Origin of the sequence: Streptomyces morookaense, assembly GCF_013030945.1 — a bacterium.
GTDB lineage: Bacteria > Actinomycetota > Actinomycetes > Streptomycetales > Streptomycetaceae > Streptomyces > Streptomyces morookaensis.
Map to the genome: position 1 here is coordinate 1 of NZ_JABBXF010000046.1, position 57,671 is coordinate 57,671.

The window sequence follows — 57,671 nt, forward strand, 5'->3', positions numbered from 1 at the left end:
CAGCGCAGGCAGGCGTGCAGGGCCCTGGTCTGGACGGTGTGGTTGCGGTGGTTCGAGTTCGCGACGGTGAACTGCCGGAGCGGTCCGAAGTGGGCCTCGATCGGGTTGGCCCAGGACGCGTAGGTCGGGGGAAGCAGAGCTCGACGCGGTTCTTCTTCGCCCAGCGCCGGATCGTCTCGCCCTTGGGGGCGGACAGGTTGTCGAGGATGCCGTAGATCGGGGCGCCGTCCGGGCGGGCCGCGCGGATCGACCGGAGCGCGGCCAAGGTGTTGTTGGCGCCCTTCTTGCGACGGTTGACGCCCCAGAGGGTGTCGTTGCCGATCGAGTAGCAGCCGTCGGGTCCGGGGCCGTCCCGGACCCGACCGGGGCACCCGGATGGCGCCCATCACAGCGGTGAACCGCGTGCAGTCGTTGACGTTGCCGCCGGTCAGGACCAGGCCGAGCGGGCGGCCGAGTCCGTCGACCGCCCGGTGGAGCTTGCTGGTCAGCCCGCCGCGCGAGCGGCCGAAGCCTGGTCGCTGAGCCCCCTTTTCGGGCTCCGGCGGCAGTGCGGGCTCAGACTGCGAAGCCACCGTCCACCGCCAGCTCCGCGCCTGTGACGTACCGGGCGCTCTCGCCGGCCAGGTACGAGACGGCATCCGCGACCTCCACGGACGTGCCATAGCGGCCGAGCGCAGTGAAGCCGCGCTGGAAGTCGGCGGAATCGCCGTCGCCCGGGTTCATGTCGGTGTCGATCGGGCCCGGGTGGACCAGATTGACGGTGACTCCATGCGGGCCGAGCTCCCGGGCCATGCCCTTGGTGAAGCCGATCAGAGCGGCCTTGCTGGTCGCGTAGAGCGTGCTTCCGGGGAAGGCCACGCGCTGGGCGATGCAGCTGCCGATGCTCACGATCCGTCCGCCCTCGACCATGTACTGCAGCGCCGCCTGGGCATAGAGGTAGGGCGCGCGAACATTCACCGCCAGCACCCGGTCGATCTGGTCGCATGTCACCGCCTCGATTGGTCCGACGGCGCCGACACCCGCATTGTTCACCAGGATGTCCAGCCGCGTGAACCGCTCGGCGACCGCCGCCACCGCGCCGCACACCGCCTCCGGGTCTGCGCTGTCCGCGCGGACGGCCCAGCCGCTCCGCCCCATCGCGGTAATCCTGGCGACCACATCCTCGGCCAACTCGGCCGAGCCCTGGTAGGTCAGCGCCACGTCTGCGCCGTCCTCGGCCAGCCGCAGCGCAACCGCCGCCCCGATCCCCCGGCTGCCGCCGGTCACCAGCGCCACCTTGCCGTCGAGCGCCGTCGCACCGTCCATCGTCATCTCCGTAAAACTCCTTGTTCCGGTCTTGGACACGCTCAATCCAAGACCGGAACGCCCTGCGGGTCCGGCGGTATTCAGACGTCACTTTCAATCTTCAACGACGACTCCGTACACCCCGGAAGTACGAACCGACCCTGGCTGCCCGGTGCAGTTCGGTCCGCCCGCCGGATCGGCGGCCACGTCGACCAAGGGGCAGCTCGGCCGGCGGACCGCCGCCGTCCAGCACCGCGCGCCGAGCTGGTCAACGTCGGTCAGCTCGGCCTCCGCGGGTAGGTCCCGGCCCGACGGCGCGAGTTTGAAGACGAGCCCTGGCGGTGCCGGAGGCCAACTGCACCGGTCTGGTACGGGACTTCCTGGGGGGGGCGCCGCCGTCACGCTGCGCGAGGTCACCGCGCCGTGTGGCCCCCGTCGATGACCAGGGACGAGCCGGTCATGGCGGCGGAGTGCGGGCCGCACAGGAACAGCACTGCCTCGGCGACCTCTTCGGGCTCCACGAGCCGTTTGACCGCCGTCCCCTCCAGCATCACGGCGTCGAGGACTTCGGCCTCGCCGATGCCGTGGACGCGGGCCTGTGCGGCGATCTGGCCGTCGACGAGCGGGGTGCGTACATAGCCGGGGTTGACGCAGTTGGAGGTCACCCCGCGCGGGCCGCCCTCCAGGGCGACGACCTTGGACAGGCCCTCCAGGCCGTGCTTGGCCGCGACGTAGGCGCTCTTGTACGCGGAGGCACGCAGTCCGTGCACGGAGGAGATGTTGACGATCCGGCCCCAGCCCTGGGCGTACATGCCCGGCAGCGCGGCGCGGATGATGCGGAACGGCGCCTCCAGCATGACGCGCAGCATGAGCGAGAAGCGCTCGGGGTCGAAGTCCTCGACGGGGCGGACGTGTTGCAGTCCGGCGTTGTTGACGACGATGTCGGCGCGCAGGTCCAGCGTGTCCAGGCGGCCGAGGTCGGACAGGTCCGCGACGAGTGCCTCGCCGCCGGTGAGCGCGGCGACGTCGCGCACCGCGTCGGCGTCGACATCGAGTGCGCGGACATGCGCCCCGGCCTCGGCGAGGCGCAGGGCGATGGCGCGGCCAATACCGCCGGCGGCACCGGTGACGAGGGCGGTGCGTCTGTTCAGGTCGAAGGGGGCGGTGGCCACGGGTGCTCCGTTCGTTGGCGGTGAGGACCAAGTGAAGCAATCATGACCGGGTTTGGGGATGGGCGGGAGGGACGGAATGGGGCGGGATGGAATGGGAGAGGCTGGTGGGCGTCTTGTCCCGGATGGTAAGGGGAGCTGACGTACAGGACTAGTTCCTCCGGAACAGGGAAGTATGTCGTCAAGAGCAGGACCTGAACCACATTGCTCCAGGGGGGATTTCATGCCGGACGACGACGCGAACGCGGCACAGGGCAGCCCGGTCCGCAGCGGAAGCCCGGATTCCGCGGTGGACCGGGTGGCCGACTTCTACGGGGCGTACATCGACGCCGTCGACGACGGAACCGACGACCTGTCCGACGAGTTGCGCGCCCACTACCTGACGGAGGACCTCCGGCAGCGGCTCGCCGCGTGGGAGGAGGCCAACCATGCCGACGGTGTCCTGCGCGCCCAGGACGTGCCCACGCGCTGGGAGGTCCGCTACCACGACTCCGGCGCCGGGCACCTGTTCACCACGGTCACGCTCACCTGGGGCACCGGCCCGGACGCCGGGCACACCCGGCTGGCCGTGCAGAGCGATCTGAGCACCAAGCTCATCTCCGACATCGAGGATGCCCCGGCAGGGGGCTGAGCCCCCCGCCGGGGCGCATCGGCACGTGTGCGCTTGCGACCTTCGCCGCGGCGGCCCAGCCTGGTGACGGTGGGGGCGCATGCGTCCGGCGTGGCCGGGCTGCTCCCTCCCACAGGCGATTCCGACGTCGGAGGAGGCAACCGTGACCGGTGTGCTCGACGACAAGACCAACGGCGCCCTCGTCGGCACGGCCGGTTGAGGACGCCGGCCCATGCGCATCGACGTGCACGCGCACCTGTGGACCGACGAGTATCTCGACCTGCTCGACAGGTTCGGCAAGACCGACACCGCATTCCAGCGCGGCATGGGGGCGGGGGCCGGCGAAGAGGAACTGGCGGCGCGCTGCGAGCTGATGGACTCGGCGGGCGTGACGCATCAGGTGCTCTCCGCCCCTCCCCAGTCGCCCCATTTCGCCGACGCGGGCCATGCCGTGCATGCGGCACGGTTCGTGAACGACCTGTACGCCGAGACCGTGGCGCGCCGGCCGCACCGGTTCCTGGCCCTCGCCTCCCTCCCCCTCCCGCACACCGACCAGGCACTGACGGAACTGGCCCGGGCCCTGGACGAGTTGGGCATGCACGGGGCCTGCATGACGACCTCGGTGCTGGGCCGCTCCCTCGCCGACCCCGCGTTCGAGCCCGTTTTCGCCGAGCTCGACCGGCGCGGCGCCGTGCTCCTCGTCCACCCCGCGGGGTGCGGCGCGGGCAGCCCGCTGATCACGGACTACCGCATGACCTGGTCCGTCGGCGCGCCCGTCGAGGACACGGTGGCGGTCATGCACCTGATCCGCGCCGCGATCCCCGCCCGGTTCCCCCGCATGAAGATCGTCACCACGCATCTGGGCGGGGCGCTGCCCATGCTGCTGCAACGCGTGGACAACCAGTACGAGGAGTGGCGCGCCACCGGCCTCCCGGAGAAGCCCAGCGCGACCGCGCGCCGCCTCTGGTACGACAGCGTCGGCCACGGGCACGGCCCGGCGCTGTGGGCCGCGGTGGCGTCCCTCGGTGCCGACCGGATCGTGCTGGGCACCGACTTCCCCTACGAGGCGGGAGACCTCTTCCGCACCGCCGTCGCCTATGTGGAGAACTCCGGACTCCCGCCCGGCCAGGCGGCACAGATCCTCGACGGCAATGCGCGGGCACTCTTCCCTATACAACCGTCTTAGACGCTCGTCTTGTACAAGTGTTCATCCCCTTGGTACGGTCATGCCGTCAACTGCACCAAGGGGGAACCGTGATGAACGACGCGACCATGACCGCCACCGCCACCCGCGGCGAACTGACCGTCGACGGCCGCAGGTTGTCCTACCTCGACTTCGGCGGAACCGGCCGCCCGCTGGTCGCACTCCACGGACACCTCTACGAAGGCGCCGCCTTCACCCGGCTCGCCGGGGCGCTGGGCCCCGAGTGGCGGGTGATCGCCCCCGACCAGCGCGGCCACGGCGAATCCGGGCGTGCGGACGACTACTCGCGCGAGGGCTACCTCGCCGACCTCCGGGCGCTGCTGGACCACCTGGGCCTGGACCGCGTCGCCCTGCTCGGCCACTCCCTCGGCGCCGTCAACGCCTACCAGTTCGCGGCCCGCCACCCCGGGCGCGTCACCGCTCTCGTCAACGCCGAAGGCCCCGTCGCACTGGGCCTCGACGGCACGAACCCGCTCGGCTTCCTGCTCGCCCTCCCCTACGACGCCCCCACCCGCGACGAGCTCGTCGCCGGACTCGGCCAGGCCGCACCGTACTTCGCGGACCGGCTGCGCCGGAACGCGGACGGCAGCTGGAGGCTGCCGTTCCACCCGCAGGACATGTACCGCTCGGAGGAGCAGGTCCACGGCGACCACTGGGCCGACTGGACGGCGAGCACCTGTCCCGCGCTGCTGATCCACGGCACCACGGGCGTCATCCCGCCCGAGCAGGTCCGCGCCATGGCCGACCGCCGCCCGGGCACCACCACGGCCGAGCTGGACGCCGACCACCTGCTGCCCGTCACGGCCCCGGACGCCTTCGCCGCTGCGGTGCGCGCCTTCCTGGAAACCGTCTGACCGTCACTGCGCAGCCCGAGCCGACCGAGCCCTCAGTCGAGTTCGATGCTGAAGTCCCAGACGGCCACGGTCTTTCCGTCATGACGCCACGTCAACTGCGCGGCGCCCGCCGCGAAGGTGCCGTTGAGCGCAAGAGTGGCCGGGTGGCCGGGGGTCGCGGTGGCGGTGCCCGCTCCGGACGGGGTCAGGGTGATGTCCTTGCCGTCCTCGTCGCGGGAGGTGAAGTCCCCGGCCTGCACGGTGAGCGGCGCCGTGGCCTGGTCGAGTGTGACGGTGAGGGTGCCGGTGACGCTCTCGGGAGGCTTGCTGCCGGGGGTGGGGGCGGGCAGGTCCTCCGTGGGGCCGGAGGCCCGTACCACCGCGGTGGCTTCGGGGAGTTCGGCGCGTACGGGCGATCCCACGGCGACCAGTTGCAGGTGCTTCTCGTCGGCGGTGGGGGTGGCCTGGGCGGTCGGGGGCGGGGGGATCGGGACGGCGCCCAGGTCGCGGACGGTGCGGGAACTGTCGTCGGCGGACCGGGCGGAGGACGAGGCGTGACTGCCGCCGCAGCCGGCCGCGGCGGTGAGGACGGCCGCCGCCAGAGCGAGGCGCGAGACGGTACGGGTGAGGCGGCGGAGGCCGGGCAGGCCGAAGCCCGCCCGGCTCGGCGCCGTGCGGCGCGGGACGTTCATCGCTTCGCAGCGCTCCCGGCCGGGGACGGGTTCACGATCGGGTGCTCCGGTTCGCCGGCCCTCGCGACGGCCGGGTAGACGATGCTGCCCGAGGGCGCGGGCGGCAGGGCGCGGCCGGAGGGGTTGTTGTAGACGTCGGCGCCGAAGGGCCGCAGTCCGTCGGCGGCGGCGTAGCCGAGGTGGCCGTGCCCGTCGGTGCCGCCGTGGCGGATGCCGAAGAGGTCCTCCATGCTGCGCAGCCAGCTGTAGTGGTTGTACGGCTGGTCGCTGATCGAACCGGGCTTGACGAAGCGGGAGATGACGACCGAGCCGGTGATGCCGCCGCCGGGCGTGGTGTCCTGGCCGTACAGCTGGTGGCCGGGCTGGGCGGTGTTGGGCCCGGGCAGCTCGTTGCAGCAGGCCACGATCGACTGGGCGGTGTCGGTGGGCGTGTTGAGCTTCGGGTCGGCGTTGCCGGTGTAGTCGCCGATGGAGTCGCCGTACATCTTGTAGGGCGGGACCGCCTCGTCGAAGATGATCTGGATCATGCCGTCGTGCTGGAAGGCCGGTGAGGCCATGATCTGCGGGACGACCTTCTCCAGGAACCTGTCCGCGGCGTAGAGGCCGCCCTGGTGGTTCTTCGGGTCGCCGGAGAGGTTGTCGCCCTTGCAGGTGGCGTCGTGGGCGTCGGAACAGTTGTTGGGCGTGATCCAGTTGAAGCGCGGAGTGGTGGACTCCTTCTTCAGGTCCTGTGCCAGTCCGGTCAGGGCCCGGTGCCCGGCCTGCGCGGGCCTGCCGTCCAGCGGGACGACGCGGGCGCAGTCCTCCGGGTTGTCGATGACGGAGTGGAACCAGACGGCCGGGTTGTGCTTGGGCACGTACTGGTCCTTCGGCGTCGCCCCGCCGGGGTCGGGGACGCCGGATCCGGCCGGGTTGCCGGGAATGCCGCACTGGTAGGGCAGTTCGCGCTTCTCGTCGTTGCCCATGTCCTGGGCGTAGACCTTCCACGGGACGTGGTGGTCGTCGAGCTGGTTGAAGAGGGTCTTGACCCGCTTCGGGTAGACGCAGCCGTGCGAGGCGAGGGTCTGCCCGTCGGCGGCCGGCGTGCCCGGGGTGACGTCCTTGTACTGCGGGCAGTCGTCCATGTTGTCCGGGGCCGGGGACTGGCCGGAGACGGCACTGATGTAGTTGTCCAGGCTGTAGTGGCCGGTGCCGTAGTACTGCCGGAGCAACTCACCGTAGCTGGGCAGGGTCTTCCACAGGTAGCTGTTCTGGTTCAGTCCGGTGAACGTGGCCTCGTAGGACTTGTTCTCCAGGATGATCGTCCATACATGGCCCGGCCGCTTCGGGCCGTTCGCGTGCGTGTCGTGTGCGGACGCGGGCGACGCCGCGGGACCGGCGAAGGCCAGCGCGGCGGCCGCGGCGGCGGCAGCAGCCGCTCTGAACGCCCCGGCTGCCGGCCAACGGCGGCGTGGGGAAGCTGACATGTGAGTGCTCCGTACTCTCCGATGGCGGGGTGGGTGAACCCGGCGTGAACGCTACATGACAACCTTGCCCGGATCGGCGGCCCTGTAGCCGTGCACGACCGGCAGATGGTCCCCGCCCGGCCCGCCCGCTGTCCAGCCCCGTCGGCCGGGTACCCGTCTCCGGAGGGCCTGTTCGGCTCGTACACAATACGTACGGGGCAGGCCCATGCGTGGCGGGCACACCTGCCCCCCGGGCATGCCGGAACCGGAAGGAGTCATGGCCGTGTTCTTCGTCGACACCCTGGAGTTCGAGGGACTGGGCAACCGCAGCTACCTGGCCGGCGGAGCCCGTGCCGCGGTGGCGGTGGATCCGCCGAGGGACGTCGACCAGGTCCTCGCGGCGGCCGCCCGGCGCGGGGTGCGCCTCGTCGCCGTGCTGGAGACCCATCTGCACAACGACTACGTCTCCGGCGGCCTGGAGTTGGCGCGTCTCAGCGGTGCGCGCCACCTGGTGCCGGCCGGGGCGGCCGTCTCCTTCGAGCGGGTGCCGGTCGCGGACGGCGACACCGTGCCCGTGGACGAGGGCCTGGCCCTGCGCGCGGTCGCCACCCCGGGGCACACCCCGCACCACCTCTCCTACGTCCTGGAGGAGAACGGGCAGGCCTCGGTGGCGTTCACCGGCGGTTCGCTGCTGATCGGCACGGTGGGACGGCCCGACCTGGTCGAGCCGCGCCTGACCCGGGAACTGGCCCGCGCCCAGCACGACTCCGCCCGCCGCCTGGCGCGGGAGCTGGACGACGCCGTGCAGGTGCTGCCCACGCACGGCTTCGGCAGTTTCTGCTCCGGCGCACCGGCTCAGGGAGGCGCGACGACGATCGGTGCGGAGCGCCGGAGGAACAGCGCGCTCACCATGGAAGCGGACGCGTTCGTCGCCGAGTTGCTGGCCGGGCTCGACGACGTGCCCGCCTACTACGCCCATATGGGACCGCTGAACGCCGCAGGTCCCGCCCCGGTCGACCTCACCCCTCCTCGGCCCGCGGACGCCGCCGCGATCGCGGCCCGGCTCGCCGCCGGTGAATGGGTGGTCGACCTGCGCCACCGTGCGGCGTTCGCCGCCGGCCATGTCGCCGGATCGTTCAACTTCGAGGGCGACGGCAAGCTCGCCACCTACCTGGCCTGGCTGATCCCTTGGGGCAAGCCCGTCACCCTGCTCGCGGAGTCCCCGGAACAGATCGCCGCGGCGCAGCGGGAGCTGGTCCGGGTGGGCATCGACCGCCCGGCGGCCGCCGCCACGGGAGACCCCCACACGTGGGTCCACGAGCAGGAACGTCTCTGCTCCTTCCCGCGCGCCCGCTTCGCCGACCTCGCCGAGGCGCGCCGGCACCGTGACGACGTGGTGGTCCTGGACGTGCGGCGCACGTCCGAACGCGGCGCCGGTTTCGTCGCCGGAGCAGTGCACATCCCGCTCCACCAACTGCGCGACCGCCTCGCCGAGGTGCCGGAGGGGGTGGTGTGGGTGCACTGCTCCGCCGGCATGCGCGCGGCGATCGCCGCCTCCCTGCTCGACGCCGTCGGCCGCGAAGTGGTCGCCGTCGACGACGACTTCGCTGCCGCCGCCGGGGCGGGGCTCGTCCTCGCCGGCCCCGACGGCACCCGCATATGAGCGCCCTGATCCTCGCCCTGGCCGCCGGTGCCGTGGTCGGTCTGGCGCTCGGGGCTCTGGGCGGGGGCGGCAGTGTGCTGGCCGTTCCTGCGCTGATCTACCTGCTCGGCTTCGCGCCCGGCGCGGCCACCACCGCCAGCCTGCTGATCGTCACCGCCACCTCGGCGACCGCCCTGTACGCCCACTCCCGGGCCGGCAACGTCCGCTGGAAGGCGGGCGCGTTGTTCGCTGCGGCCGGGCTGGTGCCCGCGGCCGCCGCCGGGGCGGCCGCGGGCCGGCTGCCGCAACCGGTGCTGACCGGTGCCTTCGCCGCCGTCGCCGCGCTCGCGGCCGTCAGGATGCTGCGTCCCGCCGGCACGGAGGCACCACGGGACGAGGAGCCGGTGCGGCCGGCCAGGGCGGGCCTGGCCGGGGCGGGGCTCGGCGCCCTGACCGGGCTGCTCGGCGTGGGCGGCGGCTTCCTCGTCGTACCGACGCTGGTCACCGTCATGGCGTTCGAGATGCAGGCCGCCGTCGGGACCAGCCTCCTGGTCATCACGACCAACTCGCTGGCCTCCCTGGCCCTGCGCGGCACCGCGTCCGCCGGGCTCGACTGGGCGGTGATCGGTCCGTTCGCCGGGGCGGCGGTCCTGGCCGCCTGGGACGGGAAGCGCCTGTCCGCCAAGGTCTCCGGCACCCGGTTGCGGCGCGCCTTCGCCCTCGTCCTGCTGGCCGTCGCGGCGTTCATGCTCGTCGATGCGCTGACCTGACCGATACCCTGCCCGTGGGGCAGTCCAGGGAAGGAACAGGGAAGGCAAGGGAAGGGGAGACCCGTGACCACCAGCGCCGCCCTCACGCCGGAGCAGGCTCGCGCCCGCCTGCACGAGCTGACCGTCATCGACGTGCGCACTCCCGGCGAGTACGCCTCCGGCCATCTGCCCGGGGCCCACAACGTCCCCCTCGCCCAACTCGACCGCGCCCTGGGCGCGTTGAAGCACGCCGCCCTGCGCGGCAGCCTCCTCGTCGTCTGTGCCGGCGGCGACCGTTCCGCCCAGGCCTGCAGGCGCCTCGCCGCGCACGGGGTCGCCGCCACCGCTCTCTCCGGCGGCACCGCCGCCTGGGCCGCGCGCGGTTACGACGTGCACCGCGCCGAAGGTGCCCGTGCCGTCTGGGCCATGGAGCGCCAGGTCCGGCTCGCCGCCGGGTCCCTCGTCCTGTGCGGACTGCTCGCCGGTCGCCGGTGGCCGAAGGCCCGTGTGCTGTCCGCGGGGATCGCGGGCGGCCTGGTCTTCTCGGCCCTCACCGACACCTGCGGCATGGCCCACGTCCTCGCCCGGCTCCCCTGCAACCGGCCCCGGGCCGACGGGCTCGACGCCGCTCTCACCGCCCTGGCCGGCCGGCGGGCCGGCGCCCGGTGAGTTCCCGGTCGGCGGCGTCGAGGATCGTGCCGAAGACGTGGGAGATGACGGGCTTGACGAGCACACGCGTGATGGCCGCGCCGAACGGCAGCCGGACCTCGGACGTGGTCGTCCACACGACGAGTGTGCCCTCGGCGACCTCGGTGAAGGTCATGCGGCCGAGCTCGTGCCGGGCCGGCGGGAAGCTGCGGTCGACGACGTAGTCGAAGTCGTACGGCGGGTGGTAGGCGGTGATCCGCTCGCGGAACCAGCCGATCAGCCACGTGTGCAGCCGGACGGCGCCCACTCCGTAGGGCGCGCCCGCGCCCGGCCGGGCCAGGCGCGCCCTGAGGACGAACGGGGTGCGGGTGTAGTTGGTGCTGACGGTGCACCAGTCGAATACGTCGGCGATCGGTGCTGCGATGACACGTCGTACCGTCACGGTTTCCATGCCGCGTCCCTCCTCGTGCCTGCGGCCCCCCAGGGGGCCCGGTTCACCGTTCGGACTCCGCGCAGGCCCGGGACTGTGACATGAGCGCCGGTGACGTGCGTCACCTCGTGGGTGTGCTCAGGACGGCGAAGAGGCCGCGGGTCCGGGTGGTGCCGTCCGGAAGCCGCCACCAGGACGTGACGTGTCCGGTGGCGTCCTGCGGGAGGGTGTCCGCGCCGGGGCGCAGGACGCGGTGCAGGCGCAGGGTCATGCCGTGGGCGGCGGAGGTGAGTTCGGTGGCGTCCCGGAGCTCGGTGACGGTGGTGAAGTCCGCCGGGACCGGGGCGTCGCCCGTGTACGCGGAGGCGACGTCGGGGTCGGGGGTGTTGCTGATGCTCTGGTCCTGCGGCCGGCTGCGGCCCTCGACGAGGGCGAGCAACTCGGCGACGAGCACGGGGTCGTGGCAGCCGTCGTAGGCCCAGCGCCTGCCCAGCACACCGTGGTCCATCGTGCCGACGAGGGCGTCCTCCGCGCCCTCCAGCGGGGCGCCGCGGTAGGTGAGCGGCACCAGGTAGGCGACCGGCTCCGCGCCTGCGGTGTCGGTCACCACTCTGAACTCGATGCCGACCTCGTCCTCCGGGTCGTCCAGCCGGAAGCCGCCCGCCGCTTCCAACTGCGGTGCGCCGGTGCCCGGGCGGTACCACGGCCGGGTGGGCAGCCAGGAGGCGAGCAGTTCGTCCTTGGTGGGCGTGAGGGTGGTCCTGTGCACGACGGCCATGCCGGAGTTCTCTTTCGTCGGGAGGGGTGCTGCGGATGCGGCTTCATCATGCACGGCGGAACCCGGCTGCGGTCAAGCGCCCGTGGCGTGCGAAGAGTTGACTCACGTCACCTGTTTGACCGGTGACGGATGCTGTGTCACAGTCGCCTGGCACGCATACCGCGGTCTCCTGCGAGGCACGGAGGGATTGACGTGATCAAGAGGCGTACGCTCGGCAAGGCACTCGGTCTGGGGGCCGGCGGCGCGGTCGCCGTGACACTGGCAGGGGGACCGGTACCGGCGCATGCCGCGGCCCGTTCCCGCGGGCACGGCGTGTTCCCCCCGCTCAAGAAGATCAGGGCCGGTCTGCTGGAGATCGGCTACGCGGAGGTGGGGCCGAGGCACGGTCCGCCCGTCATCTGCCTGCACGGCTGGCCGTACGACATCCACAGCTTCGCCGAGGTCGCACCCCTCCTGGCGGCGGAGGGCCGCCGGGTGATCGTCCCCTATCTGCGCGGCCACGGCACGACGCGCTTCGTATCCCCCCGGACCTTCAGGAACGGACAGCAGTCGGCCATCGCCCTGGACGTCATCGCCCTGATGGACGCGCTGGGACTGGAACAGGCCGTGCTCGCCGGATTCGACTGGGGCGCCCGGACCGCCACCATCGTCGCGGCGCTGTGGCCCGAGCGCTGCAAGGCCCTGGTGTCGGTGGGCGGTTATCTCGTCACCGACCGGGAGGCGAACCTCCGGCCGCTGGCACCGGCGGCCGAGCACGCGTGGTGGTACCAGTACTACTTCGCCACGGAGCGGGGCCGGCTCGCCATGGAGGACAGGACCAAACGGCACGACCTGACACGGCTCGTCTGGGACACCGTCTCCCCGACGTGGGACTTCGACGACGCCACCTTCGAGCGCACGGCCGCGGCCTTCGAGAATCCGGACCACGCCGCCATCGTCATCCACAACTACCGCTGGCGGCTGAGCCTCGCCGAGGGGGAACGGCGCTACGAGCCGTACGAGAAGCAGCTCGCCGCCCGGCCGGTCGTCACCGTGCCGACGGTGACGCTCGACGCGGAGCGGGACCCGTTCACGGTACCGGGCGGCGGATCCGCGTACCGGGACAGGTTCGCGGGCCCATACGACCACCGGACCCTGAAAGGTATCGGCCACAACCTGCCCCAGGAGGCACCCGCGGAGTTCGCCCGGGCCGTCATCGACGCCGACCGCCTCTGACGGGCCATCGAACAAGGAGACCGACGATGCAGAACCACAGCAGCACCGCACAGGACAGCGACTCGGCAGCACGCCATGCGCGGTTCGGCGCGCTGCCCGAGCGGATCGCCTACGAGGACATGGTCGAGGTGAAGTCGGCCTCGCCGAGGGACCCGGAGCGGGACGCCGGCGATTCCGGGGCCGGTCGTCTCCTCGCCTGCATGGCGTGGGACTTGGTGCTCTGACCGGGGTGGTACGGCAGCGGAAAAAGACTTGCGGACGGCCGCAAGGGTCCTGATACGGTGAGCACCGTAAACGATCTTTCGTGAAGGAGACCAGACATGGCGGGTGACGACGACATCTCCGGGTGATACCCGGATGTGATCGACCACCGGCAGGCACGCCCCTTGGCGGTGCCGCCGTCGTGGCCGTCTTGTCGTTCCCTTTTCCCCTGTCTCACCGGCAGTTCCCTTCTGCCTCTCTTTCCTCACGAGGTCGTCCCATGTCCGACGCTTCCGTCATCTGCTCCCAGCTGTCCTTCTCCTGGCCCGACGACACCCCGGTCTTCGAGGGCCTGTCCTTCACCGTAGGCGCCGGCCGGACAGGCCTGGTGGCGCCCAACGGCTCCGGCAAGAGCACCCTGCTGAAGCTGATCGCCGGTGAACTACGTGCCACCGCAGGCTCGTTGACCGTCGACGGCACGGTCGGCTACCTTCCGCAGACCCTCCCCCTGACCGGCGAGCCGACGGTGGCCGAGGTCCTGGGCGTCGACGCCGTGATCCGCGCCATCGACGCCGTCGAGTCCGGCGACGTGAGCGAGGAGCACTTCACGGCCATCGGCGACGACTGGGACATCGAGGAGCGCACCCGCGCCCAGCTCGACCGGCTCGGCCTCGGCCACCTCGCCCTCGATCGGACCCTCGGCACGCTCAGCGGCGGCCAGATCGTCAGCCTCGGCCTGGCGGCGCAGTTGCTCAAGCGCCCCGACGTGCTGCTGCTGGACGAACCGACCAACAACCTCGACCTGGCAGCCCGTCACAAGCTCTACGACGTGCTCTCGGACTGGAACGGCAGCCTGCTGGTCGTCAGCCACGACCGGGTCCTGCTGGACCGCATGGAGCGCATCGCCGAACTCGACCGCGGGGAACTGCGGCTGTACGGAGGCAACTTCACGCAGTACGAGGAGGCCGTACGGGCCGAGCGGGAGGTTGCGGAGAAGAACGTGCGCAACGCCGAGCAGGAACTGAAGCGGGAGAAGCGCGAGATGCAGCAGGCCCGCGAACGCGCCGAGCGCCGCGCGAGCAACGCCGCCCGCAACCTCAAGAACGCCGGCCTGCCCCGCATCTTCGCCGGCACCATGAAGCGCGGCGCCCAGGAATCCGCCGGCCGCGCGGGCCAGATGCACGCCACCCGGGTCCAGGACGCGCAGGCCCGGCTCGACGAGGCGGGCCGCGCCCTGCGCGACGACCAGCGGCTCGTCCTGGAGCTGCCCGACACCGACGTCCCCGCCGGGCGCACCGTCGTCCTGGGCGAGCGCATGCAGGTCCGCCACGGCGAGCGGAACCTGTTCGCGGGGGACGGCGTCGACCTCACCATCCGAGGGCCCGAGCGCATCGCGCTCACCGGCCCCAACGGGGCGGGCAAGACCACCCTGTTGCGGCTCATCAACGGTGAACTGGCCCTGGACGGCGGGTCCGTCAAGCGTGCCGAGGGGCGGATCGCCTCCCTGTCGCAGCGCCTGGACCTGCTCGACCCCGACCGCACCGTGGCCGAGAACTTCGCGACGTTCGCCCCGCACCGGCCGGAGGCGGAGCGGATGAACCTGCTCGCGCGCTTCCTGTTCCGCGGCCCGCGGGCGCACCTGCCCGTGCGCGTGCTCTCCGGCGGCGAACGCCTGCGCGCCACTCTGGCCTGCGTCCTGTGCGCCGAACCGGCCCCGCAGCTGCTGCTGTTGGACGAGCCGACCAACAATCTCGACCTGGTCGGGGTGGGCCAGCTGGAGAGCGCCCTCGCCTGCTACCGCGGCGCGTTCGTGGTGGTCAGCCACGACGAGCGCTTCCTCGAACGGATCGGCGTCGACCGGTGGCTGCGGGTCGCCGACGGCGAGCTGACCGAGACGGGGGCACCGCACGCGTGAGCCGCCGACGTGTCGCCCCCGCCCACGCCCGAGGCACCGACGGGCCCGGCCGGCGGCCCTTGCGGCCCTTGTAGTCACCCGTCAAGATGGTGACGTGAATCTGGATCACGTCTTCATGTGCGGCCATCCGGCCCTGGACTTCGCGGCGACGCTCCGGGCACGCCGCACGGCGCGATTCGAGATGTTCGCGACACCGGACCGTCTGGACGCGTGGTACGTGGAGTCCGGCATCGTCGACTCCGTCTCGCCCGCCCGGCAGGCCGACGTGCGGCGGGCGACGGCCGTGCGCGAGGCCGTCTATCAGCTGATCACGGCGCGGCGCCTCGGCACGGACTTCGACGACGAGGCGCTGGCCGTGCTCAACGAGGCGGCCCGCCGGCCTCCCGCGGCACCGCAGTTGACGCACGCCGGCCGCTGGACGGCGGCCACGCAGCGCGAGGCGCTGTCCACCGTCGCCCGGCACGCGGTGGAACTGCTGAGCGGCCCGGACGTCCCCCTGTTCAAGGAGTGCGGCAACCCCGAGTGCACCCGCGTCTACATCGACCGCTCGCGCGGCGGCCGGCGCCAGTGGTGCGGCATGGAGTCCTGCGGCAACAGGGTCAAGGCGGCCGCGTACCGCGCGCGCAGGAAGACCGTCGCCGCCGGGTGACCGCGGGTCACGGCAGCAGGCGCTGTTCCTTGGCCACCGCAACGGCCCCCGCCCTGGTGTCGACGCCGAGTTTGTCGTAGATCCGGCCCAGGTGGGTCTTCACGGTGGCCTGGCTGATGAACAGCGCGCGGGCGATGTCGCGGTTGCCGAGGCCCTGGGCGAGCTGGGCGAGGATGTCGAGTTCGCGGGCGGTCAGGGCGGGGCGGGCCGCGCCGCGCATGTGGTGCATGACGCGGCTGGCGACGGGCGGCGAGAGGGTGGTCCGGCCCTGGGCCGCGGAGTGGATCGCGGCGAAGAGCTCCTCGGGGCGCTCGGCCTTCAGCAGGTAGCCGGTGGCGCCCGCGGCGATCGCGCGCGTGATGTCGGCGTCGGTGTCGTACGTGGTGAGGACCAGGACGTGGACGCCGGTCGCGGCGATGCGCCGCGTGGCCTCGACCCCGTCGATGCCGGGCCCGAGTTGGAGGTCCATGAGCACCACGTCGGGCCGGAGCTTCGCGGCCGCGGCCACCGCTTCCTCGCCGTTGCCGGCCTCGCCCACCACCTCGATGCCGGGTTCGCTGGCGAGGAGGGCGAGCAGTCCGGCGCGGACGACGGCGTGGTCGTCGCAGAGCAGGATGCGGACGGGGGCGTCGGTCATGAGGGGGATTCCAGGGGGATCGCGGCGGAGACGACGGTGCCCTCGCCGGGCGCGGACTCGACGGTCAGGGTGCCGCCGAGCTGCCGGGCCCGGGCCTGCATGGCCGGCAGCCCGTGCCCGCGCGCGCCGCGGGCCGGCACGGTGGCGGCCGGGACGTCGAAGCCACGGCCGTCGTCGGCGATGTCCAGGACCAGCTGGTCGCCGAGGAAGGTGAGGGTGAGCGTGGCGGCCCCGGCGCCGGCGTGCTCGCGGACGTTGGCCAGCGCGCCCTGGGCGATGCGCAGCAGCGCGGAGGCCGTCCGGCCGGGCAGGGGGACGGCCGGGGTGCCCTCGACGATGCAGCGGACGGCGAGTCCGCCGGACTCCTGCGCGGCGCGGGCCGCGAGCGCGCGCAGGGCCTGCTCCAGGCTGCCGCCGTCGGCGAGGTCGGCCGGGGCGAGGTCGTGGACGAGGCGGCGTGCCTCGGCGAGGTTGTGCGCGGCGATGGAGGCGGCGGTGCGGACGTGGTGGTGGGCGGTGTCGGGCTCCGCCGTCCAGACCCGGTCGGCCGCCTGGAGCAGCATCTGCTGGCTGGACAGGCCCTGCGCGAGGGTGTCGTGGATCTCCATGGACAGCCGCTGCCGTTCGGCGAGGGTGCCTTCGCGGCGCTCGGTGGCGGCCAGGTGGCGCCGGGTGCGGAGGAGGTCGTCGATCAACTGGCGCTGCCGCTCGGCCTGGCGCTGCATGTGGACGAAGACGGCGGCGGCGATGGCGGCGACGGCGGGCGGGGCGAGGACCAGGTTCGGGTCGAAGCCGCCCTTCGACAGCTTCAGCTGGGCGGCGACCACGAAGGCGGTCAGCATGGCGACGAGGGCGAGCGCCGCGCGCGGGGGCAGGGTGCGCAGGCCCGTGAAGAACAGCGGCACCGCGCACCAGGCGAAGCTCGGCGCGAGCACCACCAGCACCATCCAGACGGCGACGACCGCGCCCAGCCGGGCGAGCCGGCGCGGCGCGGGCCGGGCGAGCGGTGCCGGGCCGAGCAGGTACAGCAGGGCCAGGACGGCGGAGAGCCCGATGACCCACGGGGTGTGGGGGTTGCCGGGGTGCCGGACGAGGAACCGGGACAGCGAGGCGGCGAGCAGGAGGAAGAACGCGGCGTGCATGACGAGCGCGAGGAGCCGCTCCCCGGACCCCGCGGCCTCCTCGTGACCGCGACCAGGACCGGGACCGGGAGCGCCGGGACCGTCCGGGCCTTCGGACGCCGCCCCGGCGGGGACCGCGGCCTCCCGTGCCGACGGCGTTGCCTGCCGCATCGAAACTCTCCTCACCTGCGCATACGCACCCATCCTCAACCGGTGCGGCCATCCTCGCATCAACCGATCGGATGACAGGCACGTCACCCGTCGGGCACGGCAGGAGCAGCCCGCAGGCCGAAGCCCCGCGAGGGGAACCGGCCGGAGGATCGGATCATGACCGACACCAAGAAGCGCAGCACCACGAAGATCGTCGCCATTTCCGCCGCCGTCCTCGCGGCCGGCGCCGCCGGCGCGGCCGCCGCGAACGCCGCCGCCCCGGCGGCCGCGGACAGGCCGGCGGCCAAGGCCGACGCCGCCGACCGGAACCTGACCCGGGACACCCACCTGACGATCGCCGCCGCCGTCAAGGCCGCGCAGGCGAGCCTGGACGCCGCGGCGAAGGAGGGCCAGAAGGTCTCCGTCGCCGTCGTCGACCGCAACGGCAACACCCTCGTCACCCTGCGCGGCGACGGGGCGGGCCCGCAGTCGTACGCGTCCGCCGAGAAGAAGGCCTTCACCGCCGTCTCCTGGAACGCGCCGACGTCGGCCCTGATGGGCCGTCTCTCGCAGACCCCGAACCTCAAGGACATCCCGGGCACCCTCTTCCTGCCGGGCGGCGCCCCGGTCCAGGCCAAGGGCGCCCCGGTCGCGGCCGTCGGCGTGGCCGGCGCGCCCAGCGGCGACCTCGACGAGAAGTTCGCCCAGGCCGGTGTCGCCGCACTGAACGGCTGACGCCCGCGCCCGGCGTCCACGGGGACACGGCTACGTGTCCTCGTGGATGTCCGAGATGCGCAGAGAGCTCTGGTCCGACTGCACCGCGAGGACGGTGTGCGTGGAGTGGCCGTTCCCGGTCCAGGTGAGGGTGACGCGGGTCCAGACGTGCCCCATGCCGCTGTCGTTGTAGGCGACCGCCCAGGACGTCGGCAGGCCCTGTGCCCGCAGCACGCCGTCGCCGCCGTGTTCCTTCTCCCAGGTTCCCAGGCGTGCGCGAAAATCGTCCGTGAGGTAGAACTCGCGCAGTTCATCGGCCAGGTGACTGCGTCCCCGCCCGTTGAGAACATCGATGTACGCGCCGTAGAAGTCGGCAACGCGGTCGACCGCCGAAGCGGAATTTCCCGTGCGCTCGGGCAGGCGCCCGGAGGCGGCCCTCGGGGGTTGCGCGTGCGCGGGGGCCGCTGCTGCCAGGAGCAGTGCCGGGAGCGCGACGGCCAGTGCGTGACGACGGAGTCTGATGACGAACACGGTGGGCTTCCCTTCTCGCCTCGACGGCTCGTGCGCCGTCCGGACTCCTGAGGCCCGGCGCGCCGACGGCCGGTCACCGGCGTGGTGTTCAGGTCCGATGCCCCCAGTGCACTGCGGAGGTCGCCGGCCGGACCAGTGCCCGGACGGCCCGTCCCGGAGGGCCGAACCGCCCTGCCGGCCACGACCGCCCGGGCGATGACACGGACTCGCCGGGGCAGCCGCGCCCGGGCCTTGCTCAGGCGGCCTTCGGCACCCTCACCCGCGCCACCCGCACCACGTCCGGTATCAGCGTGAGCAGCCCGAGCACCGCCGTGCCCGCGCCCAGCCACAGCGGTGCCCTGAGCCCGTAGCTGTCGGTGGCGGCACCGCCGAGTCCGGAGCCGATCACCACGCCGAGCGTGATGAAGGACGAGTGGACGGTGTTGACCAGCGGGCGCGCGTTCGCCGTCCGCTGCACCCGGCTGATCATCGCCGGGTTGAGGGTGACCCCGACGAGCCCGATGCCCGTCATGGCGGCGACGGCTGGCGCCTTGAGGTCCGCGAGCAGTGCGAAGGCCGTGAGGAACACCGCGTTGAGGGCGAGGCCCGTCACGAGCACCCGGATGGTGTGGGAGTCCGCGAGACGGGCGACGACCGTGTTGCCGACGACCGTTGCGGCGCCGTAGCCGAGGAGGAGCAGCGGGACGGTGCCGCGGGAGAAGCCGGTGACCTCGGTGAGGATCGGCGTGAAGTAGGAGAACGCGGCGAAGGTGGCGCCGATCACGAGCATCGAGGTGCACAGGACGAGCCAGAGCCTGCCGTTGCGGAAGACGGTGAGCTCGTCGCGGAAGTCGCCTGCTCCGTCGGCGTGTTCGAGGGACGGCACGGCGACGGCCGTGGCGACGGCGGCGAGGACGGTGATGGCGCCGACGGCGACGAAGCCCGCGCGCCAGCCCCACTGCTGGCCGACGAGCGTGGAGAGCGGCAGCCCGAGGAGGGTGCCGACCATGAGGCCCTGCATGGCGACGCCGATGGCACGGCCGCGCACCTCCGGCGAGGTGATCTGGGCGACGACGGAGAGCGAGACACCGAAGAACGCGGCGGAGGCCGTGCCGGTGACGAGGCGGGCGGCGAGCATGACGCCGTAGCCGGTGGCGGCAGCGGCCAGGACGTTGCCGGCGAGGAAGACCGCGAAAAGCGTCATCAGCGCGGTCTTGGGCCGGAGTCTGAGGACGGCGACCGTGGCGAAGGGTCCGCCGAGGGCCATGGCGAGGGCGAACGCCGTGATGAGGTAGCCGACTTGGGCGATGCCGACATGGAGGTCGTCGGCGATCTGCGGCATGAGGCCGCCGACCAGGAACTCGCTGGTGACCATGGCGAAGATGCCGAGCGCCATGAGATGGACGGACTTGGGCATGCGAAAGAACCCCCCCTGGTTCTGTACTGACCAGACCAAAAAACGGATGCGAAAAAGCCGGCCCGCGGCGATTACGGGCAGACGGCGGGCGAACGTCAGCGACTGAGCAGGTCAGCGACCGAGTGCGTCGATCCCGGCGGCGGCGATCTGCTCCAGCGCGGCGCGGTCGGCACCGGATTGGGCGGCGACCCGCATCCCGGCGATCACCGAGCTCAGATACCAGGCCAGTCCGGCCGGGTCGCGCGGCGAACGGACGGATCCGTCCCGCTTGCCCTCCTCGATCACGGCACGGAATGCACCGAGACGCCGCTCCAGATCCTTGGCCAGGATCTCGGCGACGCCGGGATCGTCCGCGGCCGGACCGGTGACGGTGTTCACGGTGAAGCAGCCGGAGCCGCGGCCCAGGCGGCGGTTCTCCATCTCCCCGTCGACGACCACCTCGAACAGGGCGCGGATCCGCTCCACGGCGCTGCGCCCCTCCTCGCCGAGCAAGGCGAGCTGACGCGCCGTCATGGTGTCGGCGTAGTACGCCAGGGCGCGCCGGAAGAGGTGGTCCTTCGAGGTGAAGGTGTTGTAGATGCTGCTCCGGCCGAGGCCGGTGGCCTCGCAGAGATCCTGTGTGGAGGTGGCCTCGTACCCCTTCACCCAGAAGGCGCCGCACGCCGCCGCCACCGCCTGCTGCTCATCGAACTGTCGCGGTCGACCCATGATCATCACCGTAGCACGTTATGGAACGCATGGACCAAAACAATATCCGGCAGGCTCCGACCCGAGGGGGCGTGCGGGACCCGCACCGCTAGGTCCCGCACGCGCTTCCGCTCCCGGCGCTCCGACGAGCCGCCCCGCGCGCCATTGCCGCCGCGGTCGGGGCGGGGAGACCGTGGGTCGGCGTCCGCCGGATCCGGCGGGGAACGGACAGGAGCACCCGACCATGGCCATCATCGTCACCTTCGACATGGAAGACACCGCTGCCGCCCAGGAGTTGTACGACACCTGCATCGACCGCCTCACCGAGGGCCGGGGCTTCGCCTCGCCGGCCGATCTGCCCGTGCCCGGGCTGCTCGCCCACATCGCCGGTCCCGTCGGCGGCCGTTGGCGGGTCACCGACGTGTGGGAGTCTCCCGAATCGTTCGAGGCCTTCGGCAAGATCCTCGGCCCCATCATCGCCGACCTGGGCTACGAGGGCCTCCGGCCGGACGTCTCGCCCGCCCACCGCGTCGTCCTCCGCTGACCCGAACGGCCGGGGAGGGAGGGCCCGTACGCCCCTCCCCGGTTCGGGTGAGACGGCGACCGGTGCCCGTGCGCGGCGGGGCGGCCCGGCTACGGTGGCCCCGTCGGGTGGGCCGTGGCGCCGGGGGGCGGGCATGGAACTGAGGCAGTGGCTGGACCGCGGGGTCGGGGCGTTCGAGGCGTGGACGCGGTCGTACGAGGAGTACGCGGCCCATCCGGCCATGGCGGTCGACGCGGAGGCCTGTGCTGCCGCGTTCGACGAACTGACCGGCCGGCTGCACGGCAGTTACCCGTTCTTCCATCCCTGCTACGCGGGGCAGATGCTCAAGCCCCCGCATCCGGTCGCCGTCGCCGGGTATCTCGCCGCGATGCTCGTGAACTCCAACAACCATGCCCTGGACGGCGGTCCGGCCACGTCCGTGATGGAGGAGGAGGCGGTGGGGCAACTCGCCGCGATGGCCGGTCTGGAGACGCATCTGGGGCATCTCACCAGCAGTGGGACGCTGGCCAATCTGGAAGCGCTGTTCGTCGCCCGGGAGAGCCGGCCCGGGCTGTCCGTCGCGGTCAGTGCCGAAGGGCACTACACGCATGCCCGGATGTGCCATCTGCTGGGCATGCGGGTGCACGAGGTGGCGGTGGACGACCGGGGGCGGATGGATGTCCCCGCGCTGGAACGGCTGTTGGCCACCGGGGACGTCGGCACGGTCGTCGCCACGACGGGGACGACGGCACTGGGCGCGGTCGACCCCGTGCACCGCATCGTGCCGCTGGCGCGGCAGTACGGCGCCCGGGTCCACGTGGACGCCGCGTACGGCGGCTTCTTCGCGCTGCTCGCCGGCGACCCGCTCACGGAGGAGAGCACGGGGCAGGCGCTGCGGGCCATGGCGCAGTGCGACTCGGTGGTGATCGACCCGCACAAGCACGGTCTCCAGCCCTACGGCTGCGGCGCGGTGCTGTTCGCCGATCCGGCGGTCACGCGGTTCTACCGGCACGACTCCCCGTACACCTATTTCACGTCCGCCCGGCCGCACTTGGGCGAGATCAGCCTGGAGTGCTCGCGTTCCGGGGCCGCCGCGGCCGCGCTGTGGCTCACCCTCCGGCTGCTGCCGCTCACGCGGCAGGGGCTGGGCGCTGTCCTCGCCGCCGGGCGCCGGGCCGCCGTGCGGTGGGCCGGCCTGCTCGACGGCTCACCCCACCTGGACCTCTACCAGCCGCCCGAGCTCGACATCGTGACGTACCACCCGCACACGGAGCCCGCCGCGCTGTCCCGGGTGGACCGGGCGTCGCAGGAGGTGATGCGCAGAGGCATGGAGGCCAAGGAGCATCCGGTGTTCCTCAGCGTCGCCCGCGTCGGCGCGCAGGCATTCGCCGACCGCCACAAGGACGTGGTGGCCGACCTCGATCACGCGCACATCCTGCGCAGCGTCCTGATGAAACCGGAGAGCGAGCCGTACCTGGAACGCCTGCACCACCGCGTGGAGGAGCTCGCCAGGGGTGCGGCATGACCGCCTCCGAAGAGACCCTCAGCAGCATCGAGGGCGTAGACGCCCGGACGGGCCGGCAACTGCTGGACGGTCTGCTCGACGAGGCCGTCTGGCTGGACCACTGCCCGTTCGTCAGCGCGTCGTTCGGCCCGGCACCGGTCTGGCTCCGCCATGAACCGGTCTCCGCGTTCCAGCCGTTGCCCGTGCCGTTGCCCGTACCGCCGCCCGGCGGCCCGCTGGAGCCTGCAGGCGTCCCGGGCTCGCGCCGCGTCTGTGTCTCGTTCGCGCCCGAGCACGGCCCCAACGCCCGTACCTGGGCGCGGACTCACGGCTACCGGCTGCTCGCGCCGGACCCGGGCGTGACCGCCTGGGCGGCGGACAAGATCCGGGTGCTGGAGCTGTTCGCGGAGGCGGGGGTGGCCGTGCCGCCGTCCGTGGTCGTCCCGGCGGCCGGGCGGGCAGCGGCGAGGGCGTACTGGGACGACCGGTGGCCCAGGGCCGTGGCCCAGCGCCGGGAGAACAACCTGATCGGCCGCGGCACCGTTCCCGTCGACTCCCCGGAGGAGCTGGCCCGTTGCCTCGCCGCCTGGCCGGACGAGCCGGTCCGGCTGAGCCGTCGGGCCCCCGGCATCTCGCTGACCGTGACCGCGTGCGCCGGGCCGGACCGCACCGTGGTCTCGGCCGTCTCCCACCAGCTGGTCGGCCTGCCCGAACTCGCCGCCTCCTGGGGCACCCACTGCGGCAACCAGCTCGTACACCCCGCCGATCTGCCGGACGGGCTGTACGCGCAGGCCCGCCGGGCAGCGCGGCGGGTGGGCGAGGTACTGCGCGGCCGCGGCTTCCGGGGCATGTTCGGCCTCGACCTCGTCGAGGAGGACGGGCGGCTCCTCGCCATCGAGGTCAACCCCCGCTTCCAGACAGTGGTCTCCCTGGTCCAGGCCGCCGAGCGCGCGGCCGGGCTGCTGCCGTCGCTCGGGCTGCACATCCTCTCCTTCCTGCTGCCCGCCCTGCCGCCGTCCGTGCCCGGGACGCTGCCGCCGGACTCCCCGCGCCCGAGCCAGCTCGTCGTCCATGCCGCCGGCGACACCGTGCTGCACGGCCTCCCCGCCACCGGGCGCTACCGCCGCCACGAACGGACAGCGACCGGCCCGCTGCCCGCGGCGTGCGACCTCGCCGAACTCCGCGACGACGAGGCCCTGTACTGGGCCGTCGCCCGCCCGGGCCCGGTGACCGCCGGCCAGGAACTGGCCCTGCTCCAGTTCGGGCACCCCGTGGCCGCCCTCGAACCCCGGCCCCGCCCCGGTCCCGGCACAGAGGCCTGGCTCGCCGCCTTCCGCGAGCGGCCGGACGCCCGTCCACCCCTGCTGCGGCTCGCCGAGGAGCCGATGCGCGAGGCGGGCCGGCACGCACTCGAGCTCGTCATCCGGCGGTTCACCGCACCGCCCGAGCAGCCGCCGTTCCACGTCCCCTCCCCCGCCGCCCTCCGCGCCGCGCTGGACGAACCGCTGCCCGAGGACGGCACCGACGACCTGCGCGCCGTCCTCGACCGGGTCACGCGCGACGCCCTCGGCGAGGCGACCCGCCTCGACCACCCGCGCAGCTTCGCCTTCACCCCCTCCACCGGCAACTTCCCCGCCGTGCTCGCCGACGCCCTCGCCTCCGCCTATCTCTCGGTGCCGGGGGCGTGGCTGGTCGGCGCCGGGCCCACCCAGCTCGAACTCACCACCCTGGACTGGCTCAAGACCCTCCTCGGCCTTCCCCGGGAGACCGGCGGCCTCTTCGTCAGCGGCGGCTCCGTCGCCAACCTGACCGCCCTGGCCGTCGCCCGCGACCACCACCTCGGCGACGACACCTCCGGCGCCCGCCTCTACTGTTCCGGTCAGGCCCACCCGTCCGTCGCCCGCGCCGCCCATCTCCTGGGCCTGCCCCGCACCCGGCTCTCCGTCGTACCGGCCGACCGCGACCTGCGCCTCGACCCGGCGGAGGTCGCGCGCCGCGTCACCCGCGACCGGGCCGCCGGGCTGCGGCCGTTCGCCGTCGTCGGCACGCTCGGCACCACCGGGACCGGCGCCGTGGACCCCCTCGACGCCCTCGCGGACCTCTGCGCACGCGAAGGGCTCTGGCTGCACGTCGACGGTGCCCACGGCGCGGCGGCGGCCGCCACGTCCCGGGGCCGCGCGCTGCGTTCCGCCCTGCGGCGCGCCGACTCCCTCACCATCGACCCGCACAAGTGGCTCTTCCAGCCCTACGAGATCGGATGCGTCCTGCTGCGCCGCCCCGAACTGCTGCGCGCCACCTTCGACCTGGAGCGCCACGCGCTGGACACCGGCTACCTCTCCCCCACCGCGCCCCGCGGCACCGAGGTGAACCTCTCCGACCACGGCCCCCAACAGAGCCGCGGGCTGCGCGCGTTGAAGCTGTGGCTGTCCCTGAAGGCCTTCGGCGCGCGGGCGTTCCGGCAGGCGATCGAGCACGGCATGGACCTGGCCGAGCATGCGGCGGCCCTGGTCACGGCCCACCCCGAGCTGAGGCTGGTCACGGCGCCGAGCCTCGCCGTGCTCACCTTCCGCTACGAGCCGGCCGACGCACCGCCCGGCTGGGATGCCGACGCCGCACAGGAGCACGTCAGCCGGGCGGTGTGCACGGAGGGCGGGGCACTGCTCCTCACATCCCGGGTGCACGGGGCCACGGTGCTCCGCATGTGCACCGTCAACCCCGCCGCGACCCGGGACGACGTCGCGTACGTCGTCGATCTGGCCGCCCGGTACGGCCGCCGGTCACTGGACACGGCCGAGGCCGAGGCCGAGGTCAGGGGATCAGCAGCGCCGACGGACCGCTGATCCGCTGCACGCCCCGGTCCGTGAGGGCCCGGGCAATCGTGCTCGCCGATCTCGGCCAGGTCCAGCTCAAGCGCGGCAACACCGAGACGGCCCTGGCTACCTGGAGCGAGTTCCTCGCCTGCCCCGACGGCGTGCAGTCCGTCCGCATCAACGACGGCCTGACCAACATCGCCGCCCGCCTGCCCTCGATCCCCGACAGCCCGGCCGCCGCCGAGCTCGGCGAGCGCATCGCCGCCCGGGAGACTGAGGACCCCGCCCGTTGGGACGACCTGTTCATCCGCGGCGTCGGTCGCCCGGTGCAGTCCATACGGCCCGCAGACACCGACGGCCCGACCTAGTCGCTGTACAAGGCTTTCACAGGCGTCGCCATCGGGGAGTTGACGGAAAACGAGAGAAGTGCTCCTAAGGGCCTGCAGAGAATTAACCTGCGGGTTCAGGGACTTGACACCCCAGGTCAGCGCGACGCGAGCGCACAGGTTGTTCTTCTACGGGCCCTAACAACGGCTAACAGAATGACGCGTGTTGGTGCTGGTAGCCGTGTCTGGCGGGTGAGTTGAGCGTTGTTCGGCGCGTGGGGCATCACCGTGGATCGTGTCGGATGAGCTGTGGGAGCAGATCGAGCCGCTGCTGCCGCGCAGGGAACGCCGGTTCCGGCATCCAGGCCGCAGGCCGCTGCCGGACCGGCAGGTTCTGTGCGGGATCCTGTACGTGCTGCACACCGGGATCCAGTGGGAGTACCTGCCCGGTGTGCTGGGCTTCGGCTCGGGCATGACCTGCTGGCGGCGGCTGCGGGACTGGAACGAAGCCGGAGTGTGGCAGCAGCTGCACGAAGTGCTGCTGGCCGAGCTGAACGCCGCGGCGAAGCTGGACTGGTCGCGCGCGGTCATCGACTCGAGCCACGTCAGGGCGCTAAAAGGGGGATCGCGACGGGCCCGTCGCCGGTCGACCGGGGCCGGGCCGGCTCCAAGCACCACCTGATCACCGACGGCCGCGGCACCCCGCTCGCGGTCATCCTCATCGGCGGCAACCGCAACCATGTCACCCAGCTCCTGCCCCTGCTCGACGCCATCCCGCCCGTGCGGGGACGTGTGGGACGCCCCCACCGCAAGCCGGACTCGCTCTTCGCCGACCGGGGCTACGACCACGACATCTACCGCGACCATGTGCGGGCCCGGGGGATCGTGCCCGCCATCGCCAGACGTGGCACCCGCCACGGCACCGGACTGGGTACCTACAGATGGGTAGTTGAGCGCACCTTCGCCTGGCTCCACAGCTTCAAACGCCTCCGCATCCGCTGGCAACGACGAGCCGACATCCACGAAGCCTTCCTCCGCCCGGCCTGCTGTCTCATCACCCTCAGACAGATCAACTCATTCTGTTAGCCGTTGTTAGCCTGTCGGTATGTCACAGCGCGTCATGCCCAGTTGCACGGACGGACTGATCGCCCTGGGCGTCGCGGACGCTTTGTGGGTCGATTTGACGGCCGATGGTGCTGTGCCGACGACTGCTGGGGCGTTCACCTGCTCTCCTGCCCGTGCCCGGTTGGGGTACGTCCTGCTCGGCGGCCATGTGGTGGCGACGGTGAGGGCTGGCGGCGGTCAGTGGGGGGTTCCGGAGGCTGAGGTGCGCCGGGCAGCCGCGGAGTTGAACGCGGTGGGGATGGACCGGCAGGACTTGGTCCGCATCGGTCCGTTTCGCGGGGCACAGCGGCAGGAGTTCCACGAGGAGACGCTGCTGCGCTGGCGCCAGCGCATCACTCGGGAGCTGCAGGAGCTGGGCGGCCCCGAGCGCACAGCACGGCGTGAAGACGGCCGGGCGTACCATCTGGCGGGGATCGACTGGCGGCAGATACTCGTGGAGCGCACCCGCGACGGGGCGCAGCGGACGTGGTGGTTGCCGCGTGCTGTGGTCAGGCTGCTGGATGCGGCCGAGCACGCCGAAACGCAGTGGCTGCACACCACGCGGACCCGCCAGGCGAGCACAGCCGTCACCGGGCCGCCCTCCCGCCCCCGGCAGGCCCGGGACGCCAACGGCCGGCCAGCGACGAGCCCGGAGGACCACACCGCCTCGCTGCGCCGGTACAACGGCGAGCTGGAAGGTCAGCTGTACTCGGTGCTCAGCAGGAAGCCCGGTACCTCCCGCAGGGTGGCGGGGTGGGCGTGCGCCGTCTGCCGCACTGCGCCCGCCACCGCCCTCGACCATTGCCACGAACACGGCTACGCCCGGGCCCCTGTCTGCCAGTCCTGCAACACACAGGAACGGCCCGACCACTTGTACAGCAACGACATCCGCGTGGCCGGCCACTACACCCGCCTCTTCCACACCGACGCCGACAACTGGCTGCGCCACTGGCATCGTTGCCCCGGCTGCCGCGCCCGCACCACCCTGCCCCTGCCGCACCTCGCCGCATGGACCGCCCACATAGCCTGCCGAACGCTGCGCCCGACCCACCGCGCCTCCCGCGGGCGCGAACCCTGCGGTGTGCTGCGTGTGTCCTGGACAGGCAGCCAGCGGGCGCCGCGTTCCTGCCTGCTCACCGTCTCCGTCGACTTCTGCCCGTCCGGCGAGCACCGTGTCCTGGCGCAAGTCCCCTACCGCGAAGCCGCCGATCGGTTTCGCACCTGGCTGGCCGAAACGGCCCCTGCCGTGGCCGCCGCGGCCGGCCCCGACCGCCTGGACGGGCTTCCCGCCCAGCCTCGGCCAGTCATCGCGGACACCAGCGGCGAGGACCAAGCACTGTTCTGAGCGAGCACCGGAGCTTCTTGACGCCGTGATACAAACCGTGCCGCCTGGTAGTGCCCGCGAGCTGCGGAAGGCGGTCGGTCATCTCGACGCCTTGCTCGGACGCCCCTGGGCCTCCGACAGCGGCTACCGATCCAATCGAAGGCCGGCGCGAGACTGCGCGGGAACAAGGCAACTCCGAGGGGCCGGTCCCGCCCACTGGGTCCGGCCCCCTCAACGCGCTGGGCCTCACGTCGGTCCGACGATCTCCGGGGACATGGGCAGGAGCACGGCAGCACGGGCGCAGCGGGAGCTTCAGCGGCTCCGTTCGGCACGCTACGGCAGCAAGCGGTACATCCCGCCTGCCAGGCCGGATTCCGGGTCCGTTACGGGATCATAGAAGGAGGGCGCGGGGCCAGGGAGTCTGTTCATGGGTCGCCCCAACCGCGCCACCCGGGCCGCCATCACCCAGCGCCGTGCCGACGCGGTCGACCTGAAGATCGCTGGCGTTGACTGGCTGACCATCGGCAGGAAGCTCGCCGCCGACCCATCCATCAACTCGGACGGTGTCGCCTACCCGCAGGGGTACGGCATCGACAAGTACCGCAGGAAGCCGGAGCCGCCGACCGACAAGCGGCTGATCGAGCTGGCGTGCAAGGACGTCTCGAAGGCCCTGATGGAGCGGGCCGCCGCGCTCGATGAGAGCACTGACGAGCTGCGGCGTCTGATGCTGGCCCGCCTGGAGAAGCTGTTCTTCCCCATGTACCGGCAGGCCGTACGCGGGGACTTCCAGGCCAACGACCGGGCGGTGCGCATCATCGAGCGCGAGACCCAGTTGCCCGGCCTGAACCGTCCCGTGCGCACGGAGCTGTCCGGGCCGGACGGCGGGGCCGTGCGGGCGGAGTCCGCCAGCATGGAGGAGCTGGAGCGGCTGATTTCCCTGGCCGGTGGGGCGCCGGCCGACCGTGGCGAGGGCTGACGAGGAGGCGGTCCTTCACGCGTATCGCACGCTTACCCCTCAGCGTCGCCGCGAGATCGCCGCCGCCTCCTCTGCCGAGCTTCGGGGCCCGTCTGGTGGCCGTCGAGCGGGAGATGGCCATGGACCGCTCCCCCGGCGCGATGGCGGCGGTTCTGACCGAGGGCCGGGAGATGCAGGCCCGGCACCTCGACCTGATCGACGCCGCGTTCGAGCGGGTCGTGGCGGGGCAGCCGACGAAGCTGCTGCTCACCATGCCCCCGCGGCACGGCAAGTCCCGCCGCGCGGCCCGGTGGGCGCCGCTGTGGTTCCTGCGCCGCCGCCCGGAACACCGGGTGATGATCGCCTCGTACTCGTCGGACCTGGCCGACGACCACGGCCGGTGGATCCGCGACGCGATCCTGACCCACGGGCCGCAGCTGGGCATCTCGCTGCGGCCGGGTTCCTCGGCGGCGAACCGCTTCGACCTCACCGACACCGAGGGCGGCTTCGTCGCGGCCGGTGTTGGCGGCGGCTTGACCGGCAAGGGCGCCCATCTGGCGGTGGTGGACGACCCGATCAAGGATGCCGCGGAGGCCGCGTCACCCACGATGCGTCGTCGGCTGTGGGAATGGTGGCAGGCGGTTCTGCTGACCCGTATCGAGCCCGGCGGGTCGGTGATCGTCATCCAGACCCGGTGGGACGAGGACGACCTCGCAGGCCGGATCTTGGCCGAGGAGGCCGAGCGGTGGACGCACATCGACCTGCCTGCCCTCGCCCTCAGCGAGAACGACGCCCTCGGCAGGCCGGTCGGGACGGCGCTGTGGCCGGAACGGTACGACGAGCCCGCGCTGGAGGAGATCCGGCGCAGCGTCGGCGAACGGGTGTGGTGGTCGCTGTACATGCAGCAGCCGCGCCCGATGGAAGGCGGCGTGTGGCAGTGGGACTGGATCACCAACCACCGCATCAGCGCCGCCCAGTTCCGCGGCATCGACCTCGCGCGCATCGTCGTCGCGGTCGACCCGGCCGGCGGGGAGTCCGCAGTCGGGGACGAGTGCGGCATCATCGCGGCGGCCCGCGACCGCGACGGTCACCTGTACGTCCTCGACGACCGCTCGGGGAACCTCGGCGCGGAAACGTGGGGTGCAGAAACGTGCCTGCTGGCGATTGAGCTGCGCGCAGACGCCATCGTGATCGAGTCGAACTTCGGCGGAGACATGTCGCGCCAGGTGGTGCAGCAGGCATGGCAGGAGCTCCAGCGGGAGGGCCGAACCGAAGGCATGTTGATGCCAGCAGTCCTCTCAGTCACCGCGAAGCAGGGCAAACGCTTGAGGGCAGAGCCGATTGCCCAGCTGTACGAGCAGGGGCGCGTGCACCACGTCGGGCAGTGGCCGACCCTCGAACAGCAGATGGTCCGATGGGTCGCCGGCATGGACAGCCCGGACCGCATGGACGCCGCCGTGCACGCACTGACCCAGCTCGCCGACCCGATGCACAGCACGGTCGGAACCGCCTCGTACCGCGACGGCAGGTTGTCCGGGCGGCGATGATTACGCGGGTGGTGTTCACTCTGCTCCTTCAGCCTGGAACGCCCTCATCTGGCGCGGTAGTTCCCCAGTAGCCCGGGGGTCTGCGCAGCTGCGATCGAGAAGTGGTTCGCGCCCGTCGTGACGATGCCGTACTGCTCACCGTACCGACGCGGGGTGGAGCAACTCGGTAGCTCGCTAGGCTCATAACCCAGAGGTCGCAGGTTCAAATCCTGTCCCCGCTACTCTCACGTGAAGGCCCGGCATCTGCCGGGCCTTCACTGAGTGATTCTGTCGGGGAGCTTGATTTTCGAAGGTCACTGTCCTTGGCGCCACCAGCGGGGTCGGGGTAGTCCGTGGGCGTCGAGGTACTGCTGGAACGCGGTCGGCGGGCGGGGCCGGTAAGTGGTGTCGGTGGGTTCGTGGGCGCTGAGGCGTTCGATATTGACGGCGATGGCCGTCAGCACGTGCTGGACGTGGGCTTTTGCTGTGTCGCGGTAGCGGCAGCGGCGCATCTGGTGGTCGTTGACGAGTTCGTTCATGGTGCCCTCGACGCCGAAGCGGGAGGCGTAGAGCTGGCGCCATGTCGAGTCCTGCTGGCTGGCGCGGTTTCGGGTCTGGAGTTCGTGGAGGCGGCGGGGCAGGAAGTTCACGGTTCGCGGCGCTTTGCCGCTGGTACAGGTCGCCCGGACGGGGCAGGGGTTGCAGTGTGCCGGGTTGAAGCGGACGACGGTGTAGGAGGCCACCGCCGGGAGTTCCGGCCAGTTGCCGCTGATCTTCCCCTTCGGGCAGGTAACGGTGCGGCGGTCGAAGTCGATGGTGAAGTCCTCGCGGGTGAAGCCGGGTTCCTGACTGCGCCAGGCGGGGCTGGGAGGGAGCGGGCCGACCATGCGGATGCGGTGGGTGCGGGCGGCGGTGTCGAATAGCGCGACGGAGGTGTAGCCGCTGTCGACCAGGTGCGTGGCGGGCAGCAGGCGGCGCCGCTTGAGCCGGGCGTGGATGCCGGGCACAGCGGTGCTGTCTGCCGTCGGGACGTGGTGGCCGCATCTGTGATGACGTTGACGCCCTTGTCGTCGCACGTTTCGGTGACGTGGGCGAGATAGCCGGTCCATCACCGGTGGCTGCGGCGCGTCCAGCGGGGCTGCAGGTCGTACGGCGACTCGATCCGCACCCGGGCGGACGGCAGGCCGTCCTTCTTCTCGGTGCGCGGCCGCAGCTGCCCGCGGGCGTCGACGAGGAAGTTCTGCACCATGATCTGACGCAGTGCCTCCATCGCGACTCCGCTGCTCCGGCCCGCAGGGCGGGCACAGTCCAGGAGTTCGGCAGCGTCGGCGCCGGCCTGCTTCAGCCGGGCGGCGGGATGGCTGGGCTGGCTGACCAGGCGAGCCTATCGCCCCTAGCGTAGTGCCCAGTCCTCGGTCACCAGACCATCCAGCAGCTCCGGGGCATCGCGGGCGGTCTCCTCCAGCGCGGCACGGACCGCCTCCAACACGAGCTCCAGGCGGGTCAGCTCACGCACCGAGGCGAGCAGGTAGGTGGAATCAGTACGCTGCCGGCCGCGGGCCTTGCCCAGGCCCGCGTCCTTCAGCCGGGCCAGCGCGATATCGAACAGGGCATCCGCGCGGCCAGCCTCGGCCAGCCGCTCACGGAAGTCCGATAACACACTGTGGTGGAAGCCCGGGTCGTCCAGCTCCAGCGCGCAGGCGACTTGAAGTCGATGCGGCAGCGCACCGCCTCGGCGGCTTGCCGGTCCGAGAGGTTCAGCAGGAACTGCAGCACGCTCACGGTGGCGAGTTGGGCCGGGGACAGCCCGGGACGCCCGTCGCGTGGGTACCAAGTGGCGAAGTCCTCGTCCCGCCATAAGCCGTCCAGTCGGTCACGTACCCACATCGCGGTCGTCCCTGCGGGATTGCTGGCCCGCGCTACCCGAGCGGTCAGGGGCGAGACTTGTGCACCGGAACGCGGACGCAACGACACCGACTCACCTCATGCAGACGAACGACCTTGGAAACCAAGACGAGCCTGCCCGACGACCACGCCGTCCCGCCCGCGAATCCCAAGATCCCCGACAGAGTCTCTCATTGAGGGCTTCCTGGAGGAGTACACCTCCGGCGCCTGGGTGCCGACGTGGGATGACCGGGTCTTCACCGAAGGCCTGGCGTTGGGTGCTCTCTCCGGGGCCCGGCTGCGGGCCGCGTTGCGCGAGCCGCCAGCCGGGCGTCTGGGCAGCCTGATCAACCAGGCTGTTCCTATCTTCGAGCAGACACGGGCGGGACCGGACGTTGAGAAGCTGCGGCTGGCCCTGCGTGGGCTCCTCGATGCCCTTGCTCCGCCGCTCTGCTGAACACACACTCGTCGGCGCACATGACTTCAGCAGTGCGGGTTACCGGCTGGCGGATGTGCGGCCTGCGCGGGCTGAGCGGGCCAGGTGCGTTCCTTGCAGGATGCTGGCTCCCCACAGGACCGCGGCGGACCAGGCAAGTGGCGGCTCCGCCCCCGCGCCGAGTCCGATCACGCCCACCACGATCGCCACCACGACACCGGCGACGAGTGCGGCTTTGTCACGCCATGCCGGGTCGATCGGGCGTCCGACAAGGAACATGGCGATGACGGAGAGGACTAACGCCGCTGCTCCGCTGTATACGGGCCACATAGGTGATGGCTCCTAACCCCGTGCTGTCGTCGAGCACGTCGTCCGGCAGTTGATCTGGTCCGGGAACTTCCTCCGGCCTGGGGTGAACGGGCCGGCCAAGGCCTTCACCGGAAGGAAAATCTCCGGGTTACGAAGCGTACCCGCTCCGTTCTCCCCGGCCGGCCTCCGTCCAACCCGCCAGGTGCCAGGGTGCTGCGACGGGTTGGCGGCAGTACGGCGCCCTGTTAGTTGCATCCACCGGAGTACTCGCCGGGGACGAAGAGACCCGCCGCAAACTTGATCTTCAGGCAGTTGCCGTTGTCGCGCGCCTTCACCGCCGTGGTGGTGATGGCAGCGGCGTGCGCGGTGACGTAGATGTTCAGCCCCGGGGGCAGCGCCCAGGTGCCCATGGCGGCGAGTGCGCCGTTCTGCGCGACTGCCTTCGTCTCGCCCTTGGTGAAATACGCGGTGCCGGTCACGTTGCCCCAGGTGATCTTGGGGTCGGCCACGACCGGGAACGCCGTGTCCTTGTTCGTCTCGACGTGCTGGACGAGCTGGTCACCGTCGAGCTTGTAGCTGGTGGCTACCGGCTTGCCGTTGGCGTCCTTGGCCCAGGGGGCCGTAATGGATCCCACCACCATGGCGGTGTTCTCGCCGGCGGGCTTCACGATGCCGAAGCCGCCGTCACCGTCGGGTATCAGACGGGTGCCCTGCGGCAGGTTGAGGCTGAATCGCTGGTCCTGGGAAGCGGACGCGTCCTTGAGCGTCACCAGGGTCCGGGCCCCGCCGTCGATGGTCGGCTGGACGGCCAGGTCGGTGGACTTCACCACGTCGGAGTAGACAACGGTGCCCGCGCCCGCCTTGACGCCCGTCACGCCCTTGGCGCCCGCGAGCCTGAGGCCGAGGGAGCTGCCGTCGGCAGCAGTGGCCTTGACGTCCTGCGTGGACGCGTGCGGGGCGGTCACGGTGACGCTGCCGCCCGACCCGGTGTCTGTGGTAGCCGTGGCGGCAGCCTCGGGGGAACTCACCGAGGGGGCAAGGTCTTTGGTGCCGGTGGCCTTCTCCACAACCGAGGCCGCGTGCGAGGCCTCGCCAGCCGGGGTCCCGTCGGCGAAAGCCGGCGAGGCAGCGCCGACAAGGACCGTCACGGCCGTGGCGACAGACACCGCCGATACGACGGAGCGGGCGGGAGATCTCCGGACAGTACGCACAAGTTACTCCAGATCGTGACATCGGATGCCTCCAGGGATAGGTCTGGCGGCATCCGATCGACTCGCGTTGACGATCATGAAGCTAGGTGGGGTCCGTAGATGGGCGCAAAGACGTGCATATGCATCTGCGTCATCCTCCGCCACGCCGTCAAAACAGGCATATCGGCATAGGGGGGCCACGTGTCGCCGAGCGGGATGGTCGCCGCACCCGCCCCGGCTCAGTTGCACTGCGGGCAACCGCACTGCTGCCGTGCGTACTTGGAGGATCACTCTCGGCGAAACGGGATGACGGCCCATGCAGGCCACCTTGGGGGCGGGGCAATACCAAGTCTTGACTTAAAATCAGGGCGCGAGCTTCTACACCGCACCCCATCGCCCAACAAGGCGCATAACCACCTTGGCGCCCACAGAGCGCCGCGATAGGGCGCGGCCGGCGCGCCGCCCGGCCTTGCGGTACGCAACGTCACTCCGCCCCGCAGGCGGACAGAACGAGATCAGTGAGTTGTGTTCATCCTGAATGCGCAGGTCACGAGGGTGGCGTAGGCGGATGATGCCGTGCTCGTGCTGGTCGTTGGCGGCTGTCTGGCGTGAAGGTCGTCGGTCAGCGGGCGTTCTCGTGCTGGGTGAGGAGCATCAGCGCGCGGACGAGCCGGGTGGCCCACTTCACGTCGAGGCGGAGCCTGGCCAGCACGCGCCAGTTCTTCAAGGGCGCGAACGCGTGCTCACACACTGCCCGTTCCGCCGCGATCAGCTGGTTGACCAGCTTCTTCGCGGACGGGAGCTTCTTGCCCTTGGGCTTCTTGTAGCCGGTGATGACCGCCGGGTCGCCGGTTTCGTCGTCCAGGCCGACGAAGCCGAGGTCGGCGATCGCCGCGAGGCCCGCCTTGCGGAGCCGGCTGACCAGGCCGTCGTGGTGGCAGGCGGTGATCTCCGAACCGTGCCGGGCGGGCGGTGGAGGTCCACAGCAGCCGCCCCTTGATGTCGGTCAGGGCGATGACCAGCAGCCCGTGGCGTTTGTGCTTGGTCGACCAGCGGCGTTTCATGGGCAGGCCGGTGCGGCGCTGGGTGGGTATCAGCGAGCCGTCGAGCAGGACGACGCTGCCACCCTCCCGGGCGATTTTCGCCAGGACGCGCTCCAGACGCGGGGCCCGCGCGGCGAGCAGTTCGATCATCCCCTTCAGCCACCGGTCCACCGTGGTGCGCGAGACCTGATTGCCGCGGGCGAGGTCGGCCAGGCGCTGGTCATGACGCAGTGCGGCCAGCACGATCACCGCGATCCGCCCGGCCGGCAGCTTGCGCCACCGGGAGCGGATCTTCTTCAGATGGGCACCCAGCAGCCCGGTCAGGAAGGTGAGGGTCCGCGTGGACAGCGACAGTCGGCACTGGTAGACAAGCTCACTGTGGTCCTCGGCCGAGGTGTTGTAGGCATACATCATCAACTCGCGCCGGGGACCGCCTGGTTACGACCCCCAGGCGGGAGAACTATGGCCGGGTGGTGAAGGTACCGTTGGGCAATTTGCGCAGCCATCCACGGTCGGCCAGCTTCGACAGCTTCCCACGCAGCGGTTCCAGCCGGCCCGGCACCGCCGCCGCGATGGCCGGCTTCCGTGTCCGCTACGTGCTCGCGGCCAAGCTCGTCAACGAGCTCGTCGAAGCCGCCGACGACAAGCAGCTGACCAAGACCATCGCCCGCTACGGGCGTGTGGACCTTTTGTGCATCGATGAACTGGGCTATCTCGAACTCGACCGGCGTGGGGCCGAGATGCTCTTCCAGGTTCTCACCGAGCGGGAAGAGAAAAACAGCGTCGCGATCGCCTCGAACGAATCGTTCGGAGGCTGGACCAAGACCTTCACCGACCCCCGCCTCTGCGCAGCCATCGTCGACCGCCTCACCTTCAACGGCACCATCATCGAGACCGGGACCGAGTCCTACCGACTGGCCCGCACCAAGGCGAAGAGGAAGGGCGAGTCGGCATAGCAGCCACCGGCGCAACCAAGTGGATCCCTGTCGCGTCCATCGGGGCAATGCGCAGGATCATGACGTGACAGGGGTCCCAGCCTATGACCAGAACAGCCACTCGATATCTCTACCTGGCCCGGCACGGCGAGGCCACGCCGGATGAGAACGGTCTGACCGACAACGGCCGTCGCCAGGCCGTTCTCCTCGGTGAACGGCTGCGGGGCGTCCCGCTGTCGGTAATCCACCACGGTCCGCTGACCCGGGCGGAGCAGACCGCCCGGTTGATCAGCGAACAGCTCGACGATGTTCCCCTTCACCGTTCCGAGCCGGCCGGGGACTACGTCCCCTACCTACCGCACAGGGAAGAACTGCCGCCGGATGCTGCCGACGCCCTGCTGCAGCATCTCGCTCAGCTCCCCTCGGAGGAGCGCGAGCGCGGACCAGCACTGGCCCGCGAGGCCCTCGCCCGGTTCACGGGCCCGGTGCAGGGAGACGAGCCTCGCCATGAACTCATCGTCACCCACAACTTCCTCATCGGCTGGCTCATCCGGGCCGCTCACAATGCTCCGGAATGGCGCTGGATGGGCCTCAACCACTGCAACGCGGCCTTGACAGTCATCCGTTACGCACCCAGCCGCCCCTCCGCGATGCTCTTCTACAACGACATGCGACACCTGCCCGCAGAACTGCGCTGGACCGGATTCCCTCCCGAGTTTCACATCTGAAGGCCGCACCAACGGCAACGGTCCCCGGCGGGGCCGTGCCGAGCGGGAGTGTCCAATAGACGGCCCTGTCTCACATTCGGTGGTGACGGAGAGTCGTGAGAGGACGTTGACGTCTACGTGAAGGATGTCAACGAGCTTGTGCAGATGGTGTTCTCGGGGCTGTCCCCGCTGGTCATCGAGGATGTGGCCGACGAAGGCGAGCGGATCGTGGTGCGGGCACGCACCCCACGGGACACCGCGGTCTGCCCGGTGTGCGGGGCATCGTCCGGACGCGTGCACGGCTATCACTGGCGAACGGTGGCCGACGTTCCGGTCGACGGCCGCCGGGTGGTCGTCCGCGTGCGGGTGCGGCGTCTGGTGTGTCCCACACCCGGCTGCCACCACACCTTCCGCGAGCAGGTGCCCGGAGTCCTGGAGCGATACCAGCGCCGCACGGCCCGTCTGACCAGCCAAGTCAAGGCAGTGGTCAAAGAGTTAGCAGGCCGCGCGGGATCACGCCTGCTGGCGAAACTCGCGATGGGCCTCTCGCGTCACACAGCCCTACGCACCCTGCTGCGCATCCCGCTGCCCACACGGCGGGTGCCCCGCGTGATCGGCGTCGACGACTTCGCTCTGCGCCGGCGGCACCGCTATGCCACCGTGGTGATCGACGCCGAGACCCACGAGCGGATCGATGTCCTGCCCGACCGCACGACCGGAACCCTTCAAGTGTGGCTGCGCGAGCATCCGGGTGTCGAGGTCGTGTGCCGTGACGGCTCGGCGACCTACGCCGAGGCCATCCGCCGAGCCCTGCCCGGCGCGATACAGGTCGCCGACAGGTGGCATGTCTGGCACAACCTGTGCGAAGCAGCCCTGAGCGAGGTCAAAGCCCACAGCAGCTGCTGGGCCACCGTCCTGGACGCACCCCTGTACGAAGGGCCCCGCGCACAGAGCACCCTGGAACGCTGGCACCAGGTCCACGGCCTGCTCGACCAGGGCGTGAGCCTGCTCGAATGCGCCCGCCGTCTGCAACTGGCCCTGAACATCGTCAAACGCTATGCGCGAGCCGACCGGCCCGAGCGCGTGCTCCGCGTCCCCAAGTACCGCGCCAGCCTTGTCGATCCCTACCGCGAACACCTGCGCAAACGCCGGGCCGAAGACCCCGCCGTCCCCGTCAAGCACCTCTTCGAAGAGATCAAGGCCCTCGGCTTCACGGGCTGCCTCAACCTCCTGCACAAGTACATCAATCAGGGCCGCGCGGACGCCGACCGCAGCCACATCTCCGCACGCAGACTCGCCCGGATGATGCTCACCAGGCCCGACAACCTCAAGGCCGAACACCACGACCTCCTGGCCAAGCTCACCGCCGCCTGCCCCGAGATGACCCAACTATCCTCCAGCATCCGGACCTTCGCCCAGCTCCTGAAGCCTCACGCGGGAAACGCCGATGCCCACACACGCTGGATTGTCCAGGTCCGCGCGGCCGACCTGCCACACCTGCACGCCTTCACCCGGGGTCTGGAGCGAGACCACGACGCCGTGATCGCCGCGTTCACACTCCCATACAGCAATGGCCCCACCGAGGGCGTCAACACCAAGACCAAGCGGATCGCACGTCAGATGCACGGACGAGCCGGCTTCACCCTTCTTCGCCACCGCATTCTCCTCGGATAGCGACACCCTTCGTCACCACCGAATGTGAGACAGGGCCGTTGATTGGACAGACCCGACGAGTTCTCCTCTCGGCTCGTCACCGACCCATCAGACAGGCCCTAGGCGTCAGATGAATGCGCTTTCTGTGCCGCTGACTGAACTGCAGAGCTGACAGCCTCTCGAGTGGGGGGAAGGAGTGGGGTGACATTGGCCGCGTGGATGGGGGTCGGGTTTCCCGTGTAGAGGAACTGCTGATGAGGGTTGTGCTGAGCCGCGGTGGCGACCGCGTCGTGGAGGTTGATCCCGGCAGCGATGATCAGGCCGCACTTGCGTGATACCAGGCTGTTGACGTATGGGACGAGGTCAGGCGTCGTGGTGGTGGGAGCCACAATGCGCTGAGCGTTTACTGGTGTTGTGCGGGCAGCGTCCTGCATTCCGGACCATAGGGGGGCGGTTGCAGCGGCGTCGGATGTGTCAGTGAGCAGGCAGGCGCGGAAGTTGCGGGAGATGTTGTTGGCCTTAATGCGCGGAGTGTCATCACCGGAGCCTGCGATCCAGATGACAAGGCCGGCAATGACAGCCGCGCAGATGAGGACCGCGATCCACGCACGTCGATGGGAACGAAGTCTGGCAAGGGCTAGGGGCATGGGTCCTCCGGGACTGCGACGAGAGATGTACTGAGGGCGAACGGGGACGACGGGCCGGACTAGCCCTTTTGTTTCGCAGGCCTTTTCCTTGCCTGGCTCTTGCTGCCTTGTCTCTTTGCCCGCGCGTCGCCCTTGCTGGCAGTGCGGGTCGATGCGTTGCCGATCCGGGGTGCAGTCCGGCGCCGACGAAGCAGGCGAACGGCTGCGGCGGCACCGGCTACGAGGACTCCTCCGGTGACGGCGAGAAAAATGGCGGGGTGCCAACTTGAGTGAAAGCCAAGGGGGTTGGCTGACAGCAGGGGGTTGGCCGTGCTCCCCGGCGGCGCGGTGGAGTGGAGCGCGGCCAGGGCGTTGAGGGTGCCATAGCCGTACTGGTCATCGTGACCGTTGTCATCGCGATGGCCGTGTGGATCTGCGGTGGTGATCAGGCGGCGGATGGTTTGCCCGGCGGTCAGGTGGGGGGCGGCCGAGCGGACGAGTGCCGCTGCGGCAGATACGTACGCTGCGGCGTAGCTGGTGCCTTCCGCATCGACGTATTGACCACGGTTGTTGGTGGAGTAGATGCCGGTGGCCGGGGCGGCCAGTGTGGTCCGGGGGCCCGATTCGCTCACCGGCCAGAAGCGGCCTGCGGGGTTGATGCCGGTGACGTCGACGACACCGGGAAAGGCGGCGGGGTAGAGGGTGGGGTCCCCGTTCCGACCGTTGTTGCCCGCGGAGGCGACGATGACCGCATCCTTGCCGATCGCGTAGTCGATGGCGCGCCGGAGCACCGGGTCGGGGGTGGGCATGCCGAGGGAAACGTTGATGACCTGCGCGTGGTGGTCGGCGGCATATGTGATGCCCTGCGCGAGTGCCGTGGGTTCGACGGTTGCGTGGACGGTGACCCGGACGGGCAGGATCCTGGCTTTGGGGGCGAGGCCGATCATGCCGGAGCCGCCGTTGGCGGCCCCGGTGCCGGCGATGATGCCGGCGATGGCGGTGCCGTGCGAGTCGCCGGAAACATCGGCTTGGCCGCGGTCATGTGAGTCCCCGAGGAACCCGGCACCGGGCACTACCTGCCCGGCGAGGTCGGGATGGTCGGCTTGGACGCCGCTGTCGATGACGGCGACCGTGACCCCTCGCCCTTCGGTGATGTGCCATATCGCATCGGCGTTCAGGTGCCGTTTGTCCAGGGGCCATTCGGCTTGACGAATCACCGCAGCATGAGCCGCGGACACATCCTGTGGCATGACCAAGAGGACAAGTATGCCTAGCAGCAAAGCCGTTGCCGATCTCAGTCGGTGGCCAGGCCGTATTCGTCGCTTCATCTGGCTCCTCATGAACGTAAGTTAACGGGCCCGTCAGATGGTTTCACGACCCATCTGGGGAAGGGGTTTTCGGCCTGGACTGCAGTTGCGCTGCACATGAGTGGAGACACACGGAGCCGCCCCAGGTTGTATCACACGACCCCGAAAGAGATGTGATGCAGATCGTCACGCCGAAGCGCGCCCCTTTCTCTTTAAATGATGTCTTTCGCCTTGCCTTTGAATACATCGCGGTTTTCGCAAGATTCGGTAAAGCGCCTACCGGGCAAGGCGCGATAAAAGGGGCGTGATCATCTCAAGTCGAAGTCCCGTGCTGTCGCTGAACTGTTGCAGGGCGGTCGAATGATCGATACAACTCCCTCCGCTTGTGTCTCCATCCGGGAGGCGTCTGACTGTGCGGGGGTCGGCCATGGGCCGTTGGACTGTGCGTTTCCGTGTCGCCATGGCGCGGGCGGTGACGGCCATGGCAGCAGGTGCTGGCCGGGCGTGGCAGCGTCAGGTGCGTTGGCTCGCGGCAGCTGTGAGCGGGGTGCTGCTGGTCATGCTGGCGACAGCGCCAGCGCCCGCGCAGTCGATGGTGCCGTTGGCCATGGCCGACGCGGTGTCGGCCGGGGCTGCGGAGTTGCCGCAGCAGCGGTCGGGATCAGCGGCCGGGTTGCACCACCAGGTCGGGGTGTCGACGACCCGCTCGAAGCGCGGCAACCAGGCGTCCAGTAGCCCGGCCACCGCGGTTCGAGGTGCGCTGCCGACGGCCACGCCCCACGGGCCGGCGGCGGCCTCACGGCAGTCCTACACCTCCAAGACGCAGGTGAGCACGCGGCGTGTGATGCCACCTGCGTCGGCGCGCCAGGCAATGTTGAAGGCGCATCAGCGCAGACAGGCGAAAGCCGCGGTCGATACCGCCGATGCGTCCAGTGGCGAGGGGGGTGGTGATCCCGACCTTCCGGGGCCGGCGACCAGCGGTGTGGAGGTCGTCAAGCAGCGGACCGCGAGCACCTCGGTGTTCCAGAACGCCGATGGCACGCTGACCGCACGGGTCTACAGCCGTCCGGTGCATTACCGACAGGCCGACGGCAGCTGGGCCGACATCGACACCAAGCTCACGCGCGGTTCGGATGGCCGGTGGCGGGAGAGCGCCGACTCGCAGCCGGCAAGCTTTGCTGCCGACGGAAACGATTCGTCTCTGGTCTCGTACGGGCCGACTTCGGGGGAGCAGGTCAGCTACGGGTTGCAGGGCGCGGCCCGGGTGGCCGGCAAGCCTGCGGAGAACTCCATCACCTACGCCGGCATCGCCTCCTCGTCGGATCTGAGCTATGCCGTGACTGCCTCAGGTGTGAAGGAAACCCTGGTCCTTCACGATGCCTCTGCGCCGACCACCTGGGTGTTTCCCCTTCATCTCACCGGCCTGAGGCCGTCGTTGGCTGCCGATGGAAGCCTCGTGTTCACGGATGGCTCCGGGAAGGTGAAGGAGACCATCCCGCACGGGTTCATGGAGGATGCCAAGCGCGACAAGGTCTCTGGTGAGGGCGCCATCTCCACCGGTGTGGCGTACAGCCTCACCACGGTGGATGGAGGCCCGGCGCTCCGCGTGTCGCTGGATGCCGACTGGCTCCACGACTCCTCTCGGGCGTTCCCGGTCAAGGTCGACCCGACCACCAGCAACACGAACGCCACCTCCAGCACGTACGTCGAGACCCCGTACAACACCAACTTCTCCACCGACTCGGTACTGAAGGTCGGCTCCTACGACGGAGGCGCGCACAGCGCCAACAGCTACTTGTCGTTCGGCTCGGTGGGCTCGACGTTCCAGAACGACTACATCGAGCAGGCCTCGCTGTATGTGGACGATGTCTGGTCCGGCGGGTGCACCCCGCAGGCCGTCAACGTCTCGCCGATCACCAGCTCCTGGAGCGTCGGGTCGATCGCCAACTACCCAGGTCTCTCCTACGGTTCGACGATCGGCACCAGCAGCTTCTACGGCGGTTCGAGCTGTAGCGGTGCGTCCTGGCAGGGTATCGACCTGGGCGACAACCCGTCGGCGGCCGGGGTGAAGCTGATCGAGGGCTGGGCGCACGGCGGGAACAACCTGGGCCTGGCACTGACCGCGGACACCTCGCAGGTGGCGGCGTGGAAGCAGCTCGCCTCCGTCAACTCCTCCTACCCGCCGTACCTGTCGGTCACCTACAGCCCCTACGGCGCCGACTACTCCATTCCTTCGTCACAGGCCTACACCCAGCCCACGGCAACCACCAACGGCTCGATGCAGGTCCAGGTCACCAACCGGGGCACCACGGCGTGGACGCCGTCGAACATGACGCTGTCCACGGAGGTCTACACCACCGCGTGGACCCAGATCCAGGGCGCGAACGCGCCCCGGACCCCGGTCCCGTCCACGGTGAACCCGAATTCCACGGTAACGATGACCGGTGCGATCGGGTCGATCACCCCGGGCCAGTACTACGTGTGCTGGGACATGTATCTGAACGGGTCCACCTCGTTCTACTCCACCTACAACGTCCCCACCAGCTGCGTGGAGATCACCTCCGCCGACACGCCACCGCAGATCGACTCCACTGCACCGCCGTCCAACGCGGTCGTCGGCTCGCTGACACCCCAGCTGTTCGCGAGCGGCCACGACCCGGACAGCTATCCGGGCAAGGGCCTGACCTACGACTTCCAGGTCTACTCCAACCCCAGCAGCGGTTCACCGGCTCTGCTCGCCGACTCCGGCGCGATCAGCGCGACGCAGTGGGTGGTCCCGTCCGGGAAGCTGGCCTGGAACCAGCCGTACTACTGGGTGGTGTCCAACAGCGACACGATCGCCTCCAGTGCGTGGAGCAATCCGTCGTACTTCTCCACGACCGTCCCGCAACCGCTGATCACCTCCCATCTCGGCGCGGCGGCGAAGACCGCGAGCGGACGGAACTTCGACCCGCAGGTCGGTGACTACACCAGCTCAGCCACGGACGCGAACGTCTCCGTCGTCGGCCCCAAGCTGGCTATCAACCGCGCCTACAACTCCCTCGACCCGCGCACCACCACCCTGTTCGGCGCTGGCTGGTCCACCCCGTACGACATGGCCGCCGCCGCCGACAGCGACGGCACCGGGGCGGTCGTGGTCACCATGGCCGACGGTCACGAGGCCCGCTTCGGGCTCAACGCCGACGGCAGTACCTTCAGCCCGCCGCAGGGCACCTATGCCACCTTTGCCACCGTCACTGGAGGTGGCTACACCCTCACCGACAAGTCGGGCACCATCTACACCTTCGGCCAACAGGTCGGCAGCGCCTGGAAACTGACGAAGATCACCGACCGGGAAGGGCGCTCGGAGACCCTGGCGTACAACGGCAACGGCACTCTCGCCGCTGTCACCAACAACGCTGGCAACCACGCGTTGCACTTCACCTGGACCGGCGCGCACGTCTCCCAGGTGGCCACCGACCCGGCCACCACCAGCGGCACCCCCGAGACCTGGAGCTACTCCTATAGCGGTGACCAGCTGACCGGGGTCTGCCCGCCCACCTCCCCGACCGCCTGCACCACCTACACCTACACTTCCGGCGCCAACTCCGGCTCGCACTACCGCTCCGCAGTGATCGACGCCAATCCCTCCTCCTACTGGCGACTGGCCGAGTCGTCCGGTGCCACGGCGGCCAGTGAAGTCGCCATCAACGAAGGCAACGACAACGGCACCTACACCTCCACCGGTGTCACGCTCGGCAACACCGGCCCGCTGCCCGGTTCGCCAACCACCGCCGCCTCGTTCAACGGCTCCAGCGGATACGTTTCGCTGCCCAACGGCCTGTTGACCTCGGCCTCCTATACGGCGGTGGGGCTGTGGTTCAAGACCACCGGCTCGGGTGTGCTCTTCTCCTACCAGCAAGACCCGCTCACCAAGACCACCACGCCCAACTACACGCCTGCCCTGTACGTCGGCACCTCCGGCAAGCTCTACGGCGAGCTGTGGAACGGCCACGTCAACCCGATCGCCACCACCGCGTCGGTCGCCGACGGCCAGTGGCACTACACCGTCCTCTCCGCCGCCGGCACCACTCAGTCGCTGTACCTCGACGGTTCCCTTGTCGGCTCCATGAGCGGACAGGTGGGGATCTCCAGCCAGCCCGTGGACGTGATCGGCGCTGGGTTCACCGGCGGTGCCTGGCCGGACGAGCCCCACTACAGCACCTCCAGCAACACGGCCTACACCAATTACTTCACTGGGCAGATCGCCGAGGTCGCCTTCTACACCCACGCCCTCGGCGCACCCGCCGTCGCCCAGCAGTACGCGGCCGGCACGCATGCGGCCACGGAACTGACCGGAATCACCGCTCCGTCGGGCAAGACCCGTCTGCAGGCTTCTTACGACCCGGTCAAGGATCGCGCCGGCCAGATCCTCGACGGCAACGGCGGCACCTGGAAGCTGGGCACGCCGTCCACCGCAGGCTCGGGTGCCTACTACCGCAATGCCGTCATCTCATCGAACGCCCCCAACTACTGGCGCCTCGGCGACACCTCAGGCACCCAAGCGGCCAACGAGGTGCCTGGTACGACTGCCTCCAACTGGTGGTCCAGCGGCCCGGCCACCTACATCAACGTCACTCTGGGCGCCGCCGGCCTGTTCCCCGGTGGACCGGAGACCTCGGCCTCGTTCAACGGCACCAACTCCTACATATCGCTGCCGAGCACCACAATCTACAAGGGCAAGGTCACCGCCAACATCTCCCTTGAACTGTGGTTCAAGACCACCACAGGCGGCGGCACGCTCTTCAGCTACCAGTGCGGCGCCATCGGCACCACGCCCAGCCCCGACTGGACCCCCGCGCTGTACGTCGGGACCGACGGCCATCTGTACGGTCAGTGGTGGGACGACAGCCTCTCGCCGATGCAGTCCTCCACCGCTGTTACCGACGGCAACTGGCACCAGGTCGTCCTGACCGCCAACACCAGCGGCAAGCAAACGCTCAACCTGGACGGCAAGCAGGTCGACACCCGCACCGGCAACAGCCAACTCGACTTCAGCACCCAGACCACCGTCACCATCGGTGCGGGATACACGGGCGGCTGGCCTGCACACTCGGCCACGAACATCAACGGCTACTTCAACGGCTCCATCGCCGAGGCCGCCACCTTCAACCAGGCACTCAGCACCGCCACAGTGGCCGCCCACTACTCGGCCCGCGGCTCCTCCTCCGGCGCCACCCCGGTCACCGCGGCGAATGTGACCGATCCGACCGGCAAGACCCTGACGTACCGCTACGACCCCGGCAACAGCGGCCGTCTCATCTCGGCGAGCAACGCCCTCGGCTTCACCACTTCCTACAGCTACGACACCGGTGGCTTCCTCTCCACCACCACCGACCCTGACGGCGACTTCACCACCACGACTCACAACGCCCGTGGTGATGTCCTGTCCACCACCAACAGCGACATCCACAACGACACCACCACCAGCTACAACACCTACCCGGCGTCCGGCACCTACGCGGTCACCGATCCCCGCAACGACGAGGCCACCGCCGTCGCCGACGGCCGCTCCTCCGGCCCGACCGACACGACGTACGCCACAAGCTTCACCTACTCGGTTACCGGCGACGTCCTCACCTCGAAGGACCCGGACGGCAACACCACCACCAACACCTACACATCTGGTACCGAGTCCGCGATCGGCGGCGGCGCCGAACCGCCCGGTCTGCTCGCCACCAGCAAGGACCCCAACGGCAACACCACGGCCTACGCCTACGACAGCGCCGGCGACCTCGCACAGACCACCACGCCGTCGGGGCTGAAGACCACCTACACCTACGACCAGCTCGGCCGTCGCCTGACCCAGACCCAGGTCTCCGACACCTACCCGTCGGGCGTCACCACCAGCTACTCCTACGACGCCCAGGACCGTCTGGCCACCCGCACTGGCCCGGCCACCACCGATGCCGTCACCGGCACCGTCCACACCCCGCAGACCACCTACGTCTACGACGCGGACGGCAAGACCACCTCTCAGGCCGTGGCCGACACCACGGGCAAGGACGCCACCCGGACCAGTAGCTGGACCTACAACTCCTACGGCCAACTCGCCTCCGCCACCGACCCGGCCAACCGCACCACCTCGTACGGCTACGACGCCTATGGCGACCGCACCGCACAGACCAACCCCAACGGCACCTCGTACGCCTACGCCTACTCGCCGACCGGCGAGCTCCTCACCACCACGCTCACCAACTTCACCGGCGACCCCGTCAACCCCTCCTCGCCGACGTCGCTCGTGGTCGACTCCCGCGCCTACGACCCTGCGGGTCTGCTCGCTTCGGACACCGACGCCATGGGCCGGACCACGGGTTACTACTACAACTGGAACCACCAGCTCATCGAGAGCTACCTCAGCAACTTCCACAACCCGGACGGCTCCACCAGCACCAAGGTGCTGCATGCCTACGCCCACGACGGCGCAGGCAACCTGACGGAGAGCCAGGACACCAACGCAGGCATCGAGACCGACTACACCGTCGACCCTGCAGGCCGCACCACCAAGGCCACCTTCGACCCGTACGGCCTGAATCGCATCACTTCCTACAGCTACGACGCGGACGGCAACCTCACCTCCACGTCCAAGACCGGCGGCGGAACCACCGAGCAGACCGACTACGCCTACGACGCCCTCGGAGACCGCACCTCGCAAACCGTCCACAACGGCTCGGCCAACCTGGTCACCACCTGGACCTACGACAAGCGCGGCCTGCCGACCGCCACGATCGACCCACGCGGGAACGTCTCGGGCGCCAACGCGGCGGCGTACACCACCAGTTACGCGTACGACCCCGCCGGGCGACTCACCCAGGTCACCGCCCCCGTCATCAACGCCGAGACCAACGGTGGGGCACCGCAGCAGGTCCACCCCATCACGCTGAACGGCTACGACACCTTCGGCGACGAGACCTCCGTCGACAACCCCGACGGCACCATCACCACCTACACCTACGACGCGGACTCTGAACAGGTCGCTACCTCCCAGCCCGCTTACACCGCGCCCGGCTCCACCACATCGACCACTCCGACAGCCACCCTCGCCTACGACGTGGCAGGCCGTCCCACTGTGGCCACCGATGCCCTGGGCAACGTCACCAAGTACACCTACGACCAGTTCGGCAACCTGGCCCAGACGGTCAGACCCGCCGTCGGCGGCACCTCGCCGACCACGCACAACACATATGACACCGACGGTGAAGTGCTGTCCATCACCGACCCGACCGGCGCCATCACCCAGGGCACCTACGACGACCTCGGCCGCCCCCTGACCATCAGCCAGGTCGTCCGACAGCCCTCAACGACGACCGACACCCTCACCTATGGATACGACGGCGCGGGCAACCGCACCTCCGTCACCCTGCCGGGCGGGCAGAAGGCCACCTCCACCTACGACGCGGCCGGCGATCGGCTCACCACCACCGACCCGCTGACCCACACCACCAACAGCACATACGACCTAGACGGCAGGGTCACCAAGACCACGCTGCCGGACAGCACCGCCACCACCAGCACCTATGACCTGGCCGGTCGCCTGACCGCAGCGGCCACCTTGGACAGCACCGGCAAGACGACGGCCACCGCGTCGTACGGTTACGACCCGGTGGGCGACAAGACCTCGGCCACCAACGCGGCGGGAACGACCAACACCTTCTCCTACGACGCCGTCGGCAACCTGGTGCAGCAGACCGAGCCGGTCTCATCGACCTCGACCATCACCACCAGCTTCGGTTACGACGCCGCAGGACGGCGCACCCGCTACACCGATGGCAACAACAACGCCATCGTCACCACCTACAACACTCTCGGCCTGCCTGAATCGCTCATCGAGCCGAGCACGCCCGCCTTCCCCAACGCTTCCGACCGCACAACCACGACCGCCTACGACGCCAACGGCCATGCGGTCACCATCACGCGTCCCGGAGGCGTCACCCAGACCAACACCTATGACGCCGACGGGCACCTGACCGGCCAGAACGGCAGCGGCGCCGAAACACCCACCACCAGCCGCGCTTTCGGATATGACGCCGACGGCCGACTCACCTCGAGCAGCGCCCCCAACGGCACCAACACCTACACCTACGACGACCGCGGCAAAATCCTTTCCGCAACCGGTCCTTCCGGCAGTGCGAGCTACAGCTACAACGCCAACGGTCAGGTGGCATCCCGCACCGACAAGACCGGCACCGCCACCTTCACCTACGACCCTGCCGGAGCCCTGGCTACCGTCGCCGACCCCCTCACCGGCAACACCCTCACCTACAGCCGCAACAACCTCGGGCAGGTCACCGGCATCGCCTACGGAGGTACCGGCGCCGCCAACCAGAGCTTCACCTACGACAGCCAGCACCGGCTGACCGGACAGACCCTCACCGCCGCCGGCGGCGCCAGCGAAGCGGCCATCACCTACGGCTACGACGCCAACGGCCGCATCACAGCGCAGACGACGACGGGCACGGCAGGGGCCTCGGCCAACACCTATACCTATGACCAGGCCGGGCGCCTGACCTCCTCCAACAACGGGTCCACCACGACCAGTTACGGCTACGACGGCGCCGGCAACCGCACCAGCACCACCACCGGATCCACCACCACCAACGCCACCTACAACGCCCGCGACCAGCTCACCGCCACGACGGCCGGGTCATCCACCACGACCTACACCTACTCGTCCCGGGGCACGCTCGCCTCGAAGAGCGGCGGCGGCACCACGGAGAACCTCTCCTACGACGCCTTCGACCAGCTCACCACCGACGGCACGACGTCCTACACTCACGACGCCCTCGGCCGACTGGCCACCGCCGGCAGCAACACCTTCACCTACAACGGCACCGACAACACCATCGTCTCGGACGGCACCGAAACCTACGGCCGCACCCCGAACGGCCAACTCCTCAGCGTCGGCGGCAGCTCCGGCGCGGCGCTCGCCTTCACCAACCAACACGGCGACCTGACCGCCACGTTCACCGCCACCGGTACTGCTCTGGCCGGCTCCACCGCCTACGACCCCTTCGGCCAGAACACGGCCTCCTCGGGTACCCAGCACCACCTGGGCCACCAGGGCGGCTGGACCGACCCGAACACCAAGCGGGTCGCCACCGCCAGCCGTTGGTACGACCCGTCGACAGGCAACTTCACCAGCCGCGACGCCACCCTCCAGGAACCGACCCCGTCGGTCGCCGGCAACCCATACGCCTACGGCAACGCCGATCCGTTGGGCAACACCGACCCCAGCGGCAACAGCGCCTGCGGCACACATCACCCCATCGCCCTCCCCTACGTCTCCTCCGCTTCGGACCCGGAGTCCGACTGGTCCCCCGTTTACTCCGGATCCGGCTCGGACGACAACTCCGGTAGCAACTACTACTACGGAAATGACGACTCGGGAGACGACACCGGCTCCGGTGCCGACTCCTCGTCAAGCGATACCGGTTCGGACTCCAATTCGTCCCCACCGGTCAACGACCCCGGCGGTAGTACGAGCTACTGGAATTCAGATGACAGCTGGAACTCCGACGTCCCGTCCACCGCGTCGAGCGACGGCGGGGACGACAGCTGGAGCGCCTCGGACATCACAGGCGCTCTGGTCGGTGGAGTGGTTGTCGCTGGTGTCACCTTCTTCAGCGACGGAGCATCCGTTCCCGAAGACGGTGTCATCTACACCACGGTCAGCGAGAGCGTCAGCGAGGGTGTGAGCTGGCTGGCCGACGAATTCGGCCTGGCCGCCGGCTACTCGAGCTGCAACACACACAGCGAAGCCCCGCCGCCGCCGACCGCCAAGTCCGGCTTGAAGCAGAACCCCGGCAAGGCGCCGACCGGACAGCCTTCCGGCTCGGGGGTCACCCAGCAGTCAGGCACCAAGGGCCCGGGCACCGGCCCGTCGGATGCCGGACCAATCACCGTCCAGGCCACGCCCCTCACCCCGGTCGCGCACGCGCCCACCGCGAACGGCTCTGCCGGCCTGGGCACCCCCTCGGGCGGGCTCGGCTCGTCCAACGACCCTGTGGGTACGGGCGGCTGCGTCGGCGGCATGCTCGGCTACCAATGCACCGCCAACGGCAACCTGCTCGACCCGGACACCGGAACGGTGTACTGCGGTCCGGGTGGCTCTGGGGGAGGTACATGCGTACCGCTCCCAGCCACTGGCGGCTCCCCACAAGCCGCTGCTTGTGATTCGGCTCCAGCGCCGAACCTGGTCTCCGGGCCGGCGTGCAGTGCTACAAGTCGTTCGCCGCAACAACTGTTGGCAGACGCTTCGGCCATTCATGATGCGGGAATCCGGAATCCGCAGAACCCTCCCACCTCCGGGAACAAGAGGGCCGATCAAGGAATTACAGTGGCCACGGCAGAGCTTGGTGGCAGGCTAGTCTATTCCGTCAGCAATAACGGGACAACTCCCGCAATGCGTAAGTTGGCGGATCAACTGGGATATGAGCGGATCAATGGCGCAGAATATGTTGTTCCAGGACTGCAGACCGATGCCGAACAGATACTCATGAATGCCATAGAGGATGGGACTCTCGAAGGCCGGGGCGCCATCGCTGCTTCCAGGCCCGCGTGCGACGAGAGGCGCCAGAACTGTGCCGGGCGTGCGGCAGACTTTCCTCACGTTCAACTTTTTGATCAATCCAGGGTCCCGCCGTGGGGCCGATGATGGCCGTGACTGCGTTGCGATCGGTCTAGACTGACTGACGAGGTGGAGGGGCGACTCTCGGGAGTTGCCCCTCCTGGTTGAGGAGGTTTGAATTGCTGCTCTGGGACTATGAGTCGGAGGGGTGGGAAGAGTCCCTTTCGGCTCTTTCCGTCGAGCGGCGACGATCGATTTCTCTCGAAGCAATCTCCGTCGCGCTCGACTCCTTCCGTCCATCCTTCGAGGCGCTCTTTGCGCAAGAGACGGTTTCGTTCATTCGGCAGACATTGCTTCGCTGTCAAGGACTGCTTGAAGGAGAGGATGAAGAGGGGGTCGGGTCGGAGGAATTTTTCGATGCCCTTCACTTGCTGCCCGACCGTGACAGTGCACTTGGGCTGACGTCCCTGGTGATGGCCATCTCAACTTACGTCGACTGTCTGGGTGGTGAAATGAGTGCGGCGGACACTCTTGAGGTGATGTCGGCGTCATACGAGGCTGTGCTCAACAGTGAGCGGATTCCAAGGGTGACGCCGGATACGGAGCGGCAGAACGACAACTGTGTCAGGCTGATTGAGATTCAGCGTAGGCTGGTCGTGGACTGATGCTTTTCGTGCTCACCTCGGGAATCATGAGCGTGATTCTTGCATGTACTCACAGTTGGTCTGGTGTGAGCGAAGCCAACATGCCGTTGATCCGGTCTACCCTGACCTACGGGATCCGAGCCTGCTTGTGCGGTGCTGAAGATGATGGATCCCTGTAGTCATTCGTCCCTGCGGCAGCCGTCACCCTGTCGGGGCCCGCGCTGGCCTGCCGTCCCCGACTCACGATGCCGCCGAACTGTCTCCCGTGCTATCTGAACCCGAGACCGGGCGCTTCGGTACCCGGCTCGAGGTGTTCATAGGCCGAAGGGATGCAGTACGGGTCGCTTGAGATGGAGAGTCGCATCGACTGACGAGACCCGCGACTGGCGGGCCTACCCGGCAGGTGTTCCGCTGGCCGTACTGGTCGAGCGAGGAGACGGTGCGTTGGCCTGTGGGGATGCTGTAGCTGCGGGCAACTGGTATATGCATGCGAAACGCCGTGGCGCTCCTGGAATGAGGGAAAAACTTGTCGGCCTCGCCTCTCGACTGGAAGAGCTGCTGAAGTGCGGGGATGCCGAGGCGAAGGCTTTGCTCGGCGGAGTACTTCTCGACACAGGATCCGATCCTGCTCGTGCTGCACGCCTTTTCGGTGAGGCGGCAGAAGCCGGCGTAGTCGAGGGGAAACGCGGACTCGGTTTTATGCTCAACAGCGGTGTCGCCGTCCATAGGGATCCAGTTAAGGCAAATCAACTTTCCCTTGAGGCGGCCAACAGTGGTGACGGGTACGCTGCATACAACCTTGCCATCAATTACTATAACGGTCATGGCGTTGGTCGAAACGTCCGCGAGTTCATGCGATGGCTGAGGTGTGCGTCGGAGCGCGGGATCCCAGAAGCCTGTGCGTTGCTTGGCGACAAGCTGTCGGCGCAAGGCCATGACGAGGAGGCTTTGTCCTGGTACGTGTCAGCGGCGGAATCCGGCCATGCTCCCGCAATGTACGTGGCAGGATGCTGGTATCGCGACGGCACAGGTGTGGATGCAGATCCTGTTCAGGCAGTGCGATGGTTCCTGACCATGCTCGACCGCGGTAACGCTGACGGGATCCATGAGGCCATTCAGCTTGCGCGCGGCATGACGGAAGCGCAAGTGCGTGAGGCGGGACGTCTGGCACGTCGTGAGGCAGATGCCGTCCTGCTCATGCGCCGCTGAGGATTATGGATCCGGTGGGGCTGATACTGACCTGCTACCAAGTAGGTGACGGTAGTCAGTTGGGTTGATGCGGGCCTGCACTGGTCACCTTGGCGTTTGCGAGGGAATGGCGGCGACGCCCCACACCGCGGTGACGGTCGCTCGCGACGTTTGCCGAGCCACGCGATGAGAGGCAGCCGGCTGTGGTTTGGCAGCTGGCGCGTTGACCGGGACACGAACACCGGGCCGTCCACGGTCGCCGATGGGTGTGGATCCTGGCTGCACCCGACCGTGATTGCGGCAGAGTGAGACCTAGGCGGCTTGGGTGAAGTGCGGTGCTGTTCTCCGGATCCGGTCGCGTTGCCGCAGCATCGCCCGGTCGACGGCCTCGCCGATCGCGTCAGTGCTGGTCTGGGCACGTTACGGATAGTCCTGGTACTTCGCTTGGCGCCATACCAGCTCGATGTCGTTCAACTCCGGGCTGTGCGGCGGGAGATAGGACAGCTCCACCCCGATCTTCACCAGCTGGCCCCGCTGGCCTTTGAATACTCTGGACGTGTGTGCGGAGGCGTTGTCCAGCACCACCGTGCACGGCGGGGCACGCTCACAAGCCGGTATCGCCTCGATGCCGAGGCCGTCGGCGGACAGCTCCAGGGCACCGACTCTGCCGCGCAGCCCGGCGATCCACATGCAGACGAAATCCAGCAGCACGGTCCCATCGAACTTTCCACAGGCGCGCTGCCAGAGCAGGTCCGGGGCGGTGCCAGCGATCTGGGCGCCGAGCACGTTGACCCGCCGGTTCTGGTGTCCTCCCGGGGCACCACCGCCCGCTGCCCGGTTCTCGCCGGTGGGCATGGTCGGGGCGAACCCGGACTCGTCCAGGAAGATCAGGTCACGCTTCCCGGTGTCGGTGTCCTGTCGCAAGGCCGCAAGTCCTCCAGCTGGGCCCAGGCAGTCTGCTGGAGGACGGGGGTCGGCCTGGTGCCGAACGCTGTTGCGACTGCGTTTCCAGCGGAAGCCGTCGCGACGCAGCAACTCCCACAACCAGTACGCGGAGATCTCCACGCCGCGCTGTGCACCCAGCCAGTCGCGCAGCGCGGGGACGATCCAGGTGATCCCCACCTCGTCAGAGGCGTCCAGCATCTCGGCCAGCGCAGCACGATCGTCCGGGCCCAGGATCTTCGCCGGGCGGCCCGGCCGGGCTGCGTCCGGCAGCGCGGCCAGGCCGCCCTTCTCGAAACGGTGAACCGCGGCGCGGACGTTGACCGGGTTGCATTTGACATGGAGGTACTTCGGCATGGCGTCCCTCCCGCAGAACGCCTACCCCCCCCCCGCAGCCCACTTCACCCAGACCATTTAGAGATCGTCTCGTTTGGCTCTCCAGGCAACTTGGTGGGTGCTGCGACTGCCGTGGCGGCAGGGTTACATGCCGCGGTCTGGCCCGCTCCACGGCTCTGGGCGTTCGCCAACGGTCATTGGAAGCCGGCGCAGCTGTACCGGGCCGGGGTAGAAGGCGGCCGTGTTGGGGCCGGCCATGTCTTCGCCGATGAGGTAGCGGTAGAGCCATTCGGCGAAGCTCATGTCGTAGCGTGCCCAGCCGCCTTCACCGTCTTCGACCAGGAGCCACGGGGCCGTGGCGCTCGCAGCGACGAGGAAGATTGTCTCGCCTCGGTCGGTGCTGGCGATCGGCCACAGTCCGTTGCGGGTGCCAAAGCTCAGCTCCGTGAGTCCGCACAGCAGGCGGGGGTCCTCGTCCGGGTCGAGGTCGTCCCACGACACCTCGGACCAGGCGCGGACCGTGTCCCGTATGCCCTGGCCCAGGTTCCAGCGTTCGGTCGCGGGGTGGTGCAGGTACAGGTGGCCGTTAAGCTGGATGGGAGCGTAGGCGTCCACGAGGGTCTGGTAGTCGGTCGGCAGCCGGATGTCGAGTTCTGCGTGGAGCCGGTCCCAGGCGACGGGGTCGGCGTAGCGGTTCTGGGCTGGGCCGAGCATCGCCATGGCGGCGGCCAGGTAGTCGGTCATGGCGTTCCTCGCTGGTGTGTGCCGTCTATGCGGCGGGCACCCCCCTCTATCGGGGGCATTCGGTTACGGCATGGATCATCCCAGCTCGGAGGGGCTTGCCGGTCAGGCTGTCAGCCTGCGGTAGCAGATCAGGACGGCGGCGATGCCGGCGAACGCCAGGAAGTGTTCGGCCTTCCGCTCGTAGCGACGGTGCAGACGGCGGCATCCGGACAGCCACGCTACGGTGCGCTCCACGGTCCAACGGTGACGGCCAAGGCGCTGGGAGGATTCGATGCCCCGGCGCGCGATACGCGGTGTGATGTTGCTGGAGCGGAGCCACGTGCGCAGCCGGTCGGAATCGTAACCCTTGTCGCCGTGCAGCTTGGCCGGTCGACGGCGGCGCGGCCCACGGCGGGAGCGGATGGGCGGGATGCCCCGCACCATAGGCTCCAGACCCTGACTGTCGTGGGTGTTCGCAGCCGAGATCCCGATGAAGAGGGGCAGACCGGTCTACTCCGTGCTCAAGTGGATCTTTGATCCCTTCTTGCCGCGATCTACGGGATTCGAACCCGTCAGGTCCCCCCTTTGAGGGCCCGCATGTTCACCGAGTCGATCGCGCACCGCGACCAGGCCAGCCCGCCGCGTGCGCCGAGCTCGTCCAGGACCAGACGATGGAGCTTGCCCCACACGCGGGCCCGGCTCCACTCGGTGAAGCGGCGGTGCGCGGTCGGCCCGGACGGGCCAAAGCCCGGCGGCAGTTGCCGCCACGTGCAGCCGGTCGTGGCCACGAACACGATGGCAGCCAACACCTGCCGGCCCCCGTACCGGCGCCGTCCACCACCCTGCGGCCGCACCGGCGCCGCCGGAACCACCCGCTGGAACAACTCCCACAACCCGTCCGGCACCAGCCGCTCCACCATCGCCATCACGGCCGCCAGCCTAGTGATCAAGCCAGTTGAGACGATCTCTTAGGCCCAGTAGGCCCAGAAACGATGGTTCAGTCCGCCGTCGGTTCTCCGGGAGCCGTCGGAATCTCGCTGAAGTCCATCGGTTCCGTGAGGTACAGCTCCGAGGTGTCCAGCTCGTGCGGCGGGCGTAGGCCCCAGCGGGCCTCGGGTTCCGCCTCGCCGCGCTGTTTCAGCCGCGCCGATCCGATCAGGCCACCGCTGACGTACATCCCGCGCCACAGGACCGTGCTCGGCTCCCGGGTGGTGAACCTGGCTCCCAGGCCGCTCTCGGAGCCGATGCCGAGGCTGCCGCGCACGCGGCCGAGATCGAACTCCCCGACGACCGCGTCGGCGCCCAGGTTCACCACCGAGTGCGCACCGGACTCCTTGGCGATGACCACGATCACCGGCCCGCCGATGCCACTTCCATGACCAGCACCCACTCCCGCCGCCACTTTCCCCGCCGGTACAGGTCGAGCACCTGGTCTTCGACGCCGGCCAGGTCGGCCAGGCGGCTGACCCGCACCGCCTTGGTCTTCAGGACGAAGGATCCGCCCCGCCGGAACTTCAGCCTGAGCCCCACATGCCCCGAGGGCAGTCAACCCGCGTGGGCGACCTCGCCTACGGATGCCGGTCCGGCCAGCCCCCCGAGGCCAAGGATGACGGCGGCAGCCGCCGAGCTGCTCAAAGTGGAGAACTTCATGAGTTCGCTCCCATTTTCGATCAATGCGGGCAGTCAGGACTGTGGTGGCAACGGGTTGCCCGGGGGTGGGACGAGCCGCACCGGACAACAACGTTCGGACAGCGACCGGGCCCGAGACCACTCGGCGGGTGAAGACGCCGATGGGGCATGGACAAAGCCTGCAGCACACGCCGTCGCCGTATTTCCATCGTTGTTGCGCACCCCCGTTGCCACCGCATGCAGCCGGACCCGGTCAGTTGACCAGCGCCAGCCAGGTGTTGGGGCCGACGATGCCGTCGGGGGTGAGCTGGTTGCGGGTCTGGAAGGCGACCACGGCGTCATGCGTGGCGGCACCGAAGGAGCCGTCGACCGACAGCGCCGCGCCATGGGCTTTCAGTTCGGCCTGCACCGCGCTGACAGCCGGACCGCGGGCGCCTTGCCCAACGGTGGTGATGAGGGCTTGCCAGGTGTGGGGCCCGACGATGCCGTCGGGTGTGAGCTGGTTGCGGGCTTGGAAGGCGACCACGGCGTCATGCGTGGCGGCACCGAAGGAGCCGTCGACCGACAGCGCCGCGCCATGGGCTTTGAGCAGGTACTGGATGGTGGTCACCTGGCGGCCCTTGTACCCCTGCTGGACGACCGGCCACGCGTCGGCCGCTGGGGGCGGTGGGGGCGTGTAGGTGCCGTTGGCGGCGAGGTTCCGCAGGTCCTGCTCGGTGCCGTTGAAAACGTCCTGATCAC

48 protein-coding genes, 1 tRNA gene and 5 pseudogenes (1 of these 54 running past the window's edge) are annotated in these 57,671 nt (G+C 69.8%); 27 read left to right on the top strand and 27 right to left on the bottom strand.

What is annotated here, in order from left to right; translation table 11 throughout:
- The 4 genes and pseudogenes from HG542_RS35200 to HG542_RS20280 form a co-directional block, all read right to left on the bottom strand.
- Positions 1–334: pseudogene (locus HG542_RS35200) on the bottom strand (transposase); the annotation flags it as partial.
- 1 nt (position 335) lies between these two features.
- Positions 336–533 (bottom strand): annotated as a pseudogene (locus HG542_RS20270) (IS5/IS1182 family transposase); the annotation flags it as partial.
- A 22-nt stretch (positions 534–555) separates the two neighbouring features.
- Entirely contained in the window at positions 556–1,311 is a 756-nt protein-coding gene (locus tag HG542_RS20275) for an SDR family NAD(P)-dependent oxidoreductase (protein ID WP_229922795.1), read from the bottom strand.
- Between the two features lie 386 nt (positions 1,312–1,697).
- Positions 1,698–2,456, bottom strand: a complete 759-nt coding sequence (locus tag HG542_RS20280; protein ID WP_229922796.1) for a 3-hydroxybutyrate dehydrogenase — start codon at positions 2,454–2,456, stop codon at positions 1,698–1,700.
- A gap of 220 nt (positions 2,457–2,676) precedes the next feature.
- Between HG542_RS20280 and HG542_RS20285 the strand changes: the two genes are divergently transcribed.
- From HG542_RS20285 to HG542_RS20295, 3 genes are all read left to right on the top strand, one after another.
- Positions 2,677–3,084, top strand: coding sequence for a hypothetical protein (locus HG542_RS20285; protein WP_171083470.1), 408 nt, complete (start codon positions 2,677–2,679; stop codon positions 3,082–3,084).
- Between the two features lie 211 nt (positions 3,085–3,295).
- Positions 3,296–4,249: an amidohydrolase family protein gene (locus HG542_RS20290; protein WP_171083472.1), complete on the top strand. Its 954-nt coding sequence runs from the start codon at positions 3,296–3,298 to the stop codon at positions 4,247–4,249.
- A gap of 71 nt (positions 4,250–4,320) precedes the next feature.
- A complete protein-coding gene (locus HG542_RS20295; RefSeq protein WP_229922797.1) occupies positions 4,321–5,121 on the top strand; it encodes an alpha/beta fold hydrolase in 801 nt (266 codons plus the stop codon).
- Between the two features lie 32 nt (positions 5,122–5,153).
- Here HG542_RS20295 and HG542_RS20300 read toward each other — a convergent pair whose 3' ends face one another.
- Together HG542_RS20300 and HG542_RS20305 are read right to left on the bottom strand one after the other, a co-directional pair.
- Entirely contained in the window at positions 5,154–5,792 is a 639-nt protein-coding gene (locus HG542_RS20300; RefSeq protein ID WP_171083474.1) for a hypothetical protein, read from the bottom strand.
- Positions 5,789–7,258 (bottom strand): alkaline phosphatase family protein, encoded by a 1,470-nt coding sequence (locus HG542_RS20305; protein WP_171083477.1) that lies wholly within the window; start codon positions 7,256–7,258, stop codon positions 5,789–5,791. Before HG542_RS20305 ends, HG542_RS20300 begins: the two co-directional genes overlap by 4 nt.
- Before the next feature lie 262 nt (positions 7,259–7,520).
- Here HG542_RS20305 and HG542_RS20310 point away from each other — a divergent pair, with 262 nt between their 5' ends.
- From HG542_RS20310 to HG542_RS20320, 3 genes are all read left to right on the top strand, one after another.
- The gene (locus HG542_RS20310; RefSeq protein ID WP_171083631.1) at positions 7,521–8,900 is read left to right on the top strand and encodes an MBL fold metallo-hydrolase; all 1,380 of its coding nucleotides are present in this window, start codon (positions 7,521–7,523) and stop codon (positions 8,898–8,900) included.
- Entirely contained in the window at positions 8,897–9,649 is a 753-nt protein-coding gene (locus HG542_RS20315) for a sulfite exporter TauE/SafE family protein (protein ID WP_171083479.1), read from the top strand. The genes HG542_RS20310 and HG542_RS20315 overlap by 4 nt, the downstream gene beginning before the upstream one ends.
- Positions 9,650–9,712: 63 nt before the next feature.
- Entirely contained in the window at positions 9,713–10,297 is a 585-nt protein-coding gene (locus tag HG542_RS20320; protein WP_171083481.1) for a rhodanese-like domain-containing protein, read from the top strand.
- Here the strand turns inward: HG542_RS20320 and HG542_RS20325 are convergent.
- A complete protein-coding gene (locus tag HG542_RS20325) occupies positions 10,260–10,727 on the bottom strand; it encodes an SRPBCC family protein (RefSeq protein WP_171083483.1) in 468 nt (155 codons plus the stop codon). The two genes, HG542_RS20320 and HG542_RS20325, sit on opposite strands and share 38 nt — an antisense overlap.
- A 100-nt stretch (positions 10,728–10,827) precedes the next feature.
- The gene (locus tag HG542_RS20330) at positions 10,828–11,484 is read right to left on the bottom strand and encodes a maltokinase N-terminal cap-like domain-containing protein (RefSeq protein WP_171083485.1); all 657 of its coding nucleotides are present in this window, start codon (positions 11,482–11,484) and stop codon (positions 10,828–10,830) included.
- Between the two features lie 192 nt (positions 11,485–11,676).
- Here HG542_RS20330 and HG542_RS20335 point away from each other — a divergent pair, with 192 nt between their 5' ends.
- The 4 genes from HG542_RS20335 to HG542_RS20350 all read left to right on the top strand — a co-directional run bounded on the left by HG542_RS20335 (position 11,677) and on the right by HG542_RS20350 (position 15,464).
- Positions 11,677–12,699: an alpha/beta fold hydrolase gene (locus HG542_RS20335; RefSeq protein WP_171083487.1), complete on the top strand. Its 1,023-nt coding sequence runs from the start codon at positions 11,677–11,679 to the stop codon at positions 12,697–12,699.
- A 26-nt stretch (positions 12,700–12,725) separates the two neighbouring features.
- Positions 12,726–12,923, top strand: coding sequence for a hypothetical protein (locus HG542_RS20340; RefSeq protein ID WP_171083489.1), 198 nt, complete (start codon positions 12,726–12,728; stop codon positions 12,921–12,923).
- Between the two features lie 257 nt (positions 12,924–13,180).
- Complete coding sequence (gene abc-f / locus HG542_RS20345) at positions 13,181–14,815, top strand: ribosomal protection-like ABC-F family protein (protein ID WP_171083491.1); 1,635 nt, start codon at positions 13,181–13,183, stop codon at positions 14,813–14,815.
- Positions 14,816–14,909: 94 nt separating this feature from the next.
- Positions 14,910–15,464, top strand: coding sequence for a CGNR zinc finger domain-containing protein (locus HG542_RS20350; protein ID WP_171083493.1), 555 nt, complete (start codon positions 14,910–14,912; stop codon positions 15,462–15,464).
- Between the two features lie 7 nt (positions 15,465–15,471).
- On the opposite strand, the gene HG542_RS20355 is transcribed toward HG542_RS20350, so the two are convergent.
- Positions 15,472–16,101: a response regulator gene (locus HG542_RS20355; RefSeq protein WP_171083495.1), complete on the bottom strand. Its 630-nt coding sequence runs from the start codon at positions 16,099–16,101 to the stop codon at positions 15,472–15,474.
- Positions 16,098–17,393 carry a sensor histidine kinase gene (locus tag HG542_RS20360; RefSeq protein ID WP_171083497.1) on the bottom strand — a complete coding sequence of 432 codons (1,296 nt, stop codon included), beginning with the start codon at positions 17,391–17,393 and terminating at the stop codon, positions 16,098–16,100. Before HG542_RS20360 ends, HG542_RS20355 begins: the two co-directional genes overlap by 4 nt.
- A gap of 156 nt (positions 17,394–17,549) precedes the next feature.
- On the opposite strand from HG542_RS20360, the gene HG542_RS20365 reads away from it, so the two are divergent.
- A complete protein-coding gene (locus tag HG542_RS20365; RefSeq protein ID WP_171083499.1) occupies positions 17,550–18,107 on the top strand; it encodes a GlcG/HbpS family heme-binding protein in 558 nt (185 codons plus the stop codon).
- Between the two features lie 30 nt (positions 18,108–18,137).
- Here HG542_RS20365 and HG542_RS20370 read toward each other — a convergent pair whose 3' ends face one another.
- The 3 genes from HG542_RS20370 to HG542_RS20380 all read right to left on the bottom strand — a co-directional run bounded on the left by HG542_RS20370 (position 18,138) and on the right by HG542_RS20380 (position 20,721).
- Entirely contained in the window at positions 18,138–18,617 is a 480-nt protein-coding gene (locus tag HG542_RS20370; RefSeq protein ID WP_229922798.1) for a hypothetical protein, read from the bottom strand.
- 235 nt (positions 18,618–18,852) lie between these two features.
- Positions 18,853–20,013 (bottom strand): MFS transporter, encoded by a 1,161-nt coding sequence (locus HG542_RS20375; RefSeq protein WP_171083501.1) that lies wholly within the window; start codon positions 20,011–20,013, stop codon positions 18,853–18,855.
- Positions 20,014–20,124: 111 nt separating this feature from the next.
- A complete protein-coding gene (locus HG542_RS20380) occupies positions 20,125–20,721 on the bottom strand; it encodes a TetR/AcrR family transcriptional regulator (RefSeq protein ID WP_171083503.1) in 597 nt (198 codons plus the stop codon).
- Between the two features lie 223 nt (positions 20,722–20,944).
- Between HG542_RS20380 and HG542_RS20385 the strand changes: the two genes are divergently transcribed.
- From HG542_RS20385 to HG542_RS20425, 9 genes and pseudogenes are all read left to right on the top strand, one after another.
- Positions 20,945–21,244, top strand: a complete 300-nt coding sequence (locus HG542_RS20385) for a hypothetical protein (protein WP_171083504.1) — start codon at positions 20,945–20,947, stop codon at positions 21,242–21,244.
- Between the two features lie 133 nt (positions 21,245–21,377).
- Complete coding sequence (locus tag HG542_RS20390) at positions 21,378–22,748, top strand: pyridoxal phosphate-dependent decarboxylase family protein (protein WP_171083506.1); 1,371 nt, start codon at positions 21,378–21,380, stop codon at positions 22,746–22,748.
- A complete protein-coding gene (locus HG542_RS20395; RefSeq protein ID WP_171083509.1) occupies positions 22,745–25,567 on the top strand; it encodes a pyridoxal-dependent decarboxylase in 2,823 nt (940 codons plus the stop codon). Before HG542_RS20390 ends, HG542_RS20395 begins: the two co-directional genes overlap by 4 nt.
- 20 nt (positions 25,568–25,587) lie before the next feature.
- Positions 25,588–25,905, top strand: a complete 318-nt coding sequence (locus tag HG542_RS20400) for a hypothetical protein (RefSeq protein WP_229922799.1) — start codon at positions 25,588–25,590, stop codon at positions 25,903–25,905.
- Positions 25,906–26,158: 253 nt separating this feature from the next.
- A pseudogene (locus HG542_RS20405) lies at positions 26,159–26,949 on the top strand (IS5 family transposase).
- Between the two features lie 19 nt (positions 26,950–26,968).
- Entirely contained in the window at positions 26,969–28,312 is a 1,344-nt protein-coding gene (locus tag HG542_RS20410) for an endonuclease domain-containing protein (RefSeq protein ID WP_171083511.1), read from the top strand.
- A gap of 406 nt (positions 28,313–28,718) precedes the next feature.
- The gene (locus HG542_RS20415) at positions 28,719–29,267 is read left to right on the top strand and encodes a hypothetical protein (protein ID WP_171083512.1); all 549 of its coding nucleotides are present in this window, start codon (positions 28,719–28,721) and stop codon (positions 29,265–29,267) included.
- 119 nt (positions 29,268–29,386) lie between these two features.
- Positions 29,387–30,793: a terminase large subunit domain-containing protein gene (locus HG542_RS20420; RefSeq protein ID WP_229922801.1), complete on the top strand. Its 1,407-nt coding sequence runs from the start codon at positions 29,387–29,389 to the stop codon at positions 30,791–30,793.
- 147 nt (positions 30,794–30,940) lie between these two features.
- Positions 30,941–31,014: transfer RNA gene (locus HG542_RS20425), tRNA-Met, on the top strand.
- A 72-nt stretch (positions 31,015–31,086) separates the two neighbouring features.
- On the opposite strand, the gene HG542_RS35205 is transcribed toward HG542_RS20425, so the two are convergent.
- The 7 genes from HG542_RS35205 to HG542_RS35225 form a co-directional block, all read right to left on the bottom strand.
- Entirely contained in the window at positions 31,087–31,779 is a 693-nt protein-coding gene (locus HG542_RS35205) for a transposase (RefSeq protein ID WP_229922802.1), read from the bottom strand.
- 101 nt (positions 31,780–31,880) lie between these two features.
- Positions 31,881–32,042 carry a hypothetical protein gene (locus HG542_RS35210; RefSeq protein WP_229922803.1) on the bottom strand — a complete coding sequence of 54 codons (162 nt, stop codon included), beginning with the start codon at positions 32,040–32,042 and terminating at the stop codon, positions 31,881–31,883.
- 123 nt (positions 32,043–32,165) lie between these two features.
- Positions 32,166–32,432 (bottom strand): hypothetical protein, encoded by a 267-nt coding sequence (locus HG542_RS36055; protein ID WP_368857186.1) that lies wholly within the window; start codon positions 32,430–32,432, stop codon positions 32,166–32,168.
- Positions 32,354–32,659, bottom strand: coding sequence for a transposase (locus HG542_RS36060; RefSeq protein WP_229922804.1), 306 nt, complete (start codon positions 32,657–32,659; stop codon positions 32,354–32,356). The genes HG542_RS36055 and HG542_RS36060 overlap by 79 nt, the downstream gene beginning before the upstream one ends.
- A 493-nt stretch (positions 32,660–33,152) precedes the next feature.
- Positions 33,153–33,371, bottom strand: a complete 219-nt coding sequence (locus HG542_RS20435; RefSeq protein WP_171083514.1) for a hypothetical protein — start codon at positions 33,369–33,371, stop codon at positions 33,153–33,155.
- Positions 33,372–33,646: 275 nt separating this feature from the next.
- Positions 33,647–34,366 carry a hypothetical protein gene (locus HG542_RS20440; RefSeq protein WP_171083516.1) on the bottom strand — a complete coding sequence of 240 codons (720 nt, stop codon included), beginning with the start codon at positions 34,364–34,366 and terminating at the stop codon, positions 33,647–33,649.
- Positions 34,367–35,213: 847 nt separating this feature from the next.
- A complete protein-coding gene (locus tag HG542_RS35225; RefSeq protein WP_308438084.1) occupies positions 35,214–35,540 on the bottom strand; it encodes a transposase family protein in 327 nt (108 codons plus the stop codon).
- Positions 35,541–36,191: 651 nt separating this feature from the next.
- On the opposite strand from HG542_RS35225, the pseudogene HG542_RS20450 reads away from it, so the two are divergent.
- From HG542_RS20450 to HG542_RS20460, 3 genes and pseudogenes are all read left to right on the top strand, one after another.
- Positions 36,192–36,590 (top strand): annotated as a pseudogene (locus tag HG542_RS20450) (ATP-binding protein); the annotation flags it as partial.
- 83 nt (positions 36,591–36,673) lie between these two features.
- Complete coding sequence (locus tag HG542_RS20455) at positions 36,674–37,297, top strand: histidine phosphatase family protein (RefSeq protein ID WP_171083518.1); 624 nt, start codon at positions 36,674–36,676, stop codon at positions 37,295–37,297.
- A 144-nt stretch (positions 37,298–37,441) separates the two neighbouring features.
- On the top strand, positions 37,442–38,950 hold the full coding sequence (locus HG542_RS20460) for an ISL3 family transposase (RefSeq protein WP_171083637.1): 1,509 nt from the start codon (positions 37,442–37,444) through the stop codon (positions 38,948–38,950).
- Positions 38,951–39,635: 685 nt separating this feature from the next.
- Here the strand turns inward: HG542_RS20460 and HG542_RS20465 are convergent.
- Positions 39,636–40,805 carry a S8 family serine peptidase gene (locus HG542_RS20465; protein ID WP_229922805.1) on the bottom strand — a complete coding sequence of 390 codons (1,170 nt, stop codon included), beginning with the start codon at positions 40,803–40,805 and terminating at the stop codon, positions 39,636–39,638.
- Between the two features lie 233 nt (positions 40,806–41,038).
- On the opposite strand from HG542_RS20465, the gene HG542_RS35230 reads away from it, so the two are divergent.
- The 4 genes from HG542_RS35230 (at position 41,039) to HG542_RS20480 (ending at position 53,321) form a co-directional block, all read left to right on the top strand.
- Positions 41,039–41,170 (top strand): hypothetical protein, encoded by a 132-nt coding sequence (locus HG542_RS35230; protein ID WP_255316041.1) that lies wholly within the window; start codon positions 41,039–41,041, stop codon positions 41,168–41,170.
- A gap of 173 nt (positions 41,171–41,343) precedes the next feature.
- Positions 41,344–51,555 (top strand): LamG-like jellyroll fold domain-containing protein, encoded by a 10,212-nt coding sequence (locus HG542_RS35685; RefSeq protein WP_171083522.1) that lies wholly within the window; start codon positions 41,344–41,346, stop codon positions 51,553–51,555.
- 92 nt (positions 51,556–51,647) lie between these two features.
- Positions 51,648–52,133 (top strand): hypothetical protein, encoded by a 486-nt coding sequence (locus tag HG542_RS20475; protein ID WP_171083523.1) that lies wholly within the window; start codon positions 51,648–51,650, stop codon positions 52,131–52,133.
- 492 nt (positions 52,134–52,625) lie between these two features.
- Positions 52,626–53,321, top strand: a complete 696-nt coding sequence (locus HG542_RS20480) for a tetratricopeptide repeat protein (protein WP_171083525.1) — start codon at positions 52,626–52,628, stop codon at positions 53,319–53,321.
- A gap of 399 nt (positions 53,322–53,720) precedes the next feature.
- Here HG542_RS20480 and HG542_RS20485 read toward each other — a convergent pair whose 3' ends face one another.
- The 6 genes and pseudogenes from HG542_RS20485 to HG542_RS20510 form a co-directional block, all read right to left on the bottom strand.
- Complete coding sequence (locus HG542_RS20485; RefSeq protein WP_171083528.1) at positions 53,721–54,599, bottom strand: transposase; 879 nt, start codon at positions 54,597–54,599, stop codon at positions 53,721–53,723.
- A 123-nt stretch (positions 54,600–54,722) separates the two neighbouring features.
- Complete coding sequence (locus HG542_RS20490; protein WP_171083531.1) at positions 54,723–55,322, bottom strand: SMI1/KNR4 family protein; 600 nt, start codon at positions 55,320–55,322, stop codon at positions 54,723–54,725.
- 102 nt (positions 55,323–55,424) lie between these two features.
- Positions 55,425–56,227 (bottom strand): annotated as a pseudogene (locus tag HG542_RS20495) (IS5 family transposase).
- A 71-nt stretch (positions 56,228–56,298) separates the two neighbouring features.
- On the bottom strand, positions 56,299–56,655 hold the full coding sequence (locus HG542_RS20500) for a hypothetical protein (protein WP_171083533.1): 357 nt from the start codon (positions 56,653–56,655) through the stop codon (positions 56,299–56,301).
- Entirely contained in the window at positions 56,652–56,831 is a 180-nt protein-coding gene (locus HG542_RS20505) for a hypothetical protein (RefSeq protein ID WP_171083535.1), read from the bottom strand. Before HG542_RS20505 ends, HG542_RS20500 begins: the two co-directional genes overlap by 4 nt.
- A gap of 352 nt (positions 56,832–57,183) precedes the next feature.
- Positions 57,184–57,671, bottom strand: partial view of a GH25 family lysozyme gene (locus HG542_RS20510; RefSeq protein ID WP_229922806.1) — the end only. The gene runs 562 nt beyond the window's last position; the window shows 488 of its 1,050 coding nt (coding positions 563–1,050); its start codon lies off the right edge, out of view — the gene reads right to left on this strand; the stop codon is at positions 57,184–57,186.

What these genes read in the sequence shown, in the direction of transcription:
- HG542_RS20275 (WP_229922795.1), bottom strand. Translation starts at nt 1,311, where the DNA reads ATGACGATGGACGGTGCGACGGCGCTCGACGGCAAGGTGGCGCTGGTG.
- HG542_RS20285 (WP_171083470.1), top strand. Translation starts at nt 2,677, where the DNA reads ATGCCGGACGACGACGCGAACGCGGCACAGGGCAGCCCGGTCCGCAGC.
- HG542_RS20290 (WP_171083472.1), top strand. Translation starts at nt 3,296, where the DNA reads ATGCGCATCGACGTGCACGCGCACCTGTGGACCGACGAGTATCTCGAC.
- HG542_RS20295 (WP_229922797.1), top strand. Translation starts at nt 4,321, where the DNA reads ATGAACGACGCGACCATGACCGCCACCGCCACCCGCGGCGAACTGACC.
- HG542_RS20300 (WP_171083474.1), bottom strand. Translation starts at nt 5,792, where the DNA reads ATGAACGTCCCGCGCCGCACGGCGCCGAGCCGGGCGGGCTTCGGCCTG.
- HG542_RS20305 (WP_171083477.1), bottom strand. Translation starts at nt 7,258, where the DNA reads ATGTCAGCTTCCCCACGCCGCCGTTGGCCGGCAGCCGGGGCGTTCAGA.
- HG542_RS20315 (WP_171083479.1), top strand. Translation starts at nt 8,897, where the DNA reads ATGAGCGCCCTGATCCTCGCCCTGGCCGCCGGTGCCGTGGTCGGTCTG.
- HG542_RS20325 (WP_171083483.1), bottom strand. Translation starts at nt 10,727, where the DNA reads ATGGAAACCGTGACGGTACGACGTGTCATCGCAGCACCGATCGCCGAC.
- HG542_RS20330 (WP_171083485.1), bottom strand. Translation starts at nt 11,484, where the DNA reads ATGGCCGTCGTGCACAGGACCACCCTCACGCCCACCAAGGACGAACTG.
- HG542_RS20340 (WP_171083489.1), top strand. Translation starts at nt 12,726, where the DNA reads ATGCAGAACCACAGCAGCACCGCACAGGACAGCGACTCGGCAGCACGC.
- abc-f (WP_171083491.1), top strand. Translation starts at nt 13,181, where the DNA reads ATGTCCGACGCTTCCGTCATCTGCTCCCAGCTGTCCTTCTCCTGGCCC.
- HG542_RS20355 (WP_171083495.1), bottom strand. Translation starts at nt 16,101, where the DNA reads ATGACCGACGCCCCCGTCCGCATCCTGCTCTGCGACGACCACGCCGTC.
- HG542_RS20360 (WP_171083497.1), bottom strand. Translation starts at nt 17,393, where the DNA reads ATGCGGCAGGCAACGCCGTCGGCACGGGAGGCCGCGGTCCCCGCCGGG.
- HG542_RS20365 (WP_171083499.1), top strand. Translation starts at nt 17,550, where the DNA reads ATGACCGACACCAAGAAGCGCAGCACCACGAAGATCGTCGCCATTTCC.
- HG542_RS20375 (WP_171083501.1), bottom strand. Translation starts at nt 20,013, where the DNA reads ATGCCCAAGTCCGTCCATCTCATGGCGCTCGGCATCTTCGCCATGGTC.
- HG542_RS20380 (WP_171083503.1), bottom strand. Translation starts at nt 20,721, where the DNA reads ATGGGTCGACCGCGACAGTTCGATGAGCAGCAGGCGGTGGCGGCGGCG.
- HG542_RS20385 (WP_171083504.1), top strand. Translation starts at nt 20,945, where the DNA reads ATGGCCATCATCGTCACCTTCGACATGGAAGACACCGCTGCCGCCCAG.
- HG542_RS20390 (WP_171083506.1), top strand. Translation starts at nt 21,378, where the DNA reads ATGGAACTGAGGCAGTGGCTGGACCGCGGGGTCGGGGCGTTCGAGGCG.
- HG542_RS20395 (WP_171083509.1), top strand. Translation starts at nt 22,745, where the DNA reads ATGACCGCCTCCGAAGAGACCCTCAGCAGCATCGAGGGCGTAGACGCC.
- HG542_RS20410 (WP_171083511.1), top strand. Translation starts at nt 26,969, where the DNA reads ATGTCACAGCGCGTCATGCCCAGTTGCACGGACGGACTGATCGCCCTG.
- HG542_RS20415 (WP_171083512.1), top strand. Translation starts at nt 28,719, where the DNA reads ATGGGTCGCCCCAACCGCGCCACCCGGGCCGCCATCACCCAGCGCCGT.
- HG542_RS20420 (WP_229922801.1), top strand. Translation starts at nt 29,387, where the DNA reads ATGGACCGCTCCCCCGGCGCGATGGCGGCGGTTCTGACCGAGGGCCGG.
- HG542_RS35210 (WP_229922803.1), bottom strand. Translation starts at nt 32,042, where the DNA reads ATGGAGGCACTGCGTCAGATCATGGTGCAGAACTTCCTCGTCGACGCC.
- HG542_RS36060 (WP_229922804.1), bottom strand. Translation starts at nt 32,659, where the DNA reads ATGTGGGTACGTGACCGACTGGACGGCTTATGGCGGGACGAGGACTTC.
- HG542_RS20435 (WP_171083514.1), bottom strand. Translation starts at nt 33,371, where the DNA reads ATGTTCCTTGTCGGACGCCCGATCGACCCGGCATGGCGTGACAAAGCC.
- HG542_RS20455 (WP_171083518.1), top strand. Translation starts at nt 36,674, where the DNA reads ATGACCAGAACAGCCACTCGATATCTCTACCTGGCCCGGCACGGCGAG.
- HG542_RS20460 (WP_171083637.1), top strand. Translation starts at nt 37,442, where the DNA reads ATGGTGTTCTCGGGGCTGTCCCCGCTGGTCATCGAGGATGTGGCCGAC.
- HG542_RS20465 (WP_229922805.1), bottom strand. Translation starts at nt 40,805, where the DNA reads ATGCCACAGGATGTGTCCGCGGCTCATGCTGCGGTGATTCGTCAAGCC.
- HG542_RS35230 (WP_255316041.1), top strand. Translation starts at nt 41,039, where the DNA reads ATGCAGATCGTCACGCCGAAGCGCGCCCCTTTCTCTTTAAATGATGTC.
- HG542_RS35685 (WP_171083522.1), top strand. Translation starts at nt 41,344, where the DNA reads ATGGCAGCAGGTGCTGGCCGGGCGTGGCAGCGTCAGGTGCGTTGGCTC.
- HG542_RS20480 (WP_171083525.1), top strand. Translation starts at nt 52,626, where the DNA reads ATGAGGGAAAAACTTGTCGGCCTCGCCTCTCGACTGGAAGAGCTGCTG.
- HG542_RS20485 (WP_171083528.1), bottom strand. Translation starts at nt 54,599, where the DNA reads ATGCCGAAGTACCTCCATGTCAAATGCAACCCGGTCAACGTCCGCGCC.
- HG542_RS20490 (WP_171083531.1), bottom strand. Translation starts at nt 55,322, where the DNA reads ATGACCGACTACCTGGCCGCCGCCATGGCGATGCTCGGCCCAGCCCAG.